The organism is Bartonella sp. AS69XJJH (assembly GCF_042195585.1).
In the GTDB taxonomy this organism is placed as follows: Bacteria; Pseudomonadota; Alphaproteobacteria; order Rhizobiales; family Rhizobiaceae; genus Bartonella.
In genome coordinates, this window is record NZ_JBHIOO010000011.1 from 1 (window position 1) to 57,671 (window position 57,671).

Sequence of the window (57,671 nt, forward strand, 5' to 3'; positions counted from 1 at the left end):
AATGATTGTGATGCGGTTCGAGAGATTTTTAGGGATTTTGACTTTTTAGAATTAGAGACCCTTTGGACAGCAGGTACGGCTAAAAAAATACCCCGAAAAGAACTCTTGATTCGCAATAATTGAGGAAAATCATAAAAAGATTTGTTAGAATCAGAAGAAAATATTTCTTCTCTAATAGGACTTTTTATATGCTTACATCCTTTGGTAAAATTTTACGGAAACTTCGCATTGATCATTCAGAACGCCTTTTAGATATGGCTAAAAAATTAGATATATCTGTAGGATTTTTATCATCTGTAGAAATTGGCAAAAAGTCTGTTCCGGTAGGACTGGAGGAAAAGATAATTGAACTCTATGCTTTAGATAAAGAGGTAGCAGAAATTTTGAGAAGAGAATCGGATGCTTGTCGCAAAAGTTTCACTATAAAGCCTTCTGATACATTCAGATGTGAAGCTGTTGGTATGTTTTCTAGACTGATAAACATTATTTCAGAAGAAGATTTAGGACTATTAAAAAAATTATTAGAGAAAGCTGGAAAAAAGAATGCGCTTTGTAAAGAAAAGTGTGAAAATCCTATTCCCGAACCTAATTATATGGTCCCTAACCTTAAAAAATACAAATAAAATCAATGTTTTATTGCAATTAAATTTAAGATTCGAATCCAGGTACCCCAGCCAATTCTAGTGAAATTAGTTAATCAAATTTCAGCTTGAGAGTGGATTACCCCCTTAACCGTCTGTTGCTATTCGTAGCAAGTCTTGTAAGTTGAGAGACACCTATTTGTAGTGGGGTAGCTCTAAATATGGTGAGGTTCTCTTTTACTATAGCTGTCGCTCAAAGAGCTCTTTTAAAAGATTCTTTTCTATAAGAGGGGGTAAATGATTTATGCGCACTTGCTTTAGAAAAACTATTTAGCTGGATTTTTTGCTCTATAGCAACACCAGCGGGTAATTTTCCGTATTCCACCATCTTCATTACGCCGAACAGCGTAGCAATAATGCTGATTAGGAAACACATGCCGCTGCATGTCACGTACCATACCAGCAGCATGTCCATAGGGTGCTACACAATCAATAAACCACATATATTCTCCGCCTTGCCAATCCGCATCGGACAAAAGCTCTCCCTTTTCAAGCATAGATTGATGATTTTTTTCATCTAAAAAAGCCCAAGTGATAAAGGCGCAAAATTCTCCACGTTCATTTTTATAGAGTTTATATTGCCCAGTTTGTAAAGCTGGTCCTAAATTTCGTTCGATATCCCAGATTCGCCAGCAGCGGTATAAGGGAGATGTAAGCATTAAAACAATCATGGCACCCAAAGCCGTAAGAGGATCTATGAGTGATGGTGATGAATTTTCATTTACAGACATTATCTTTCCTTTAGGGATTGTTCTAAAATTTTGGTGATAGGTTCAAAGAAATAAGAAATGAGACGCCGTTTTGAGGTAATGACATCCGTTGTCACAGTCATGCCAGGGATAAATTTAAGTTGCTTGTTATTCAAAGTGATATGATCTTGGTCAATTTTGATTAAAACAGCGTAGACACCATTATTAATTTCTTTATCATAGCGCGCTGTAGCGCCTACATTAACGACTGTACCGTGGATAACACCGAAACGTTCAGGTGGAAAGGCAGAAAATTTGATGTAAGCACGTTGGCCCTTTTCTAAAAAACCAATATCTCGATTATCAAAAAACGCTTCAACAATGAGACCGCCCGCACCAGGGACAATACGCATGAGCGTTTTACCAGCTTCTACAAAGCCGCCCAAAGTATGGATACTTAAATCATCGATACGTCCATCAACAGGTGCATAAAGTGATAAGTGGTCAATATGGTATTGAGTGCTATCAAGCTTTGCTTTTAATCCTTGAAGATTCAGTTCTGTTTCACGCGAAAGTTGGCGATAGCGGGCGATTTCATCGGAAATGAGACTTTTCCGTTGTTGGCGTAGGGTGTTTATTTCGGCGGCATTTTCTTCCAAACGTCTTTGATTGGTTAAAATTTCATGCTCGACATTTTTAAAGTCATGTAAACGCTCTAAATAAACCGCTTGGCTAATGACTTTTGTTTCCATCAGGCTTTTTGCAGCTTTTAATTTTCCTTGGCTTAATTGACGATCATCTTCCAACCTATCTAATTGCGCATGTTGTGTTGCACCGCTGCGCTCGACGCGGTCCGCCTGTGCTTTTAGCGCTCTTAATTTATCTTGGAGAGATTGAAGGGCAGCGCTAATGAGTTTTTCCCCTTCTATTCTTGCAGTCTGATTGCCAGAAGGAGGAACTGGTAGATAGGCAAGCCCTTTGGTCACAAAATCTTCATCCAAAGGATCACTTTCATGCAAAGCTGTTAAAATAGCTGTTGCAATTTGTGCTTGAAGGGTTTGTTGCGCGATATCTGCTTGAACACGTGCGCACTCATTGAGGGCTTCACGAGGATCTAATTGAATAAGAAGATCGCCTTGATGAACAAATTGCCCTTCTTTTACAAGAATTTTCTCAATGCGTCCTGTATTTTGCGCTTGGACCAGCTGAACGTAAGCGGTGGGAATAACACTTCCTTGCCCCCGTGCAACAATCTCTGTTTTTGCGATAAAGCTGCCGATTACAATAAAGAGAAATAAGGTGACCAAAACAGCAACCACCATATGAAGCGTTGGTGACAAAGGGCGCAAATAGGGAGCTTTATCTGCCATTTTTTGCCTCCAAATCAGTAAAGTTTAAGACGGTTGCATGCTGAGGAAAGAGGTCACTTTTGTGGGTAATAACAAGAACAATACGTTCTTGCGAAAGTTTATATAAATGCTCAACAATTTGTGCACTGACAGTGTCATCCAATGCGGAAGTAGGTTCATCCAAAATAAGAAGGCTTGGGTTTATCAGAAAGAAACAAGCCAAAGCCAAGCGTTGGCGCTGACCACCTGATAAAAAACCACCTTGCTCTCCTACTTGAGTATGAAGTCCTAAAGGCAACTGAGCAATCAAATCATGGCAAGCACTAACATATAGTGCAGTGTCGATTTCATCTTTAGTGGCATCTGGTTTAGCAAGAAGCATATTCTCAAGAATGGTTCCGGAAAAAAGGCAAGGATTTTGAGGAAAATACGCGATTGTTTCACGCACGCTACGGACATCAAAATTTTGTAAAGGTTGGGCATTAATCAATATCTTTCCGCTTGTTGGGGGGTAGAGTCCACAAAGGAGCTTCGCCAAGGTTGTTTTTCCGCACCCTGAAGGACCAAGTAACATAATTGGTTGCCCAGGTTGTAAACAGACATTAAGATGATTGATAATGGACTTATCTCCATAAGAAAAACAGAGATCGTTGGCTTCAAGATGAGGAGGAGCGCTGAGTTGAAGAGGCGGTTTTTCCTTTTCCCATTCTGAAGGGGAGTTAAGAATATCGCCCAAACGAAGACGAGAGATTTTCAAATGCTGCCATTCTTCCCATAGGGATGCAAGGCTTAAGATAGGACCAGAAACATTTCCAGCGAGGAGATGAAAGGCAATAAGTTGCCCTAGTGTAATCTGGTTTTGAAGAACTGCCTGAGCACCAAAAAAGATGATAAAAATAGTGAAAAGATCACCAAAAATATGGCTCATGGCTCCATTGAGAAGATGCAATTTACTGGTTGTAAGGCTTTGATCTAAACTACGGGCTAAAGTTTCTTGCATGCGTATTGTATGGGCTGGCTCCTTTACATGCGCTTTTATGGCTTCAAGATTGGTAAAACTTTCAATGAGGCGCGATTGATGGGCGGCTTGCAGAGTAAAAGCACGGCGTAATTGGCGGCGCAAGAAGGGACCGACCAACGCTAAAGAGCCCATTTGCAAGGGTAAAACAATAAGGACAATAAAGGTAAGTTTTGGACTAATGGAAAAGAGTGCCGCAAGATAAATGATTGCGAACAGAACATTTAGCACAGTTGTGGCGATGGTTCCTGTTAGAAACCCGCGAATTGTATCAACCTCTCCGATTCGCGTGAACAGTTCCCCCACTTGCCAACGGCGTAAAGTGGGCAAAGAGAGACTTAAAAGATGGGTGTAAATGCGCCGTCCAAATTCTAGCGTAAGCCGATTGGCTAAATAAGCTCCTAAGTAGCCTGATAGAGTGCTAAGAGCCGTGCTAAACAGCATGATAGCAACCATCAAGACAACGATAGCATAGAGACTTTCAATACGCTGAAAAGGGAGAATACGGTCGATAATCGCTTGAAAAATAAAAGGATTCACCAAGCCCAGCAAACGCAAAACAACAGCAACGCAACTGAGTTCGATAACATAATAGATATATTTCTTTGTTGTTCTTGTAAACCAAGAGAAGGATACTGGTTTTTCTTGTGAATGACTCATTTGAATTTATGATTTTATTTAAGAGAAAGAGCGATTGATGTCGCATATTTAAACAGTATTGTAAATAGTATTATATTCACACAAAAATATACATTTTGTGTTAACATAATATAAACATAGTGTATTTATTATTTATACAGTATTTTTATTATTATTTATACAAATTATATTTGACATTTGCTAAAATGAATAATAACAGAGTTACCACTGTATCGTTGTGATGCAGTTTTTTAATAATATAAGGAGACTAAAAATGGGTAGTTCAAGCTCGTCACATGGCTCGAATCTTTCATGTAGCCCTTCGGGTTATTGGGACGAAATGAAAACAACAGGAACAGTAGGAAGAGAGGTAGGCACAGTTGTTGGGGCAGCTGGAGGAGGTGTGCTTGGAGCAGCCGCAGGAGTAGCTGCGACAGCTGCAACAGGCGGTATAGGTGCAGTGACGCTCCTTTCGTCGTCTGCAGCAGGTTCTGTAATAGGTGCAGCAGGTGGTGCTCTCAGTGGCTCTTTATTAGGAGCAAGCGTGGGAGCTATACATCATACTTATCTTTGTTTCCGGTAAATTATGAAATATTTAGCACTATATATCTAAATTTATGGTAATATTGTAGGCATGTTATCAGTAAACATGTCTACATTCACTGATAAAATAATATATATTTTAATTAAGAAATTTTATGTGTTATGGATAAGTTAAATATAATTAATAATTTATTTTTATCATTAAGCTCTATAGTTATATTTATATCTTTATTTAAATTATATTATGGATCTAATTCGTATATTAAAAATAACATTATACAAAAATCATTAATAAGAGTAATTTCATTTTTTATATTATTCTTTATGTTGTTTTATTTCGTTAATTTTTATTTAATGGGGTTACTTAATAAAGATTATAAAATATTTTATATATATATATTATTTTTTAAAATATATTTTAGTGGAAATATTATAACTTATATTACTTTTATTGTTAAAAACGCATTGTTTGCAACAAATATTTTTGTACTTTTAAGTATGTATTTTTATAAATTAAATTTTCCTACTTGGTGGCAGTCTATAAAATTAGGATCAGTTATCATTATTACATACTGTATAATATATTTTGGACTTTATTATTTGTTTAATTAGTATCAATTATTTCATAATTATTAACAGTATTCCTACTTTTTCAACTGTAAAAATCGTATAATGAAAGCTTTATAAGAGTCAATACGGTGTTTTCTATAGATTTTATTGAAATATTTGTATATTTTAGTTTCTAATTGTTATGGTGGATATTATTGATGTGGATAGATTTTATTAACTTTATTTTAGAAATATTGCGTTCAATTCTTATCGTTTTTACTGTTATATTCTCAATTATTTTGTATTTTGAATCTAAAGGATACAGTAAAAAAGAAACTAAGAAAAAACTATTATCATTAGTTAAGTTATTTTTAATATTTATGTCCATAACTTCTTTTATTACATTAATTATTATTATAATATATCTATATTATAGATAAATATATTATATTTTGGTGCTTTCTTATTATGGATAATTTAGAAATTATTAAAACTGTGTTAGTTTTAATAAGTATTATTGGTTTTTTTAAAATTTTTTCTTATATACTTAGATTCAGAAGTTGGAAAAAATATATAAAATCAGATTTAATTGAGTTAAGTTTATTATTTATAGCATTCTCAATTTCTGTCTATATTTCTATATATATAAAATCATTCGTAAAGTAGATAAAATATTTTAAATTAAAATATTATGATATATGATATGTTTTTTATCAGGTTAAATAAGATTTATTTTTAGTAATTGTTTTATATCTATGTAGAATTTTACATTTCAAAAAATGAGTTGCCTTAGTTAAAAAGAGATAGAAAAAACAACATTTTATATGAGAATTCTATTTTTTGTTATAGATTATTTGCGTATCTATAAATTTATGTAGCTATAAGTTTATAATGAAATTTGCTAAATTTATTTTTTACAGAGTTTTTTCTTAAAAAACACAAATTGTATCAACTTCTCCAATACGTGACAACAGTTTCCCCACTTGCCAATGGCGTAAAGTGGGCAAAGAGAGACTTAAAAGATGGGTGTAAATGCGCCGTCCAAATTCTAGCGTAAGCCGATTGGCTAAATAAGCTCCTAAGTAGCCTGATAGAGTGCTAAGAGCCGTGCTAAACAGCATGATAGCAACCATCAAGACAACGATAGCATAGAGACTTTCAATACGCTGAAAAGGGAGAATACGGTCGATAATCGCTTGAAAAATAAAAGGATTCACCAAGCCCAGCAAACGCAAAACAACAGCAACGCAACTGAGTTCGATAACATAATAGATATATTTCTTTGTTGTTCTTGTAAACCAAGAGAAGGATACTGGTTTTTCTTGTGAATGACTCATTTGAATTTATGATTTTATTTAAGAGAAAGAGCGATTGATGTCGCATATTTAAACAGTATTGTAAATAGTATTATATTCACACAAAAATATACATTTTGTGTTAACATAATATAAACATAGTGTATTTATTATTTATACAGTATTTTTATTATTATTTATACAAATTATATTTGACATTTGCTAAAATGAATAATAACAGAGTTACCACTGTATCGTTGTGATGCAGTTTTTTAATAATATAAGGAGACTAAAAATGGGTAGTTCAAGCTCATCACATGATTCACACAGAAATTCACATTCAACTACAGCGTGTGGTATTAAAGATTATTATCATGCCGCGCAAACAGAGAAGATTGAGGTAGGACTCCTCGGAGGAGTTGCGGGAGCTCTGTATGGAGGATTCGCTGGCTCGCGAGTTGGTGGTGTATGGGGTACGGTTACAGGCGCTGTAGCGGGTGGATATGCAGGTTATAAAATGGGCAGAGATGCAGGGCTTATTATAGGGCCTATGAAAAAGTTTCAGGAGTGTGGTCATCGCGTTGACATTTTTTGATTTGTAGATAATTCTTAATAATATATTTTAAAATCAATTTTTTAGACATATATTTATAAATATATGTCTAATTTTATTTATTTTATAGATATATACCATTATAATATTTTATATAAAAAATTCATTTCGGGTGTTTATTATGTATATTGGTAATAATCTTATTTCACTATTAAGTTATAATGTTTTTGATATTTTATTTTCAATATTTATTTTTATATTTTCATTTTCATTAATTTATAGATACAGTGGTGACAGTTGGAAAAATAGTATAAAGAAAGCAATTAAGACATTTAGTGGGTTCTTTTTGTTATTTTTGGCGTTTTGTTTTATTTATGTTGCGTTTAAATACATTAGATATTAGTATTTATATTTAAATTATGTTTGATAAAAAAATATTTTCATTTAAATAAGTTTCTATTATTTGTAATAATATATATTTTTTTATTATTATGAAATTTCTTTATAAAATTGAAATAATCATTTATTGTAAAATACAGATGAATTTATGTGTATTTTATTGTTTATTTTTTTCTGTAACTATATTACATATGCATCATATTTTATGATAAATGTATTTCATTTTTCTTGATGAAGATATATTTTTCTATTTTCATTGGAAAAATAAGCCTGTAAGAAATGCTTAATTTCCTTATTAGAGAAGTCTTCTTTCCTACTTTTATGATGAGATTTCTGAGCATAAAAAATATATGTAAAATCAATTATAGTATTTAAGTTTAGAATTTGAATTCAAATATTTTATCTATATGTCACGCGCTAAAAAGAGGCTATAAGTTGCTTTTGGGTGTTCAAAGAACTTGTCAGTAATGCTTATGTCCGTTGAGAGACGATAACTGATTTGTTCGTTTCCGCACGTCTCAAAATTTATTTTTGAAATAAGCTAATTTAGTAAATGTAACTTACTATACTTCTAGCCTCTACTCATTATCTTCAGAAAGAGGAAGTGAGGCGATTTCTGTATCAAGTGCATCCATAAAATCGATAATAAAAGCAGCATTCGTTCCCAAATCTCTTGGCAAATAACGAGAAGCAGAGCGCATATCAACAAAAGTTGTATCCCCTTCATCAGTTAAACGAATGATAATGTCTGAAATGAAACCAAGGTAAAAAGTTTTTGCCATTGTTTCAATATACAGTTCATTCTCTTCACCTTTAAACTTTCTTTGAGCCACAACAGGCCAATCATAGGCTGCTAAAACATTGAGAACAGATTCGCGAATACGATCAGGTGAACCATCATAACGGCGCCCCGATATTTCTGGCCATTGTGACATCTGTAATGCTGCTTGTTCAGTCAAAACACTTTTGAGTGGCAAAGCATCGCTGGGACGTATTGTGCGAAAAAAAGCGGGCGGGATTTGTGTGTCGGTAGAAATATCGTAAAGAGCAGGTAAGGTAAACCAAAGTCCAAAAAATAATATCAATGGTGTAGTAGTTATGAGTGAATAAATGATCCCTTTTAAAGCGTTCATTCCCCCTAGGGCTCCATAGACCCATAAGCTATGAAGTGCTTTTAAAGCAAGAAGAAGAGAAATAATCACACAGCCGCTAGAGATTCCGATCAAAATTATGAAATCAATTACGTTAATGACGGAAAAACGTTGTAAAATGACTGAAAATAATAAAATAAAGAACGCTAATCCACCAAATCGAGGGGACCATACTGCTGCTCTTGAAACGAACCGAACATATCTCTTCTTCATGAAGTTTTTTCCCCTCAATTGTAAACTATAAGCCAAGTTTTTTCAGAGTGCCTATCTTACAAAAAGCTTCTGCTTATAAGAGAAAAATAAAGCACTTATTTTTGAGGTCAAGGATGCATAATGTCTTATAAGTTTCCAGCGATTATTTTTGCACTTCATTGAAGGTAATCAGAATTTCCTCTATAGTTTATCATGTCATTGATGCAAACTTTATGGAAACGTTTGTAAATAAAAAGAAAAAACTCAAATAGCAAGTTTTACGGTTGTTAGCAGCATATTTTTCTAGAACTTTACTCTTGATTTTTCTCTTCTGATTGCGGGGAGTTTTTTCTGTCAGATAATGCGTATCAAATAGGATATGATGATGTGCAATAGAGATTTCATTATATCTCAATAAAAAATTGAGGGATCTACAATCAGACAAACTTGAATTCGCGTATTCGATTAATAGAGAAAAAAGATAACCATTTTGAGAGGCTTTGTTTATTTTGTATAGAAAGTAAGGTGTTGTCCAAATGAGAGGTTAGTATGTTTTTATTCATAAAATATGCGGCAGGTTGCAGATGAAAGGAAAGATTCACTTTCCTTTTTTGCAAGTGAAGAAGGGGCAAAAATACGTAAAATGACAAAACCTTCATTCAAATTTTTAGCAACCAAAACTGAATTAGCATTTATTTTAGGTTTTGATTTTTTGAGTTCTATTATTTGTATTGGTTTTCCAATGATAAGATCGAGAGTATTATCAGGGGCTGTTCGGTCATTAAGGTTGTAAAAAATAATTCCGTTGTGCGTGTAAGCAGCGAGTGACCAAAATTGTCGTGTTTTCAAAGCTTTTAAATAAACAGGTCCATTTTCAAGATTAAATCTGCAGACTTTAAGAAGAAAGAGTGGATCAGCAGATTGTTGAATAGGATTATCGGGAGTAAAAGCAACAAATTGATAAGGGGCGCCGGATTTTTTAAGGCTTATCCATATATTATTTTGTGTCCAAGTGGGGATCAGAAAGAGAACACAAATATGAACGATAATAGCGCCAATGATTGCAAGAAGTGCGGTATGAATAAATCTAGTCACAATTTATTTGTCCTGATGGGATTTGTTCTATTGAGGGCATTGTGAGCTTTTGTAATGCCGTTGCTGAGATGATTGGGGTATCGTATAAGGTGAGAATAAGCCCGAATTCTTTTTGACTAACTGTTGCAAGCCAATTGCCGGCTTGCGGTGTAGGTGAAATATTGATGCGCAATGAGCCGTCATGCTCATAAGTAGTAGCGTTCGTGTGGAGTTCAAAAGGTATTTCTTTGGATGAAGTATAGGGTTTTAGGGATTTGTCAGCTGTATAAAGGGTAAAAAGACGAGTTTCAGGGATGGTGCCTTTGAGCAAATAATGACAGTGAGGGTGGAGTGGGCGCCCTTGGTTATCTCGCCAAATCTGGAATTGAATACCTTCAGTGCGTCCGAGTGAAACAATGCCTTGTTTAGCGGTGAGAGCGCGGGTATAGGGATCCATATTGGCGGTTCCCATTTGTGGATAAGCACTCCATTTTCCAATTCTAAAGAGTCCAAAATGATGAAAGGAATTGAGCACATAATCGACACTCCATTTTCCACATAAAATAGAAAAAGCGAAGATAAAAAAGAAAATGGTGATATTAAAAAACATCAGTGGATATCTTAAATTCAAAATGTTGAATCTCCAGTTATTTTCATCTTCAAAGAAATTGCAGATGGTTTTTTCAGATCTTTGTTAATCAATCGCACAATATTCAATGTTTCAGGAGAAAGCGTAGAAGGCGTTGGGGAGAAAAATTCAGAATCTGCATGGGAGGAAAGTATTGGGGGATGATAAGGAAGAAGAGAATCTTTAACACCATAGAGTTGTTTGAGCATAATATTTTGGTGTGCAGCAAGCATGATGCGTTGCCATATCATGGCAGGGACTCCACCCCCAAAAGCACGATTCATCGGTGAAAAGTTATCATTTCCCATCCATACCGCTCCAGTATAATTGCCTGTAAAGCCAACAAACCAAGCATCACGATAGGATTGTGATGTTCCAGTTTTCCCAGCGACAAGAGTCATGGGTAGAGCAGCACGCTTACCAGACCCTCGTGTTGAGACACCCACCATCATTTGGTTCATATAAGCAGCTGATTGTCTGCTGAGAACTCGGTGTAACTTATTTCCGTTATGCTCGAAATCCCATACCACATGCCCATCGATTGTTCTGATTTGCATGAACCCATGCCGATTACCAGCTATCCCGCCATTCGCAAAGACATTAAAGCCAGTTGCTTGATCCATGGGGGTCATGTTGGAAGTGCCAAGAACCATCGTTTTATGTGATAAAATATGTGCGTTAATCCCCATATTCTTGATGAGGTCTATGATGGGTTGGGTATCGCGGTTAAGATATTGATAGGTGAGATACACAGGGACTGTATTAATGGAAAAAGCTAAAGCTGTTGCTAAATCAATTTTTCCCAAATAACGACCAGAATTATTTTTTGGTGTCCAACCTCCCCAATTAATAGGAGCATCTAAAACGATTGTTGAGGGAGAAAGTCCGTGTTCCAATGCGGTTGCGTAAACATAAGGTTTGAATGAAGAACCAGTTTGCCGTCCGCCTTGTGTCGCTCTGTTAAATTGGCTCTTTTTATAATCTAGACCTCCAACAATTGCGCATACAGCACCGTTATTATCGAGTATAACAGTGGCAGCTTGTGTTACGCGATATTGTTGACCATACTGATGTAAATGATATGCAATTGATTCTTCTGCTGCTTTTTGAATATTCGGATCAAGGGTCGTTTGAATAATTAAACTATGGCTTGGAAGTTGATGACGCATTTTTTTGACTTCCTCGAATGCCCAATCAAGAAAATAATCAGGCTGATTATTTTCTATTTGGGGAAGTGCCCTAGCAGGGTGGCGATGCGCATTGATAATCTGGCTCTTCGTCATAAAGCCGCTATTAACAAGATTAGAAAGGACGACATTGGCACGTGTTTGAGCAGCAAAGAGATGACTATGAGGAGCATATTTTGTTGGAGCTTTAAAGAGTCCTGCCAACATAGCAGATTCACTTAAAGATATATGCCGTATGTTTTTTCCAAAATAAAATTTTGCCGCTGCGGCAATACCAAAATTGTTTCCTCCCATATAGGCCCGGTCAAGATAAAGTTGTAAAATCTGTTTTTTGCTAAAATTTGCTTCTAGCCAAAGAGCAAGATAAGCTTCTTTGATTTTACGTGTTATGGTTCTCTCGTTTGTTAAGAATAAATTTTTAGCCAATTGTTGTGTGAGAGTTGAGCCACCTTGCACCACACCGTTAGCTTGCATGTTTTGTGAAATTGCCCGTGTAAGCCCTTGAAAATCAATGCCCCAATGATCAAAAAAACGACGGTCTTCTGTAGCAAGAACCGCTTTAATGACAGTGTCAGGCATTTCTTCAACGGGGACAGAGATCGCTGGCAATGCACCACGGTGCCCAATGGAATTTCCATAGCGATCTAGAAAAAGAATGGAAAAGTTTTTAGGAGAAGACCAATCTGTTTTGGTCAGTTGAAAAACAGAAATGCCTAAAATAGTGAAAAGAGTAAATCCCATCAACCCTAATGTCAGTATTTCATCAAGAACTTCAACGATAAAACGTTTCCATCCTTGAAGATGAAAATTTTGTGAGATGATTTTTGCCTTTTTCCAGAAAAAACTGTTAGCAGAACGAATGTGATAAAGCGCTGTATCTAATCGTGCGTCTAATTCAATGAGAGCAGGACTGTGAAATGGCTTACGGTGTTGCCTTTTCTTTTTTTTAAAAAAATCAAACATTTAAAGAGAGCCTATGGCAAAGAAATACAACCAAACAAATCTACAATAATTATATGGAGTAGAAGTATTTTTTTGCTATAGTGCTAAAAGAGAAAGAGTTTATTTTAGAATTATTCATTTTTCGTAAGATAGTGTATTAAGATTTTATTATTTTATTGAATAAATTTTATTCTCATTATTAAAAATATTTTATTTTGAGTTTTTAAAAGTTTGGAGTAATATTAATGTGTTCTTCTGTAAGATAGAGGGTAAATTATTTTCATTTGTGCTTTTTAAGTCGACCCAAAAAAACCATTATTTCTTTTATCCTTTATCAAGGAAAAGAAGAGATGGGGTATTGAAATATTTATGATGAAAAAAAATTTTTTATTCGTAATAATAGCAGCTTTTTTAGGAGCAGATTCTGTTCTAGCTTCTGGGTGTGCTGAAGTAGGTAAGAAGGCTGCCGCGCAAGAAAGGGGGGTTCTCGTCCGTTCAAAATCGGTAGTTCAGGACGGAAAGGACATGTGTGCAATTGTGGTTGTTGTACCAGCCCGTAATGGTGAAAAGTTACGTCGTGTTGAGTTTTTTGTTCCTGCTGATTAGTCTTTGGCAGATGGTGTTGTGATGCGTATCTTAATCGTTGAAGATGATCGGAATCTTCACCATCAATTAGCAGAAGCTGTAAGACGTGCAGGATATGTTTCCGATAGTGCTTTCGATGGTGAAGAGGCTTATTTTTTAGGGAGTACAGAGTCTTACGACGCGGTGATACTTGATATAGGTCTACCGCAGATTGACGGTATTCGTGTCGTTGAAAAGTGGCGTCAAGAAGGGCGCTCCATGCCTGTTTTAATGCTAACGGCACGAGACCGTTGGTCTGATAAGGTGCATGGTATTGATGCTGGGGCTGATGATTATGTTGTGAAGCCATTTCATTTGGAGGAAGTGATGGCGCGCTTGCGAGCATTAATTCGTCGCACTACGGGACATGCGACAAGTGCATTATGTTGCGGAAATGTTTTGTTAGATACAAAGACGTCTCGTGTTTTTGTGGATGGTCAATTGATTAAACTAACATCTTATGAATTCAGACTGCTTTCCTATCTCATGCATCATTGTGACAGGGTCATTTCAAGAACAGAGCTTACTGAACATCTTTATGATCAGGATTTTGATAAGGACTCGAATACGGTGGAAGTCTTTGTAGGTCGGTTACGGAAAAAGCTTGGAGTGGATTTGATTGAAACTATTCGAGGAATGGGATATCGCGTGAGAACGCGAGGTGATTAATGAATGTTGTCGAAGAGAATAATTGGTATAGGAGGTTCTTTTTTGTAATTACTCGATCTCTCAGTTTACGTGTTATGATCTTATCAACATTATGGGTTGTTATTTCTCTTTTATCGATTTCTGCAGTCAGTATTTTATTTTATAAGCGTTCAACTGAACAAAGCCTAGAGCGTATCCTTTCTGCTCAACTCTACAGTCTTATTGCAACAGTGACGGTGTCATCGGAAGGTACTTTGAGAGGAGGGGCTGGGATTGATGATATTCGTTATTCTGATCCAACAACAGGATGGTATTGGGAAGTTGTTGCGATATCTCATAATTTAAAAGGAAGATTGACATCCCCCTCATTGGGAACAGGCGAGATATTTGCACCAAGTGATGTTGATATACCTTTTGACAATAAATTCTTTCGCTCTTATCGGATAACGGGAAACAATGGTCAAAAGCTACAAGTAATTGAGAGTGATGTTGTTCTTGATAATAAAAATCATATTGCACGTTTTCGGCTTGTTGGGAATATCGATGAAGCTCATGCCCAGGTAAAGGAATTTAAGCGAACTTTGCAAATTTTTCTTTGGAGTTTCGGTATCGGGAGTGTACTTATTAATATTGCTATTATTTTCTTTAGTTTTCAACCGTTGAAGCTTATTCGACGCGCATTGAATGATATTCGCGAAGGAAGAGTTCACTATGTGAATACGGATTTAGTAAGCGAAGTGATGCCGCTTGTACAAGAGATGAATGCTCTCATTAATAATAATCAGCGTATTATTGAGCGATTTCGCACACAGGTTGGTAATCTTGCGCATTCATTAAAAACGCCTCTGTCCGTGATTATGAATGAGACAGATAAGATGCGCGGAGAAAAGGCTTGTTTGTTGAGAGAGCAAACGCAAATAATGCAAGCTCAAATCAATCATTATCTTCAGCGTGCGCGGATTGCAGCACAATGCGATAGTATTGTCTATCATACGTCTGTTCGCAGTGTGCTTGAACGTTTGGTGCGGGTTATGAAAAAGCTTAATCCTGAGAAACAAATTCAATTTATTATGGATGTTGATGATATTATTTTTTCTGGAGAGAAGGAAGATTTAGAAGAAATTATAGGGAATTTGATTGAAAATGCTACTCAGTGGTCTCGAGCAAAGGTTTTGATCTCTTGTTGTTTAGAAGAAAATATTGAAGAAACAGGATATTTTAGTATCTTTGTAGAAGATGATGGTCCTGGTTTAACAGAAGACAAAATGGAGGAAGCATTAAAAAGAGGGCGGCGGTTTGATGAAAGTAAACTAGGGGCAGGCTTAGGGTTAGCAATTGTTTCAGATATGGTCAGTGAATATGGTGGCAATCTCTTTTTATCACGTTCTGATTTGGGTGGGTTGTATGCAAAAGTTTTATTACCTAGGATGGGAGAATAACATATTTTCTCCTTAAGCAAGAAATGTCTATAAAGTTTGTAAAGCAGTATTTTCAGACAATACATAAAGAGTAGGGAAACATTGGTTTTAGTTTCTTTGTTTAATTGATATATCTATATATAATAGATGTTTATAATATTCTCCATAAAAAAATGAATTTTTATCAATTCACATCACTCTTCTCATGAAGAGGGTAAAATGTAAGCGAGTCATTCTCTGTGCGTATTGGAAAAACATGATATGCTCTTATTAATTTTTGCAGCATTTTTTCTGACTTTTCTGGCAAGTATTCTTTTTCTTTCACTACGTTTTGACGATGAGATAAAGAAAGAATGGAAAGTTCAAACCGTAGATGGTTATAGAAGCCATAAGCGTACGATTGAGTTTAACAAGCTTTATATGCATTATAAAAAAAGAAATTTTCTTAAGGCTTTGAGTATTTTGTTTGTTCTTCTGATGACATGGAGTATTTATGGGCTGACAGGTAATCCAGAAGTGAAAAGTTATTTTTTTAGCGAATTGATGGATAAAAATCCTCAAACTCTCAGTAAGCAAGAAAAGCTTATTCGTTTACAAGTGCTTTTTTTCCGTGCACCTCATGATGGCAAGCTAGCAGATGCGTTAGCGGTAGGGTATCTCGAAGAAAGCCTGTTTCAAGAAGCTGTAAATACTTATTTAGATGCACTTCGTTTGAATGGAGAAACAGCTCCAAGGCTTGTAGGATACGGTTTAGCATTGGTTGGTTATGAAGGGGGAGTGATAACACAAGAAGCGCAAAATGCTTTTCAAAAAGCGGCAGATTTAGCGCCAACAGATTTTTATCCACGTTTATTGTTGGCCGATGCATTGCATCAAGCAGGAAAAACTGCGCAGGCAGTGCAATTTTTACAAAGCTTTCTTGATACAATGCCTGAAAATTTTTCAGGACAATCACGTGTTAAGAAAATGATGATTCAGTTACGTGATTTATCGAGTGAGCATACAGAAAAAAGAAACCTTGCACCTATGTAGAAGATGTGCAAAGCTCTTAAAAAATAAAATATTGATACTTAATTATAACGTATTTAAATTTTTTTCGTAGAGTATCTATGAATCGTCAATCTTTAAAGAATTCTGCCTCATGGAAGGTTGTTTTAGAGCAGCGAAAAAAAAAGCGCTTACTGATCATATTATTATGTTGTTTGGTTATGACAATTGCAGCAAGTCTCATAGTGTATGCAATGCGTCATGGGGTCAGTTTTTTTAGAATGCCCTCTGAAATTACAAGAGAAGATATTTTAACGGGGCGTCCTTTGCGTTTGGGTGGCTTTGTTGAAAAGGAAACTGTTCGATATGTTGGAGAGAGAGGTGTTATTTTTTTTGTAACGGATAACAAAAAACATGAAAAAGTGATTTTCAACGGTGCCTTACCGGACCTTTTTCGTGAAGGTCAGGGGGTGATTGTAGAAGGGCATTTCGATAAACAGGGTTTTTTTATAGGGACGCGTATTTTAGCAAAACATGACGAAACTTATATGCCTAAAGAAACAGCTGATCGTTTGAAAAAACATTACAGTATGGAGAAATAATTCGATTGTGCTTATCGAACTGGGTCATATTTTTTTAGCTGCATCATTTTCAGTAAGCTTATTAGGGGCGTTTTTACCTGCTTTAGGTTTTTGGTGGAGAGAGCGTTTGTTAATGCAAACAGCTGTTCCTCTAACATATATCACTTTTACATTACTGCTTTTATCTTTTTTAGTGATAATTTATGCTTATGTTGTATCTGATTTTTCTGTTTTGAACGTTGTTGAGAATTCTCATTCAGAAAAACCGATGCTCTATAAAATTACCGGTGTTTGGGGCAACCATGAAGGCTCTATGTTGTTATGGGTTTTAAGTCTTGCTTTTTTTAGTGCATTGATGGCCTTTTTTAGCCAACATTTGCCAGAAGATTTTAAGACGCTTGTTTTAATTTGCCAAAGTTGGATTACAACTGCTTTTCTTTTATTTATTCTTTTTGTATCCAATCCATTTTTACGTGTGAATCCACCAGCATTGCAGGGAAATGGTCTCAATCCTCTTTTACAAGATATCGCATTAGCAATTCATCCACCGCTACTTTATTTAGGTTATGTTGGTTTTTCACTTTGTTTTTCTTTTGCTGTTGCAGCATTGATTATGGGACATGTTGATAGAATTTGGGCGCGTGGGATTCGTCCGTGGCTTTTACTTTCTTGGTGTTTTTTGACATTGGGTATTATGGTTGGCTCCTATTGGGCTTATTATGAGCTAGGATGGGGGGGCTATTGGTTTTGGGATCCTGTTGAAAATGTTTCGTTTATGCCTTGGCTTTCAGGAACGGCTCTTTTACATTCTGCTCTTGTTCTTGAAAAACGAGAAATATTGAAAAGTTGGACTTTGTTTTTAGCGCTGCTTACTTTTTCCCTTTCTCTGATGGGAACTTTTCTTGTGCGTTCGGGACTTTTAGTTTCTGTTCATAGTTTTGCTGTTGATCCAGCACGGGGGCAAGCAATTCTTGCGCTTTTATTTTTTTTTACGGGAGCGGCGTTTCTTCTTTTTGCTTTGCGCATCCCTATTTTAAAAACAGAAAGATTTTTTCAACCAATTTCACGTGAAGGGTTTATTGTTTTAAATAACTTGTTACTTACAACAATAACAGCAACAGTATTGATTGGTACGCTTTATCCTTATTTTATTGAGATATTAACAGGGCAAAAAATTTCTGTAGGGGCTGCTTTTTTTAATCTTACCTGTGGACCATTAATGATTTTGTTGTTGTTGTTTGTTCCGTTTGGGGCAATGATGGCATGGAAACGCGGTGATTTTCTTGCAGTTTTTGAACGGTTATGGTTTGTTTTTGTATTGGTTGGTATCGTCTGTTTTATAATATTTTATGCGACATCTGTGCGTGATATTTTTGCAGTTTTAGGGGTTGGGCTTTCAGCGTTTGTTTTTTTAGGCAGTTTAGCGGATCTATGGGGAAAGAGTGGATATGGCAAGAGAGCTTTTTCAGTACGCGTTAAGAGATTTCTTGGATTGCCATGGTCTACTTTTGGTGCAGCAATAGCACATATGGGATTAGGTGTTACATTATTTGGTATTGTTTGTGTGGCAAGTTTTGGGCAAGAACGTATTTTAATCATGAACGTAGGGGATAGAGTGACGATAGCGGATAAAACGCTTCATTTTGATGCAGTGTATGATGGTGTTGGTTCGAATTATTCGGCAATGGAGTTTTATTTTAAAATATATGAAAATAAAAACATTGTGGGTCACGTAACAGCCTCAAAGCGATTTTATTCAAGCCAAAATACATCAACAACAGAAGTTGGTCTTCAAAATTATGGCTTATCACAGCTATATATTGTACCAGGGCATACCGATCATCGGGGTCTTGTTGTGCATGTATGGTGGAAGCCTTATGTAATATGTATTTGGTTAGGGGCATTCATGATGGCTATGGGGGGATGTCTTTCTCTTCTGGGATATTGGTTTCGCATTGGCATGTACAATAGGGTACTGTTTGCTTTAAGTTTTTGGAAAAGATTTTGAGATGAAAAAAAATCTTTGGATTGTATTTTTTTTAATTGCAGCATTTCCTTTTCGATTAGCGATAGCAGTAGAGCCGGATGAGATTTTAAAGGATAAGATTCTTGAAGCGCGAGCACGCCATATTTCATCGCATTTACGTTGTCCGGTTTGTCAAAATCAATCAATTGATGATTCAGATGCTGCTCTAGCACGTGATTTACGGCTTTTAATTCGGGAAAGGCTAAAAATGGGCTATAGTAATCAGCAAGTCACAGACTTTCTTGTTGAGCGATATGGTGAATTTATTCTCTTGAAACCACCATTGAATAAAATAACTTGGTTTTTATGGTTTTCGCCTTTGATCATTATTCTCATTGGCGCAATTATCATATTTTTCCACTTCAAACGAAATAATCATGAGAAAATAATGAGTTATGTGAATGAAAAAGAATAGTCAAAAATGCCATTGCATTAAAAAAGATGTTATATAAAAGAAAAAAATCAGATCATCTGCAATAAGCATACAATCTTGCAATAAGCATACAATCTTATTGTAATTATATTAGGGAATACAGAAACCTTACAAAACTTTAATAATTTAGACAGAAAATGGTAAGGTCTGGTATTTTATAAGTGATCGGAATTGGAATAAAGGTATGATTGAATAGGAGCATAGAGTAAATGGTTAAAAAGGCTTTCTTTAAAACATTTGTCGCAGTGAGTTTTTCTGCGATATTGGAAAGTGCACTGTTTTTTAGTGGATGTACATCAAGCTTGTGGATGACAAAGGCTCATGCAAGTTCTGTATTTACCTCGTTAATTCAACAACAGGGATTTGCCGATATTGTTGCTCAAGTGAAACCAGCCGTTGTAGCAGTACAAGTAAAGAGCAATAAAAAGAAAGAAGATAGGTTCTTTAGCAACTTTTTTAGTGGTCCAGGACTTGATCAATTACCAGACCAGCATCCTTTGAAAAGATTTTTTAAAGAGTTTTATGATTTTGATAAACCTAAAAATAAATTTCCCCACCAATCGCAAAGACTCCGTCCTGTTGCTTTTGGATCGGGTTTTTTTATTTCGTCTGATGGTTACATTGTGACCAATGATCATGTGATTTCTGACGGAACCAGTTATACTGTTGTTCTTGATGATGGTACAGAATTGAATGCAAAGCTCATTGGGAAAGACCCCAAAACCGACCTTGCCGTACTAAAAGTGAATGATAAAAGAAAATTTTCCTATGTTGATTTTGGTGATGATTCAAAGCTTCGTGTTGGGGATTGGGTTGTTGCCATTGGGAACCCATTCGGCCTTGGTGGAACTGTGACAGCAGGTATTGTTTCTGCACGTGGACGTGATATTGGCACTGGTGTGTACGATGATTTTATTCAGATTGATGCTGCTGTTAATAGAGGAAACTCTGGTGGTCCAACGTTTGATCTTAATGGAAAGGTTGTTGGGGTGAATACAGCAATTTTTTCTCCTTCTGGAGGAAATGTTGGGATTGCTTTTGCTATTCCGGCAGCAACTGTAAAACAGGTTGTACAACAACTTATTGAAAAAGGTTCAGTTCAACGCGGTTGGTTAGGTGTTCAGATTCAGCCGGTAACAAAGGAGATTTCCGATTCAATAGGTTTGAAAGAAGCCAAAGGTGCTTTGGTTACTGATCCGTTAAAAGGACCGGCAGAAAAGGCTGGTATTAAAGCGGGTGATGTAATTATTTCAGTGAATAATGAAAAGGTTGCTGATGCGCGTGAGCTGGCCAAACGTATTGCAAATATTAAACCAGGAGAAACGGTAACCATAGGGATTTGGAGATCAGGTAAGGAGGAGAGTATCAAGGTTAAACTCGCTTCAATGTCTGAAGATGAAAGTAAGAAAGAGGCTTCAAAATATTCAAATGGAGAGGGTGATGTAGATGAAACATTGGAAGATTATGGTCTGATTGTCATGCCTTCTGATGATGGTATAGGGGTTGTCGTAACGGATGTTGATACCGATTCAGATGCTGCAGATAAAGGGATACGCCCTGGTGATATCATTGTGACAGTAAATAATAAACCGGTTAAACGAGTCTCTGATATTATTAATACAATCAAAAATGCTCAGCAGTTAGGACGAAAGGCTATACTCTTACAAGTGCGAACAAATGATCAAAATCGTTTTGTCGCTCTTCCGATTTTCAAAAAATAAGGTTTTAATTGTAGGACAAATGTTTATTAAATATTTGTCCTACAACATAGTAAAATAATGGAGATACGTTTTATGAAGATACTCGTTATTGAAGATGATCATGAGACGGGGCATTATCTCGAAAAAGCTTTTTTGGAAGTAGGGCATTCTGTTGATGTTGCTTATGATGGGGATACGGGATATACTTTAGCGACCACGGAAAATTATGACGTTATGGTTATTGACCGAATGCTTTTGCATCGTGATGGTCTTTCTATTATTGCTGAATTGCGCGCTAAAGGCAATGAAACACCGGTTCTTATTCTGTCTGCTTTAGGGCAAGTCAATGATCGTGTAACGGGGTTGCGTGCAGGCGGAGATGATTATTTGACAAAGCCTTATGCTTTTTCTGAACTTCTTGCGCGTGTTGAAGTTTTACAACGGCGGAAAAATCCTAAAGAAGCAGAAACTGTTTATTGTGTAGGTAATCTTGAGCTTGATCGGCTAGCACATACGGTAAAACGGGGTGATAGAAACATTCTATTGCAACCACGAGAGTTTCGTTTACTTGAATATTTGATGCGCTATGCGGGGCAGGTTGTTACACGCACTATGCTTTTGGAAAACGTTTGGGATTACCATTTTGATCCACAAACGAATGTTATTGATGTCCATATCTCCCGTTTGAGAGCCAAAATTGAAAAAGATTTTGATGTTCCCCTTCTCCATACCGTGCGTGGAGCTGGGTATATGCTGAAAGCACCAGATAGCAAAGCATGAGTCGTTTGATTAATATAATGCGCACGACGGCGCTAAGGCTTTCAGCACTTTACATTTTATTGTTTGGGTTGGTGGCAACAGGACTTTCTATTTATATGACGGAATTTTCTGCTTCATTGTTAACAGAGCAAACTGAACAAGCTTTACATGAAGAATTAAAGTATATTGAAAATGCTTATAATTATGGGGGATTATCCTTATTAATGCGCACTATTGATTATCGTTCAAGACAACCAGGAGCATTTCTTTATCTTGTCACGGATTCTATGGGGCGTATTTTAGCAGGAAATGTAGCACGTATTGAATTAGGTCTTTTGAATCAGAGTGGTTTTATTTCTACCTCTTTTTTGTATTCTCGTTTTGGAGAACATGGCAAAACAAGTGAACATCGCGCTTTGGCGGTTATTGTTGATTTACCTAATGCTATGAAGATTCTTATAGGACGCGATTTGGATGAGCCAGAACGTTTTGCAATTGTTATTCGTAAAGCTGTGATCATTGCACTTGCTGCAATGGTTGGAGGTGCTTTACTCATATGGTTTTTTGTTGGCAGGAGAGCTTTACAAAGGATTGATCATGTAACAGCTGCATCACAACGCTTGATGGACGGTGATTTCAGTGGGCGGTTACCTGTTTCTGGAGTAGGGGATGAGTTTGATCGATTGTCAACTAATCTTAATGTTATGTTAGACCGCATTGAAGAGTTAAATATTGGTCTACGTCAAGTATCAGATAATATTGCTCATGATCTGAAAACGCCGTTAACGCGTCTTAGAAATCGCGCTGAAGAGGCGCTTTCAGGAAATAAGACAAAGCTTGAATATCGTCAGGTCCTTGATAGGGTTATTGCAGAGTCAGATCAACTTATTTGTACGTTCAATGCGATTTTAATGATTTCACGTATTGAGGCCAGCAGTGCAATTGAGCATCTTGAAATGATGAATATGAAACTGATCCTTGAAGATGCTGTTGAGATTTACGAACCTTTTGCTGAAGAGTCAGGTGTTTTACTTCGGTTGGGCAATATATTTGATAAAGAGCTTAAGTTGAATCGTGAGCTTGTTGCACAATCAATTTTTAACCTTATAGATAATGCCATTAAATATGCGTCTAAAGGTGAAAGGAAAGCAGAAGTTTGCTTATCAATGGAATATCGTGATGAACATTTATTAGTTGTTGTGAGCGATAATGGACCAGGAATAGCAGAGGATAAACGTGAAAAAGTGACAGAACGCTTTGTTCGTCTTGAAGAAAGCCGCACACAACCTGGGTTTGGAATTGGTTTAAGTATAGCAAAAGCAGTTATGAAGCTTCACGGGGGTGAGTTGTTACTTGAAAATGCAAATCCAGGGCTTAGGGCTGTTTTGTTATTTCCTTAAAGATATTTTTCTTCACTTTTCTCTTTTCATACGTAACAACTGTTTTAAAAGTATAAAGTAATAGAAAGGAAAGCAAAATGCTTTTCAAGGGAGCGCAGACGAAACAAGCTTTTTTAAAAACACAGCTTCTCCCTTTATGCCCTCTCGATGAAAGTGGTTTCCAATGGTTAAAAGACTTGGAAGAACAAGCAAGAAAAGAAGGTTTAGAATCGCTTGTTTCCCTTATTTTAGAGAGTGGAACGCAGATTGATTTTATCCGTTCGATTATGACCTTATCTCCTTTTTTGCGTGAGGTTTTAATTGCCAATCCATCATATCTTAATGCTTTATTGAATGTTGATATAGAAACAAGGCTGAGCGAAATTATAGATGATATTACGGCTATTGATAAGGATGAAACTATAAATGAAACTTCATTGATGGCTGCTTTGAGGCGCAAAAAACGAGAAGCGCATGTTCTCATTGCTTTAGCTGATTTGAGTGGTATTTTTACTTACGAAGTTTCATGTGCTTGGTTGACACGTTTGGGCGAAGCAGCATTAAGTGTAGCGCTACGTTTTCTATTAAGAGAAGCGCATGATCATGGTAAGATCAATTTATTAAGCCGTGAGAATCCAGAAAAAGACTGTGGTTTAATTATTTTAGGGATGGGAAAATTAGGAGCAGGGGAACTTAATTATTCTTCTGATATTGATCTTATTGTTTTCATTGATGAAGCATCACCTCATATTGGTAATCTTTCTGAAAGTGTTGACGTATTTTCTAAAATGGTACGCCGATTAATCCGTATCATTCAAGAACGCACTGCGGAAGGATATGTTTTTCGTCTTGATTTTCGTCTTCGTCCAGATCCAGGATCAACCCCTTTAGCCTTACCAGTAAGGACTGCCTTACGGTATTACGAAGGGCGTGGACAAAATTGGGAACGAGCAGCCATGATTAAAGCACGTCCAGTTGCTGGCGATAAGAGGGCAGGTTTTAACTTTCTTAAAGAGCTTTTTCCCTATATGTGGCGGAAATATTTAGATTACGCTGCTATTGCTGATATTCATTCGATCAAACGTCAAATTCATGCACATAAAAATTACGGTCAAATTGCAGCTTATGGGCATAATATAAAGTTAGGTCGTGGTGGTATTCGTGAGATTGAGTTTTTTGTTCAGACACAACAGCTCATTGCTGGTGGGCGTTTTCCTCAATTACGTGGACGTCAAACAGTTACAATGTTAGCAGAACTTCACACGCTTGGTTGGATCAGTGAGAAAACGAAAAATAGCCTTATAAAAAGTTATGCGTTTCTTCGAAACGTGGAGCATCGTATTCAAATGCTTTTCGATGAACAAACACACCTTCTTCCAAATGATATTGCTCAATTTACGAGTGTTGCCTATTTAATGGGTTATCAAGACAGTAGCAGCTTTATCCGTGATTTATTAAAAACACTTCAGGTTGTTGAAAAACATTATGCAGCACTGTTTGAGAATGAGCAAGAGCTTGGTTTAGAAATTGGTAATTTAGTTTTTACAGGTGAAGAAGATGATCCGGAGACATTAATAACGTTAAGTCGTTTAGGCTTTGAAAGAGCAAGTGATATTTGTCGCATTATGCGCACTCTACATTGTGGTCGTTATAAAGCAACGCAATCAGCCGAAGCACGCGAGAGATTAACGGAATTAACACCGGCTCTTTTGAAAGCTTTTGGTGGGACAAAACGAGCTGATGAGGCGATGTTGCGTTTTGATAGTTTTTTACAGGGCTTACCTTCAGGAATTCAGCTTTTTAGTCTTTTGCAATCTAATCCCTCTCTTTTGGATATGCTTGTCCTGATCATGGGTGCTGCTCCACGTCTTGCAGAAATTATTACACGCAGATCCCATGTTTTTGATGGAATGTTAGATCCAAATATTCTTTCAGAATTACCAACAAAAACGTATTTAGAAAAACGTCTTGAATATTTTCTTGAAAATGTTCTTCCTTATGAGGAAATTCTCGACCATTTAAGAATTTTTGCAGATGAACAACGTTTTCTGATTGGTATTCGAATTTTAAATGGTGCAATTACAGGAGAAAGAGCGGGTTTTGCTTTTACTGCTCTTGCTGATCTTATGATTAAAAAAACACTTTCTGCCGTTCAAGAGGAATTTTCTCGTCTTCATGGTAGTGTTAAAGGGGGGCGTGTTGGCATATTGGGTATGGGAAAGCTTGGAAGTCGCGAATTAACGGCAGATTCCGATGTTGACCTCGTTTTTCTTTACGAGCACGATGATGACGCAGAAATATCTGATGGAGAAAAGCCTCTTTATATCTCTCAATATTATACGCGTTTAGCACAGCGCCTCGTTTCTGCTTTATCCACTCTTACAAGCCAAGGTGTTCTTTATGTTGTTGATTTAAGGTTACGGCCGTTAGGCAATAAAGGACCTGTTGCTGTTTCTTTTCCATTTTTTAAAAAATATTATCGCCAAGAAGCATGGATATGGGAATATCTTGCTTTAACAAGGGCTCGAGGCATTGCAGGAGATCCTGATTTTTTACAAAAGATAGAAAATGAAGTGTGTGCAATTATTGCTATTTCTCGTGATAAGAAGGAAGTTGCAAAAGAAGTATGTGAAATGCGTTCCTTGATTTCAAAAGAAAAGCCGCCAAAAAATCAATGGGATTTAAAAACGATGTCAGGTGGCATTATGGATTTGGAGTTTATTGCTCAATTTTCTCTTATTACGCATGTCATTGAGTTTCAAATTGGAGCGACGACAGCGGATATTTTAGATCACTTACCAAACAGTTTTCTTAATCAGTCATGTATTGCTGATTTACGTTATGCTTATTGTCTTTATACAAATTTGAGTCAAATTATACGGCTTTGCTTAAATGATTCTCTTGATCCCAATGACATGCCACCTGGATTAAGTGACCTTTTGTTAAATAGTGTTGGGGAACCTGATTTGCTTCGTGTTGAAAAATTAATTGCAGAAACTGGGCAATTGGTCTGTTCAGTTTTTACAAAAATCATGAAACATTAAAATAATTTTATAAGAATAATAAAAATTATTAATTCCATTTTTATATATTAATTTTTGTCTTTTATTTCATTACACGCTTGAGAGAGTTAGAGTGAAGTTCTCTACTGGTTTCTCAAGTGTGATGAAAAATCTCTATTCTAGGTGTCATTCTTTATATAAAAAGCGATGAGTGATTAATTTTGTGAATCATATTCTTTATGAGCCTTATCTCATTTTTTCAAAAAAACTGACATTATAATTATTTATATAATTCTAGATAATAATGATCAATATGAAGCTATAAAAGCTAGTATAGATTAATAGTTTTAGGAGATTGTAAATAATATTTAAATATTATTTATTTAAAACTAATTTAAATTTTTAAACTGTATCATTTTTGCTATAGATTTTTTGAAAAAAGTGTGAAACGATTTATTATTATTTATGTATCACATTAGCTTTAGGGGAGCAATTATGATTACAAAGTATTTAGTCTCAACATCTATATTTTCTTTAATTTCAATTTCTGTAGTACAGGCGTCGGATATTGTTATTCCTGAACAGCCTGTTCCTGTTATTGCAGGGCATGCTTTTTCTTGGACAGGATTTTATCTTGGAGGACAGATTGGTAACTTTTCAGGTAAAACAACTGCAAGTTATTTAAAAGATGAGACAAGGATATGGAATCCAGTTGGAAAGGAGAATTTACCTAAACTTTCTGGTTTTATTGGGGGAGTTTACGCAGGTTCCAATATTGATATCGATAATAGTTTTATTATAGGTATTGATACAGATATTATGTGGTCTGGGAAAAAGGATTCTAAAGATGTCGCTCTACCGAAAAAAAGTCCAACGGAAGAAAAACCAAAACCTATAGAAGAAACAAGCCTAACAAGAGATTTGCATGAGGAGGATCCGATAACACCTATTAAAGCTGTACGTCATACTTTAAAACAAAAATGGGCTGGTGCTACGCGGGTGAGAGTTGGTTTTGCGATTGAGCGTGTGATGCCTTATGTTTCTGGAGGGATTGCTTATACGCAGCTTCAGAATATTTTTGGATTAGTTGCTGATAGCAAAAGTGGAGAGGTTGATTCTTCTGATTGGTTGCATGATGAAAAAAAGACCATGATTGGTTATACCCTCGGAGGCGGTGTTGATTTTGCAATGACTGATCATGTTATTGTGCGTGCAGAATACCGTTATTCAGATTTTGGTAAAAAGAAGTTCGTGCATGATAAATTTGAAATGGGCTACAAGACAAATGATTTCCGCGTGGGTGTAGCTTATAAATTTTAATTTTTTGCAGAATTAGGCAATTCAAAGGTCTCATTTTCGAATGAGGCTTTTATTTTTCAGATATATGCTGGAAAATATTCTTCACTCAAAAGAGCTACTATTTTATTCGAACAACACTTTGATTTGTAAATATAATTTACTTTTTTTATGTTGAGTGAGAGACCCAAGTATCATAAGATTTTCTCATTTTAAGCCTATACCATGTTGAACCAATCAGAACCGCGTCTTTTGCACGTCAAAAGGAGGGAGAGCTGTGAGATAAAAACATTAAAGAAAGAATAAAAATGCTTTTTATGAACCATCTCAAGTGCTAAAGGCTGTCGCTACATTGGGGATTGGCACAGTATGAGATTTTAGTACTAGCTTGCTTTTTCATAAACGTAAAGATGGTGCTGCTAAATTGACTTATCATTACATCATTTATAGGTGCCGTCGGGAAATGGATTTGGGTGCTGTAAAAGATGCTTTTTAAAACCAACACATGAATTAGCAACTTAATGGCGTTTTGTTTTATGTGAAATACCTATCATACAATCGACTTTTCTGTTTTGCGTTATCGTAAAATATTTTATTTAATAACAAAAAAAACTCTAAAGCACGTAAAATTACATCCGCAATATAACTCAATAATAATAAAAGAAATTCATATTATAATTTTTATTATTAGATATTTTATGTGATATTATAAATAATAAAATAATTATAAAGAGTATTAGTGATTTATAGGAAAAAAATAGATAGCAAATTAGGAATTTATCCGAGACATAAAAAACATTATTACCTATGTCTGTTATCGAAATAGAATCTATTATTTTTTATATTTTTTTAAATGTACGATAATAAATGTCGAGTGAAATAGTAGTGGATCATTTCAAATCTATTTACGATAAATCAATCAACATCATTTGTTTATGAATCACAAGTATATTGGGTTATTAAAATTATATACTTTAGTTATTATTGGGTTTTTTTAGTCATCTATTTTCAGGGATAGAAGCTGAATGAGCTTCTCTATTATTCTATAAAATATCATAACTAGAGTGGTATAAGGATTTTATGCATCAGATGCTTTTGGAGGAGTGTATGATGAAATTCAAAGCAGGGTTTATTTGTAGAGTTATTGTGAAATAAATCACATGCGCGATCAGCAGGTGAAACTCATTCGACAAGAATCCGAATTACTTATAAATCAGATGTGGTAGAATTTTCGTCCTTTAGGGCGGGAAGGAAGAAAACCAATAAGTTTGTAAAAAGCCAGTCACATAAGTGGAGTAGCAGATGGAACTCTCTGAGAGAAATTGATTTATCGATAGAGAAGGTAAAACTTTGTCTTTTAAGGAGAAAAAAGGAAATAAGAATTATGATTTCCAAAGGGATGTGAAATAAAAATATTTTCTTTTTTGTTTTTTTTGGCAACTATGAAGGTGTTTAAAGATTGATTGTTTCAGTACATGCAATCTCGTTTTTGGGGTTGATAATGCTATAACGTTGCAATTGGCAGTGCCATTGATTTTGTAAGCGTTCAATGGAAAATAAATTAAAGCCTGCGGGTGGTTTTTTATCACCAAAAGCTTGTGATGCGGAAGGAACACCAACAATAGGAATTTTTTTAATTGGTCCTTCAATGTAATTCAATGTAGGTAAATGAGTATGTCCGTGAAGAATAAGTTCGCAACCGTGATATTTGATAATGTCTAGAAAACGTTTTATATCCCATAGTTTTTTATGCCAAGACGTTGCCTTGGGAAAGGGGGGGTGGTGAATCATGACGACACGAAAAAGGTTGCGCTGTGCTGCTTCCTTTAAAAAGAGCGGTAAAGTTTGCGCTTGCATTTTACCAAAATAACCAGAAGCTTGAAAAGGTGGTGTCGCAATGGCTGAAGAAGCTGCTATGATGGCAACATCTTTGCGAATGCGCATATAAGGAAAGGCGCTTTTTTGAGGGACGTCACCTGTGATCCAAGGTTTAAAGAGAGTGCATGCTTTTTGGAAAGCGCCGCGGACATAAGCGTCATGATTTCCAAATGTCAAGGAAATATCTTGAGGTTGTCCTAAGTTAAATAGCCAACGATATGCTTGTTCAAATTCCTTATCGAGAGCAAGATTCACAAGATCACCAGAGATCACAAGATGATCAGGTTTTTTTTTGTTCAAGGCATCTATTAAAATTTCTAGGATATCTGTTGCCATCTGACTCTTACGTTTTTTTTGCCAATTTATATAACCGGTAAGACGCTTCCCAGAAAGTTCGAAGAGGGAAGGTTGCGGGAGAGGGGAAAGATGTACATCCGATATATGGGCAAGATAAAACATAAAAGCTCTTAGAGTATTAAAAACGATTTAAAGAATAAACATAAGATAAGTTAGTGCTTAAAGGCAAGAAAGATTGTAAAATGAAAATTAGCTTGCAAAAAAGAACATCTCAAGCTGAATGTTCCAAATAGAATATCCCTAATAAAATATCATTGTGTTGTACATTCACATATTTGTAAAAAAACATTTCTCAATGCGTTTGAGATAATTTCACGACGGTACTCGATGCTATATGAAAAGCTTCTGTGAAGTATATAGGGCTTACTGTACACTACTATCTTTACGCTTATACAAGGTGCAAATAAAAAACATCATACTATTTCCCTCAATTTTATGAAAATCCTTGCTTTAAGAGAATTCATAAGAGGTATTTCATTCTTTTCTTCAATGGTTTCTATCCATACAGCACCTCTTTTCATGATGTGCAAGAGAGCGATTTTAATTAATTTAATATAGAAAGTATTACAAAGAAGCAAAATTCTACAGGGAATAATGACTCAATATGACTATAATGATAAATTATCATTATAGATCAATGTTTTTATCTAATTGTAAAAGACAAGAAAATACACAAAAAGATAAGCTGAATTTTAAAACTATTATGCGAAATCTCAGATTTTTCAACGGCTTTCACGATACCACATGCTACTCAACAGTAAAAGGCAAGCAAGTAGTGCCAAAAAACCAGAAAATATCGAAAAATAAAAGGTATTAATTAAACGGGTTTCTGTCGCTTCTTTTAGAACAATTGAATGTGCTAGGGAAGAGGGCGGGCTTATTTTTGATTGAATTAGCTTGAATGGAGGAAGATGAATGTTTTCTTTTCCCTCAGGATGTAATCGTCCGATGTAACCACCGGTGTGCTTAATAATGGGGGCTAGTTTTTCTTGTGTTGAAATTAAGTCAAACGATTCAAGATTATCGAGCATCCCTACAGAAGAAAGTATTGTTAAATCGCCGTTTTTAATGGTAAAAATCCCTGTTTCATCAGTGGTCACAGTTGCGCTGAAGAGACCTTCTTGCTCTTTGGAGAGAGTGATATTTTCTTTTTTTCCAGATGGAAAGGTTATTTCAGCGGGTTCTGGATGGTCTTTTAGAGTTTGGCGGCGAATTGTTAAATGATGATGACTGCTGGTCGCACTTAATTTTTCTTCCTCAAGTTCTGGTTCTTTCATGAGCCAATGGGCAATACGACGATAAAGAGCTGCATAAGGCCCGCCGCCTTCGAAACCTCGTGCCCAAAGCCAACTTTCATCGGAGAGCAACATGCCTACACGTCCTTTATCAACATGCGAAAGAAGTAAAAGTGGTTGTTCATCGGCTCCTTTCATGAGGGCGATTCCGTTATTTATGTTTTGAATAGCAATTTGTCGCAACCATTGCCCCCATTGAGAAGCGGGAAGGTTACGTGTTGCAAGACCTTTTGTGACAGGATGGCGCTCACCTTCTTTGGTTAATGTGGGGCGAAAAGGTTTTTCAATAATAGTCCCATTGGGCAATGCCGGTAGAATGCTTATTAAAGGTGTTTTTGCAAGTGAGTTTTTTTGGGTAAATTCAGGTCCTGTTATCATCAACAATGCACCACCCTTTTGTACATATTGGGCTATATAATCATAATAGATTAAGGGGAGAACAGTAGAGTGCTGGTAGCCATCAAGGATGATGAGATCAAAGTTATTAATTTCTTCAACAAAGAGTTTTCTTGTGGGAAAGACCACTAAGGATAATTGGCTTGAGGGCGTATTATCTGCTTTGGTGGGGGGACGCAAAATAGTAAAGTGAACAAGATCAATATTAGAGTCACCTTTCAAAAGGTCTCGCCATGTCCGTTCTCCATTATAAGGAGCACCTGAAATAAGAAGAACGCGTAAATTTTCTCTGATTCCTTCAATGATTGTTATGGCGCGGTTGTTTTCAAAGCTTAGTTCACCTTTGTGTGGATCGGTTATCACTTGGATAATATTTTTTTCAGCATGAGGAAGGGTAATTTCAGTTTGAAAAATCACACCAAGAGTCACAGAATAATGGCCAATGTCTTGTCCATTGACGCTTAGTGTAATATTCGCTTTCTGCGGTATTGTTTTTTTGGCAGGGCCTTTATCTTCTACCAAAATGGAGAGCGTTTGTGGTTTGTTGACAAGGGCAAAGCGTGGAGGAGAAATAAACTTGATTTGGCGATCAAATTCATCTGAGTGTCCTGTAATCAGAGCATTGAGAGGCGCTTCATGATGAAGGTCTGCTAGGTCCGGAATGTCATGCACTTGTCCATCGGTGATAAAAATGGTTCCTGCATAACGAGAGAGCGGTACATCAGATACTGCTTGTGTTAAAGCCGCAAACAAATTCGTTGAGGGCGCATACTGATTATCAGCAAGTTTTCCAGCTTCAATAAAGCGTGGTTCAAATTGTGGATAATGCGCCAATGCTTGAGTTAATTGCGCGCGCGCTACATCACTGTCGTTTGTACGTGTTCCAAATGTTTGGCTTTTGCTACGATCAATGACAATTCCTACAGTGCTTTTAAGTGGTTCGCGCTGCTCTCTTATGACCATTGGATTCAGCAAAGCAAGGATGAGGGCGCTTAATGCCATCAGACGAAATAAAGAACCTTGACGTTGCGTAACAAGACCAACAACGACAAAAAGCATCGATATTCCACTTAAGAACAGAATCCAAATGAGTGGTAAAAAAGGCTGAAAAGTGAAAAATGACATCATTGCCTTCTTTCTCTTTTAAAGCGTTCCAAGAGTGCTGGAACATGAACTTGATCCGCTTTATAGTTTCCTGTAAGAACATAAAGGACAATATTTAAACCTGCACGAAATGCCCATAGACGTTGCATTGGATCATTGGGAACAAGGGGATATTTCCATGTTCCTTTTTCATCGAGTGCCCACGCACCGGCAAAGTTATTGGCAGTGATGAGAAGAGAACTTACATTATCACCGCTGGCAAGAGAATTTTTATTTTTTTTGTTTGTTGAGGAGGATTCAATCCATAAAGGTGAACCACGGTAGAGACCAGGAAAATCTGGCATAATATAAAAAGAACGTGCAACAACATGATCCGTTGATGCTGGCTCAATGGATGGAATATTTAACTCTTTTAAGATATCTCGTAATCTTTGCGTTTCTGGAGTGGCATCTCCTTCAAGATTAAGATTGCTCTTTATCTGATCGCGTGTGTCAAATAAAATTGTTCCTCCATGTTTCATAAAGTTATTTATTTTTTCAAGGCTTTTGGGGGTTGGGATAGGACTCTTAACATCAATTGGCCAGTAAATAAGAGGATAAAAAGAGAGTTCATCTTTATCGAGATCAAGTGCTGTAACAGAGCCTAGGGTAAGCATTGTGCGCTCTGCGATAAATTGACTTAACGCTTCTAGACCACTTTTACTTGTTGTATCAATTTCATGATTATTGGTTATAACATAGGCAAGATGTGTTGCACCAGCAGCTTGTACACTATCATGATGATTTTCTTTCGTTTGTGCATGAAGAGTTGGATCATATGAAAACAAGGCAATAAGACTTATAAAAGGGAGAAGAAACATATTACGCCGTTTCATGAAAGAAAAAATATCTCCCATCCATAAAATGAGAAAATTGTCAAAGGCGAATAATAAGACGGCTAATCCTAAAAGTAGACCGATAAGATTTTTTTCTTTTGTCTCATAAGATAAAGGACTTTTATTAAGAGAAGTTGGCAATGATGATTGTTTCATCAAGTGCGACGAATGAGTTAAGAGATTGAGTGCATAAAAATCGTTTTTGATACCATAAAGTCCTGGGGGAGTATGATAGGAAGGATGGGGTGGATTTTGAGAGTCAAAGACCAGTGGAATAACATCAGAGGGCGGTACTTGTAATTGTCCGTCAGCAGCTATGGTTCGCCACGGGGTTTGTACCATTGTTCTTTTTTCTCTATGTGTTAGGTTTGTGTTTTCGTTAGACCCTAATGTGATGAGTTTTTGCAACATTTGTGCAAAAAAGCCAGAAAGAGGAAGATTAGACCATGTGGGGTCAGGAGCAACATGAATGAGAATGAGGGTTCCTTTACCACGTTTTGCTGCGGTAATAAGAGGGGTTCCATCCGCAAGGCTAAGCCACGTTTTTTCAAAAAGATCTGGGGTTGGTTCTGCGAGGATTTGGCGCGAGACAGAGACATCTTCTGGAAAAGGAAGATCGAAGAAAAAACTATTTTTTGCAAAAGGAGCAAGCTTTTGTGGTTTCGTCCAAGACATAATACTTCCAAGGAAACGCTGCCCCTGACGTAGCGGTATCGGAAGGAGACTATCATAATGTTCTGCACTACTGAGTTTTTCTCCTGCAAAGCGGATGAGTGTTCCCCCTTTATTCACAAAATCAGAAAGTTTTTTTTCTGCTTTTTCAGGCATGTTAACCATGTCGCTCATAATGAAAACAGATGGATTTTGTTTAAGCAAATAATCAATATCCGTTGAAAGCTCTCTTCCTCCGGCTGTTATAAGCTGTGTATATCCCTGTAATGCTTTGATAATGTAATAAAATGGAGAAAGTAAAGGCTGTGCCATTTCATTGGTATCGGGTGATAGAAGAGCAACACGGCTTATCCTGTTATGGCTGTCTACCAAGAAGGTTGCAGCAGCATGGTTTTGATTATTTATTTTTATCCAAGCGATATCATTGCGTAGTTCAAGTGGTACATCAAAAGGGACAAGAGCTGTTGTTTCTCCTTCAGAGAAATGTTTCGTAAATTGACCAAGAAGTTGATTGTTTGAATCGTAGAGGTTGAGTGTAGCGGAAGTTTTGCCGTGTGTTGTTGAGCGGATAATACGCGCGCCCATGTTTCCATCATTATTTTCTAGGGATGTTATGCCGATTAAATCGGAAATATCCGCCAAATACCATAAGAATTTTTCAGGTTTTAATTCTTCAAGCAAAGCAAAAGTTTGCTCATCTTCATTTGTTTGTAATCCATCACTTAAATAAGCAATATCAAGAGGTTTTCCGTTGGTTATTTTTCTAAGTTTTTTTAAGACATGCACACGGTTGACAGGCCAAGGATGCGGTTGCAAATGCATTAAATTCTGTTTTATAATCTTGGCTGGTTGGGGCTTTATATTAGAGATATCATTTTCAGCCGTTGCAACAAGGTAAATATTTTTTTGCTGTTTTTCTGCCTGTGTAAGGAGCATTTCAGCGGTAGAAATGCGCTTTTTCCATTCTTTTACAGAAGCCCAACCATTATCAATAATGAGTGCAAGGGGTTGAGATCCGGAAAAGCTGATTGGTTTTTGATTCCACGTGGGGCGTGCTAAAGCTATGATAACAAGTGCCGCTATGGTTAAACGCAACAAGAGCAACCACCAAGGTGTATGTTTTGCTGTTTCTTGCTGATGAGTTGGTTTGGGTAAGAAGCGTAACGGAGGAAAAAGCTCTTTACGCGGAGATGGAGGGGTTATCCGCAACAGCCACCAAATGACCGGTAGGAACAAAAGCCCTAGTAAAAGAAAGGGAGCAGAAAAACTCAAAGCGCTCTCCTTTTTTGCAATGGAGAGCCGCCCATTGTATTTGCAAGATGAAAAATGGTCTCTGTTAAAGGTTGATCCGTTGTGCTAACATGATAAGACCATCCTTGGCGTGCGCAAAAATTTACCAACTCTTGTCGCCTTGCTTGATATAGTTTGCAATAGCTCTTACGAAGATCTTCTGCTTTTGTGGAAACATGTTTCTCTTTCGTTTCAGGATCAAAAAACTCTGTGTGGCCTGTGTAGGGAAAGCTTTCTTCTGCGGGATCAGAAATTTCAATTAAATGAGCTGTCACCTGTTTTGTAGTTAAAACGGTTAAATGTTGGATGATTTTTTCAGGAGAGTCGAGAAAATCACTCATTATAATAACATGCGAAAAGCGTGTAACCGTTGAAAAATCCGGAAATGAATTTTCATCTGAATGATTTTCTAAAGCAAAGGCTATTCGTTCTACAACATTGGATGTTATCGTGGGGGGCATTAAGTTGGGAATAGCAATATGTTCGCCACTGCGTGCAAGAAGTGATGCTAGGGTAAGGGTAAGAATAATGGCATGATTACCTTTAGAGATTTTAGAAAAGCGCGAACAGTAATGCATTGACGCGCTCTGATCGGGACAGAGCCAAACGATTTGTGTCATTTGCCATTCGTGTTCGCGGAGATACGTATTTTCATCACGCGCTGAGCGACGCCAATCAATGCGGGCAATGGATTCTCCTTCCATATAGGGACGAAATTGCCAAAAGTTTTCCCCATTACCGCGTTTACGTTGTCCATGCCATCCGGTTATCAGTGTATTAGCGATATGACGCGCTTGTAAAAGGAAATATGGCATTTTGCCAGTATCTTTATGCAGCTCATTTGTCAGCGACAATGGAGGCTTTTGTAAAACTTTTTTGCCAATAGCCATTCAAAGAGCATCTTTCACAAGGTTATTGATAATATCTTTTACGGTTATATCTTCAGCACGGGCAGAAAAATTAAGAGCCATGCGGTGTTGTAATACGGGATAGACCAATGCTTCAACATCATCAAGCGAGGGGGCTAAGCGTCCATAATAAAGAGCACGGGCGCGAACACAAAGTGAAAGGGCTTGTGATGCCCGTGGACCAGGTCCCCAAGAAACATAAGTATTAGCAAGGCTATTGTCTTTATGAGGACGAGTTGAGCGGACAATTTTTAAAATAGCTTCGATCACATTTTCTGAAAGAGGCATTTTGCGAACGATATTTTGAATTTTTTGCAATTTTTTGGCGGATAAAATTGGTTTTGCATTTAATTTCTTTTCTTTTGTTGTTTCTAAAATGATCCGTCGCTCTGTTGTGAGGTCAGGATAGTCAATATCGATTTGCATCAAAAAGCGATCCAGTTGTGCTTCAGGAAGTGGATAGGTCCCTTCTTGTTCGAGAGGATTTTGCGTTGCAAGAACATGAAAAGGTTGTGGCAAATCATAACGGTTACCTGCAACAGTAACATGATATTCTTGCATAGCTTGTAAAAGGGCTGACTGTGTCCGTGGAGAAGCACGATTGATTTCATCGGCCATGAGAAGTTGCGTGAAAATAGGACCTTGAATGTATCGAAAAGAACGTTTACCGTCTTTATCAGAATCCATAATTTCAGAACCAATAATATCCGATGGCATTAAGTCAGGGGTAAATTGGATGCGTTTTTCATCAAGCCCTAAGACTGTTCCTAATGTTTCAACAAGACGTGTTTTTGCAAGTCCAGGAGCACCGACAAGAAGGGCGTGACCACCAGCAAAAATAGCGATTAAAGCATATTCGATGACCTGATTTTGCCCAAAAATAACTTTGTCAATTTCTTGTTGTAAAATATCCAATTCTTTGTGTGCCGTATCAATATCATCAATAATGACTTGAGCTTCATGATTGATATTGACCTTTTTTACAGAATTGGATGATGGATCATGTTGACTCATATTTCTTCCTTAAGGCGTTTGTCGCAAAAATGGTAATTTTCTCTGCATGATAATGGATATCTTATTGTTTGTAACAGAAAATGAGAAGAAATGAAGTATCATATGCCGTTTTTTTTATATTCGTATATAAGAAGAGAAAAGTTTCTTTGGACGGAATAGACGTGTTTTATAAGGGATGTCTTAAAAATTTCGTTTTATGAAGGGAATTCTTTAAAGCAATGAAGACAACTTTTTTGAAAGGTTAAAGGGTGAATATAAGACAGGATTTCAAACAGGTTTCGTGGTTACAACAAAGAGATGTCCAAACACTTCTTCATGTTTTGTCTTTGGAGGGAGAGGAGGCGCGTATTGTAGGGGGGGCAGTGCGCAATCAACTGCTAGGGCAGCCTATTAGTGATATTGATATTGCAACAACTTGTTTGCCGCAACAGGTTATTGCACGTGTAGAAGACGCAGGATTTAAAGCTATTCCTACAGGGATTGCTTTTGGTACAATAACAGTAGTTGCTCATTCATGTTCTTATGAGGTTACAACGCTTCGCTGCGATATTGAAACAGATGGTCGTCATGCAAAAGTGGCATTTGGTCGTGATTGGAAAAAAGATGCTGAACGGCGAGATTTTACGATAAATGCGCTTTATTGTGATGCTGCTGGCAATCTTTATGATGATGTGGGAGGTTTGAGTGATATTGCTAGCCGAACAGTTCGTTTTATTGGGGTTGCAGAAGATCGTATTTGCGAAGATTATTTGCGTATTTTACGTTTTTTTCGCTTTTTTGCGTGGTATGGAGCAGGGCGACCTGATGTGCAAGGATTGAAGGCATGTGTTCGTCTAAAACACGGCTTAAAAAAACTTTCTTCTGAACGGATTTGGGCAGAAATGAAAAAGCTTCTTGCAGCGTTTGATCCAACGCGTGCTCTTTTATGGATGCGACAAAGCAGAATTTTGACACTCATTTTTCCTGAAACAGAAAGATGGGGTATTGATGCAATTCACGCATTGGTAAAGACAGAGCAGGCTCTTGGTTGGAATGTTGATCCATTGTTACGGCTAGAAAGCCTTCTTCCTCCTGACCTCATACGTCTTCATGAAATGGCTCAGCGCTTGCATTTTTCCCATAAAGAAACAACACGATTAAAAGAATGGGCAGAGTTAGAAATAATAAACCAAAATTGTTCTGATCATTTTGTGCAAAAACTGATTTATTTTCATGGACGACAGCCAGTTTTAGATCAATTATCGTTGTCTGTCGCTGCATCAAATCTCGATAATCTGGAAAAAAGTGATGCTTTGCAAAGAGCAGAGGATTATGTCAAGCTTCATCAGCTTGCCATAAAATGGCAGATTCCAACTTTTCCCATTAATGGTAACGATTTAATAAAGAAAGGTTTTGCTAAAGGCGTGCTTTTAGGAAAAAAGCTTAAAGAGTTAGAAATGATATGGGTTGAAAGCGGATTTTTAATGGATCGTCATGCATTATTAGAAAAAATTGATTTATAATATTTCTGTTTATATTTTTTAAGTCAACATATTAATTTATAATAATAATTCATTATTCTTCATGTGAAACAAGAGCTTCAAATATTGTAAGGTTATTTCAAACCTGTTCATATTACATTAATCAAAATTATTGCCTTACACGGTCACAAGTAGAGGAAATCGTGTGAGGAAAAATGATTACAGAGAGGAAAAATGTCTCTTAAGAACCATCTCAAAAATAAGGATTCTTGAAAGTGAGAACGGATAAGAGAATAATGATAGCGGTTTGCACCTTGTATGAGCATAAAAAGGGGGATGTCTAGTGGATTTTTACTATGAGGAGTATTTAATCATTTATAGGTGTGATATGAAATGGATGTGATGGGCACTAAGAAATGTTTATTTTATCAGCACTTGATTGTTGGAAAATGATAGGCGTTATACGCTCTAACTGTTCTTTATACATTGTATATTGTTTTTCGTGATAATTTATGGTTTTTTTAGGCATTCTGTAAATTATTATAAAAGTATTATTGAACTTTATGCGCTTTTAAACACTCAATATATTATATAAAAAAGGTTTTTTTAATTATTTAAAACCATATATCATGTATTTTTATCGTTCTATTAAATATTTTAATAGAATTGTTGTGTTTTTATAGATTACAGTTTCTTTCATGATAACCAATTTGGCGTAATGCTTCTCCTGTTGTTATGGCTACGCTCATGGCGAGATTTAGAGAGCGAGCCTGTGGTTGCATGGGAATTTTCAATGTGTAATCGGCCGCTTCATAAACATAATCGGGAACGCCAGCTGTTTCACGACCAAAAAGTAAAACATCATTTTTTTGATAGCATATCTGCGTATAGCATGTTTTTGCTTTTGTACTTAAAAGCAACAGGCGGCGGTCAAAGTGTTTCATGGAGCTTATAAAATGTTGCCAATCAATGTGCCGTTCTAAGGAAGCATATTCGAGATAATCCAATCCTGCGCGTTTGAGATTACGATCCGACAGATTAAAGCCTGCGGGTTCAATAATGTGCACATGTAAACCAAAGCAAGCGCTAAGACGTAAAATCGTTCCAGTGTTACCAGCAATATCAGGTTGGAAAAGAGCTATATGAATTGTCATGTTCTCTGTAATATGATTTTTCTTTCGACTTTGTAAAGAAGCACCATAATTTATTCAAAAAATATGCTTTGAGAAATACACGTTTTTTACGTTTAATTTTTATTCACTTTAAATTTCAGGGAAAAAGTTATGTACACAGCTTTGTTTAGGATAAGAGAGAATCTCTCTATTAGGGACTTCCTTTTATTGAGCGATCCATGAAATGGATTGGCTCATTATGTTGAAAAGTGGGATATTTAAAGAGGTTAGATCATTCATTTTAATGGAAATCAACAAAATATACTTTTTATGCAAAAGCAGAGGCGGAAAAATACTCATTCAACCAGTTGGAATTGAGGAAGGGAGAGATGCTGTAAATGTGTTAAAGAAATAACCGATAAGCTCAACTTATTTACTGAGCTCGGATCATAACAAGACTATCTTTCTTTAGAAGTATTTATTTACACGCTATCTTCGTTTTTCACAGGGAGGGGTAATTTTGATTGATTAATATGAATAGGTTTGAAATGAAAGAAATTGACGGTGTTTCAGGATTTCATTCACTCTGTAAAACGATGAATTATCATTATAAAACAGTTTGTTGTATAAAGCATACAAATGGCAGGAGTTTTTTACGGGGATGTTTTTATGGTTGAGGAAACTGAGTGATCAAGCATTGTACAATGGGAGAGGGTATGGTAGAAGAATGCTTTAGCAAAGTATCTCTTTAAGTTAAGTCCATGGGTGAGCAAACGAGGCGGGATTTTCTGTTTTTGGTAACAGCTGTTGCAGGAGCGGTTGGAATGGGAGCGGTTGCGTGGCCTTTTATCCGTCAGTTGCGTCCAGATGAAGCTGTTTTGGCATCTTCCTCTGTTGAGGTTGATCTTTCTGGTATTGAAGAGGGGATGTCGGTGACGGTAAAGTGGCGAGGACAGCCTGTTGTTATTCGAAATCGTACGACAAGAGAAATTGCTGATGCGCGCGCTACTGAATTGAGTGTTCTAAAAGATCGTCAAGCACGCAATCCTAATCTTGAAGGTGAAAAAGAAGCAACAGATTTTGCGCGTTCAGCAGGGAAAGGACGTGAAAATTGGCTTATTGTTATTAATCTTTGTACGCATCTAGGCTGTGTAACACTTGGGCAATCGGGTAAATTTGGAGGATGGTTGTGTCCCTGTCATGGGTCTGTTTATGATACCGCTGGAAGAGTGCGGTCAGGTCCAGCTAACTATAATTTGGCTATTCCACCTTACCAATTTCTTTCTGATACTTTGCTCAAAATAGGATAAGGTTATGGCAAGGTTTCCTCCTTATTGTCCTAAAAATGCTCTTGCTCGTTGGTTTGATAAGCGTTTTCCTCTTCTTCGTTTTTTTTATAATGTATTTGTCATCTTTCCTGTTCCGCGTAATCTTAATTACTTTTACACATTTGGCGGTATTTTGACCATTATGCTTTTATCACAGCTCTTGACTGGTATTGTCTTGGCTATGCATTATGTTCCAGATATTAATTTGGCTTTTGAAACTAGTGAACGATTTCGACGTGAAGGGCAGTTTGGTTGGCTTTTTCGTCCATGGCATTCTGTAGGCTCTTCGTTTTTTTTTATTGCTGTTTATATCCATTTGGCACGTGGACTTTATTATGGTTCTTATAAAAATATGCGAGAAATGGTGTGGATTACAGGTATTTTTATTTACATCATCATGATGGCAATAGCATTTTTTGGTTATGTGCTTGTTTGGGGGATGATGTCTATTTCAGCGGCTTCAGTGATTGCAGGGCTTTTAAAAACGATACCTTTGGTGGGGACATGGTTGCATGAGACCCTTCTGGGTGGTTATGGCGTAGGACAACCAACGTTGAATCGTTTTTATGTTTTCCATTATGTTTTATCATTTGTTTTGCTTCTTTTTGTGGGGCTGCATATTTGGGCAATCCACTGTGTTGGGCAAGGCAATCCAACGGGTCTTGCTATACAATCAGATAAGGAAACGGTTCCATTTTCGCCTTATGCGCTTATCAAAGATATGTTTGCTATTACTGTTTTTCTGATCTTCTTTGCCTGGTTTTTGTTTTATATGCCCGATTATATGGTGCAGGCTGAAAATTATAGCGTGGCAGATCCTTTAAAAGCACCTCTTCGTGTTGTCCCAGAATGGTATTTTTTGCCTTTTTATGCGATGTTTCGTGCTATAACTTTTGATATTGTTTTTTTCCCTTCAACTTTTGTTGGCTTTTTTTTATTCGTCAGTTCGATTTGTATTTTAATTTTTGTGCCATGGTTAGACCGCTCTAAAATATGTTCAGCAAGATATCGACCTGTTTATAAAATTTTCTTTTGGGCGTTGATTATTGATGTCGTTTTTCTTGGTTGGTTGGGGTCAAGAGAAATAAGTGACAAAATTCTTTTATGGACGCAATTGGCTACGGTTTATTATTTTATATTTTTTTTGGTTATTTTGCCGATTTTGCCAGCGTTTGAAAAAAATTGTTCTCTTCCTTCTTCAATTATGCAAGATTTAAAACAGAAAAAAAAGAGACTATGGTAAATGTTTTTGTCGGAATAATTGTTATCGTTGCTATGAGCTTTTCTGCTCAGAGTTTAGCGAGAGATGCCTCTGATCAGGGGGAGGGATTAACTTCTCTTCCTTTACGGATTCCTAAAAAACAAGAATGGAGTTTTTCAGGTCCATTTGGGCTTTATGATAAGGCGCAATTGAGGCGTGGATTAAAGGTTTATAAACAAGTTTGTTCCAGCTGTCATGGACTAAAGTATGTGGCTTTTCGCAATTTAAAAGCTCTTGGGTATGATCAAGAACAGATTAAAGCTTTGGCGGGGCAATATGAAGTGCGCGATGGTCCTAATCGAGAAGGAAATTTTTTAAAACGTGCTGGGGTTGCAGCAGATTATTTTCCTTCTCCCTTTGCACATGAAGAAGAAGCAAGATTTATTTTGAATAGTGCTTATCCTCCAGATTTGTCATTGATGGCACGTGCACGTGGGGTATCTTTGCCGTTTCCTGCTTTAATTACTGATGTATTGACTCATTATGACACAGCCGGTCCAGATTATATTACGGCTCTTTTAACAGGATATCAGAAGGCACCGAAGGAGATAAAAATTGCGAATGGTTATTGGTATAATCCTTATTTTATTGCCGGCAATTCTTTAACTATGGCTCCTCCTTTGAGTGATGGTATGGTTGCTTATGAAGATGGAACCCCAGAAATCATTGAACATTATGCGCGTGATGTTTCTGCTTTTTTGATGTGGGCTGCCGACCCTCATATGGAAATTCGTAAAAAAACCGGTTTTCGTGTTATTTTATTTTTAATCATTTTTGCAGGGCTTGTTTATATTTTAAAAAATCGTATTTGGTGTGGTTTAGAAGAAGAGTTAGAGAAAGAAATAAAAGACGAAATAAAGAGAAAAGGGTAAAGCGACAAGGCTTGAAAGAGTATAGAGTATAAAGAGCATAAGGAACAAATCTTTTTATGATGCATTGAGGTTTTGTAAAGTAAAAGCAAAGTAAAAACGGAGATGTTAAAATGAAAAAAATTGCATGTACTACTCTTATGTCAATTTTGATGGTTTCTAGTACTTACGCTCAGTCTTTTGAAGTGCCTTCAAAACCTGAAATGATCTCTTCGACGGGTATTGTACAGGTGGGGGTAGATAAGTCTGTGCGTTATGTGACACCTTTAGCAACGGATTTTGTTGCTTCCAGCCTTATAGGCGCCAATGTATATAATATAGAAGATGAAAATATTGGTGAAGTAAAAGATATTATTTTACGTGAAAATAATATTGCAGGGTTTGTTGTGGCTGTTGGTGGTTTTCTTGGCATAGGGGAGAGTTATGTGGTCGTTTCTCCAGAAACAATCCAGATGACAAATGATTATGGTAAATGGAAACTCATTACAAATGCGACAAAGGATTCTTTAAAGGACGCTCCAACATTTAAATACGAAGGGCGTTGGACGCGCTAATTTTATATTTCCATTCTTTAATGGATAAAACTGTTGCTATCATAATCATATGCTAGCAACGGTTTTTGTTCAAAAAACTCTTGGGAGTTTTTGCGACAAGATTCCAAGAAGCTATTAAAAAGCTTTCAAGATAAACTATTAAGACAGAGTGAAGATTTAAGTATTATGTTTAAATAACATGACATCGCCATCTTGCACAATGTATTCTTTTCCTTCATCGCGGGCTTTTCCTGCTTCTTTTGCACCGCTTTCTCCACCCAGAGCAATATAGTCATTGTAGCTGATGGTTTGGGCACGAATGAAACCACGCTCAAAATCTGAGTGAATAACGCCAGCTGCTTGGGGAGCTTTTGTACCACGCGTAATTGTCCATGCTCGTGTTTCCTTAGGCCCACAGGTGAAGTAAGTAATGAGATCAAGTAAATGGTAACCAGCGCGAATGAGGCGATTGAGACTCGGTTCAAAGAGTCCTAGAGCATTGAGATATTCTGATGCTTCAGCATCACTCAGTTGTGTGATTTCCGCTTCGATAGAAGCAGAAATGATAATGCTTTGTGCATTTTGCTCTGTTGCCATTTTTTCAACTGTTTGGGTAAAGCTATTTCCATGAGCGGCGTCATTTTCGCTTACATTACAAACATAAAGTACAGGCTTGGAGGTTAAAAGATTCAAACTTTTAAGAATGTAGTGTTCATCGGAAGAGATATCTTTGAGTAATAATCGGACAGGGTTTCCCTGTTGCAGTATGTTTAATGCTTTTTCCATAATGGGTAAAATTGTGAGAGCTTCTTTGTCTTTTCCGGTTGCTCGTTTACGGATTTGTATGATTCGTCTCTCAAGACTTTCAAGATCCGCAAGCATGAGTTCGGTTTCAACCGTTGTCGCATCACAAACGGGATCAATATGTCCCTCTACATGGGTAATATCTTCATTTTGAAAACAGCGTAAAACGTGGACAATGGCATCGACTTCGCGAATATTGGCTAAAAATTTGTTTCCTAAACCTTCGCCTTTTGAAGCTCCTCGTACAAGCCCCGCAATATCGACGAAGTTAATACGTGTAGGAATGATTTCTTTTGAACCAGCGATTGATGCAATTTTTTCCATTCGTAAATCTGGAACAGCAACTTCACCGGTATTGGGTTCAATGGTACAAAAAGGATAATTGGCAGCCTGTGCAGTGGCTGTTTTTGTCAATGCATTAAAAAGAGTTGATTTCCCAACATTAGGTAATCCGACAATACCGCATTTAAAGCCCATGAGAGTCTTTCTTTTCTTTTGATTTTATAGTTCAGATAAAGCTTCTTTTTTATAGCATATTTTCAGAAGAGTTATAGTCTTTGTATTGCGATAAGTGAGAAAAAAGTCTAAAGTAACAGGTAATCTTTTTTTTTACCTTAGTTTTTCTTATCTTAATGCTCTCCTTAGTTTCAAGGATAAGAAAACTTCAAATTAATGTTAATATTGTGCTAAGTTTTTCATGGTATGCAAATCTGCATAAATAATTAATCGGAGAAAATAGAAGAGTGTTATCTCGTTGTGCCTTTTTAATTGCAGCACTTTTAGCTTTGGCTGGATGTGCTACACATCAGTCAGATATGTCATCGGTTCCTTTTCAACAAGTTCGATACATTCCACCAGAAATACAGGCTTTGTACGGTCCTGTAACGAATGAGACTTATTCATTACCAGCTGTTGATCTTGCGAAAATTGATCCAAAGTTTTGGCGACAAGAAGTGATCTATTATACATCTTATCCACCTGGAACATTGGTTGTAGATACGCAAGAGTGTTTTCTTTACCTTATTGGTGAAAATGGAAAAGCTTTACGTTATGGGATTGGGGTCGGTAAGGAAGGTTTAGCATTTGAAGGTGAAGGGGTTATACAGCGCAAGCGTCGGTGGCCAAATTGGGCTCCTACTGCAGCTATGATGGCTCGAGAACCAGAACGTTATGGTCATCTTGGGAAAGGAATGCCACCAGGACCCGATAATCCATTAGGTGCGCGGGCACTTTATTTGTTCAAAAATGGGAAAGATACACTTTTCCGTATTCATGGCTCACACGAATCGTGGTCAATTGGGCGTGCTATTTCAAGTGGGTGTATTCGTCTGCTTAATCAAGATATTATTGATCTTTATGATCGTGTTCCCGTTGGTTCGCGTGTTGTGGTATTGCAAAACAATAGGAGTGTTCCTACAGCTTATAATCAACAATCAAATGGCTATGATCCGCTACAGTCGACCATTCAGCCAAATGATTTTTTTTAATTTGGGAGAGAAGATTGGAGAGAGCCGTTTGAATCTTTTGGTTTTCTGTTCAATCTTCTCTTTCTGTCAAAAGAGAAGATAAGCCTTTTTTTTTCAAAAGTGTACACAAGCTTGTATTCTTATTTCTATTTTTTAGCTTCTCACGTTGCTAATAGATATTTTGCCTTTGAGAAAGTTTATAAGAGGCATTTTTTTCTTTTTTCAAGAGTTCTTATCTATATGCTCCACATGACGGTGACACGCAAACCAATGGTTTTGATTGTTTTATTATCAACAGATTTGATATGAACCTTGTGATTTTGAAAATTTTTATTCAACGTTCAAAATAATTAATTGATTATAAATCGATACATTATAGAAGGATTCTATAAAGAGGAGCGGTTTTTTATTGTTTGTGAAACTTCATTCATAAAGAGGGATTTGTCATCTTTTATAAGGAGAGCGATATTTTTTGCAATTGCCTCTAAGAGAGGGGATAACCATTCTTGATCAGATTTGGTAAAATTCCCCAGAACATGCTGATGAACAAGTTCTTTGCTTCCAGGATGACCAATTCCTATGCGTATACGACAATAGTCAGTACCACAATGGGCATCAATAGACTTAATGCCATTATGCCCATTATTTCCTCCACCAATTTTTATACGAACTTTTCCTGGTGACAGGTCTAACTCATCATAAATGATGATCAAATTCTTCAGATCTAATTTATAAAATCGCAAAGCTTCACCAATAGCTTGACCAGAGAGATTCATGAAAGTTTGTGGTTTTATAAGAAAAATTTTCTCATTATTTATAAAACCATTGGAGATTTCTGCTTGAAACTTCTTCGACCATGGAGAAAAAGAGAAGGACTGATAAATGGCATCAACAGCCATAAAACCGATATTATGGCGGTTATTTTGATATTGTAAACCAGGATTGCCAAGACCAGCAATAAGCCACATGTGTATCTTCAGTCAAAGTATGAGTAAGGGTAATATCTCATAAATTAAGGCGGAAAAAATTTCCGCCTTTTGAGTTTTATGAAGTTTGCGTGTTCTCTTCATCATTTTCTTGTTCAGAAGTTTCATCGCTGACATCCATGCCAGCAGGAGCTGCAATGGTTGCAATGGTAAAGTCTCGATCTTGGATGATGGGAGTCACATCTTTTGGCAGTTGCACTGCTGAAATGTGAATAGAATCACCAATAGAGTAGCTGGAGAGATCAATTTCAATAGCTTCAGGAATAGCACTTGCTGGAGCAGTACATTCAATTTCGTGCCGGACAATATTGAGAACACCACCCTTTTTAAGTCCAGGTGCTGTATCTTCATTGAGGAAGTGGACAGGAATATTCACTTCTACAACGGATTTTGCTGAAATTCGTAAGAAATCTACATGGAGGGGAAAGTCACGCACGGGATCTAATTGATAATCTTTAGGCAAAACCATAATTTTTTGCTTGTCAAGAATAATCGTTGCAATGGTGGTACGAAAGCCACCGGCATGAATCTTGTAGAAAATTTCTTTATAGGGAACTGTTATTGCCAAGGGAGGTTGTTTTTCACCATAAATGACAGCAGGAATAAGACCGTTGCGGCGAAGTTCACGGGAGGACCCCTTACCAACCCGCTCGCGTTTTTCGGCCTTAAGAGTGTAGCTTTTGCTCATAATTTAAGTCCTTTTTACATGATTGGAGATCCTTCAAAAACAGTAATAGTTTTTGCATGGATATGAAGATATGCGCTAACCAACAGCGATCGCTCCATTCTGCGTTGCCTCCAAGGGTGTCTACGCAGAAGTTTGTTCTATAATTCAAACTATTCATAGATGCAAGAGTTGTGGGAAAAATCGATGATTTCTACCGTTAAAAAGGAGGAAATGTTACAAATTACGGTATGGATGGAGAATCAACCAATATGCGCTGGCGCTGATATGTTCAAAATCAAACACTGGAGATGTTATGAAGGTTGAGATTGCCTTGGGTGAGATATCAGAGAGTCGTGCTTTGCATAAATCGATGCCAGCACTTCTTGATCTGGAAGAATTATTGGCGACACGCCTTCTTGTACAAGGTAATTCCGGTTCAGGGAAATCACATCTTTTACGCCGTCTTTTGGAGCAAAGTGCTAAGTGGGTGCAGCATTGTGTAATTGATCCAGAAGGCGATTTTGTAACTTTGGCAGATAAATTTGGTCATGTTATTGTAGAGGCTCAACGTAGTGAATTAGAATTGACTCGTATTGCCCATCGCATTCGACAACATCGGGTTTCAGTGGTATTTAATCTTGAAGGTTTGGATACTGAACAACAGATGCGTGCTGTAGGAGCTTTCCTTGGGGCGCTGTTTGATGTGGAACGTGATTATTGGTATCCTATGCTTGTCGTTGTCGATGAAGCACAATTGTTTGCTCCAACTGCGGCAGGAGAGGTTTCTGATGAAGCACGTAAGATTTCTCTTAGTGCTATGACCAATCTTATGTGTCGAGGGCGTAAACGTGGTCTTGCTGGTGTTATTGCGACACAACGTTTGGCTAAGCTGGCCAAAAATGTTGCTGCTGAAGCTTCAAACTTTTTAATAGGGCGGACTTTTTTAGATATTGATATGGTGCGCGCTGCTGATCTTTTGGGAATGGAGCGTCGCCAAGCGGAAATGTTTAGAGATCTTGAGCGGGGAAATTTTATAGCTTTAGGTCCCGCTTTATCACGACGTCCCTTACCAATCATTATCGGTTCTGTTGAAACTTTGGCACGCTCTTCTAGCCCTAAATTAATGCCACTTCCAACAGAGCGGGATGATGTGCAGGAGCTCGTTTTTACTGCTTCACCAGAGGAAATTTTAACGCCATTTAAACAAACACGAGAGCCGATGAGGGAAAAATCAATGCACGAGATGTTAGAGGAGGTAGTGCATAAAAAACAAGAATTGTTGGAAGAAAACCCGAGTTTATTTCCTGAACTTTTTGATGTTGAGCGTGACGGCCAAGCAGAACATATTATTCGGGAAATTCTTGAGGATTCTGAGGCTTTTTATCGTTCAACAGCGGTGCTTTATCAAGATTTTTCAGTGCGTTGCCGTATCCATGGTATGTCAAAGGTTCCTTTTAATCTTTCACAATTTCGGCGCAAATTGGCTATTGCTCAGGCTTTTGTTGATGAACAAACGGCTGTCAGTGAACATTGGAAACATATTTTGCAGATATCAGAAAGTTTGGAAGAAGATGTTCAAGGAGTCTTCTTAAACGTGGCACAGGCCGCATTAGGGGGAAAGCCATGTCCATCCGATGCATTTTTAGCACGTCTTTATGGGACTCATTCTTTAAGCCGTGCACGCCGACTTTTAACCTACTTTGAAGAGCGTGGTCTTATTGTTATTCATACGCATTTTAGTGGTCAACGTATTGTCGCATTTCCTGATCTTGGTGTTGAAACAGCACCAGGAGATCCCAAGGAACCACTTTAACCAAATAAGCTGGAAACCGATTGTTCCGCTGCCGTCCTTGCTATTGCTTCTCCAATAAGGTCGGCAATAGGCAAAACACGAATATTATGGGTTTTCTCAATAGCTTGTGTTGGCATAATTGAATCTGTAATAACCAATTCTTTCATCTCTGAATTGCTAATTCGTTCGATTGCATTACCAGAAAGAACACCGTGCGTGATATAAGCCGTGACACTATTGGCACCATGTTTAAGCAGAGCACTTGCTGCATTGCATAAAGTTCCACCTGAATCAACAATATCATCAAGCAAAATGCAATCTTTTCCCGATACATCTCCAATGATATTCATAACTTCTGATTCACCGGGGCTTTCGCGACGTTTATCCACAATAGCGAGCAAACTGTTCAAGCGCTTGGCGAGCGCGCGCGCACGAACCACACCACCCACATCAGGTGAAACAACGATAACATTTTCAAGAGAATAATGCACTTTGACATCGCGAGAAATGACAGGAACAGCATAGAGATTATCCGTAGGGATATCAAAAAAACCTTGAATTTGTCCTGCATGAAGATCTAATGTTAAAACGCGATGAGCACCTGCTTCAGTAATCAGATTTGCAACAAGTTTTGCGGAAATGGGAGTCCGTGGTCCTGGTTTTCTATCTTGGCGGGCATAGCCAAAATAGGGTATTACCGCTGTGATGCGACGCGCAGAAGAACGACGAAGGGCATCAATCATGATGAGTAATTCCATCAAATGATCATTTGCGGGATAGGATGTAGATTGCAAAACAAAAACATCTTGACCACGTACATTTTCATGCAGTTCTACGAAAATTTCTTGATCAGCAAAACGCTTTACAGTTGCTTTGCCTAAGGGGATGTTCAAATAATTTGCAACATCTTCAGCTAGGCGTGGATTAGAATTTCCGCAGAAAAGTTTCATAGTAGAACCTCTGAATCATTATGGTGGGAATGCGACACGGTTTTTAATTTCTTTTTATTAAATTGCAAGAGAACAATTACAAAAGCCTTACAATTTTATCGATTATTATTAAAGAGCTATGCGGTATGTTTTCTCTTTTTCCAAAAGTTTGTTACTTTTAGAGCAAAGTTTTTTCTCCATGCGGCAAAAAAATACATATTGATTAAGCTTTTTGGTTATTACTTTATAAAAAATACTTTCAATATTGGGAATGTTTCATATTGAAGATGAATAAAGGGGAGTAGTAATAAGGAGTATCATCTTGCCTTCAATCATTATAACTAAACATTGAAAATGATTCAGAGAAAAAGCTACCATATTTTATGGGCTGGTAGATGATTTCGTGAAAAAATCAAAGTACAATGGGATGTATTTTTACATTTGGATAAAAAGTTTATTTTTGCAGTTTTGGTATGGTTTTAAAGCATAAAAGGGCTCATCTTTTGTTTTTCAGCATAATAGCAGAAATTTGCCGTCCGTAATCAGGTTCGTTGCGGTGTATTGCACGGCGATAGGAGAAAAAACGCGGTTCATCTTGATAGGTACAAAGCTCTACACAAGAAGCATTAACGCCTGATTCTTTGAGTTGATCTATAATGAATGCCCATAAATTAAAGTAAAAGTGATTTATTTTGTCTGTTTTTATAAAATATTTTTGGTATTTGCTGTGGCAATCAATAAATTGGTCGTAAAATTCACTTGTTACTTCATAGTGACAAGGAGCAATACAAGGTCCAAGGGCTGCTGTTATTGATTGCCTTTTGGCTCCTTGTTTTTCCATAACAGAAATTGTTTTCTCGATAATTCCATTTAAGCTTCCACGCCAGCCGGCATGAGTTGCAGCGATGACTCCAGCTTGTGGATCAGCAAAAAGAATGGGGCCACAATCTGCTGTAAGAACCCCAATTACAAGATCTTTTGTAGTCGTAACGAGAGCATCGGCTTTAGGAGGGGAGCCGATAAAAGCTTTATCAACGATAACGACTTCACAAGAGTGTATTTGATTGACAGTGACTAAATTTTGTACCTCAACATTAAAATAATGAGCAACCAAAGTGCGGTTTTGTGCAATATGTTCAGGGTGATCATTTGAGCTTTGGCCAACATTAAGGCTTTGGTAAAGACTTTTTGAAACACCACCTTGACGCGTAAAAAAACCATGTTTTATCCCATGGGTGTGTAAAGTGGAAAGATTTTTTGCAAGAATGGGATGAGGGATAGATTGCATAAAAGTTCCTTATGGGGGTATTTGAAGTGGTGGAGATTGTTATATTTGTCAATGAATATTTCAGATAATGATGTGCATATTAATAAAAGCGCCGATCATCAAAATTGGGGAGGTATGGAGATGTTTTTATCACTGAAGTGTAAAACTTTAAATAATTTTCCCATTTGATCTGGACCAGCGAGCCGTTCGATGTCTTGGCGGATTTTGTCTTGTAGTGTAGAACTTTTACCAATTCCAAGCTGTTTTGCGCGTTCCAGCAGCCCCATTTTTAAAAGAAATTCTCCTTGCTCGAAGATTTCAGCAAAACAACCTTGTTCAAGAGCTATGTTTTTTAAAAAAGAAAAATCAACATGGGATGTTAAATCATGTTCCCCAGGGGCATCAAAAACATCACGAAATCTATGTTTTGACAGTGCTTGCAAGGTATCACCAAAGGCAAGTTCACAAGCACCATAGTCGATAAGTAAAGCAGAACCTGTCACTTGCACTAAATGGTGGCTGATTTGTTGCATGAATTGATGCCGTAAGGGGGCATGTTCAAAAATTGTTCCGTCAGGCACTTTAGAACAATAGGTTTGTAGACAAGAAGAGGGAAGTTTATGTGAGGTAGAAACAAAGATGAAATCTCCATTTTGATTGACTGTAATGCAGCGCTCTCTCCATTCTCCATTGACTTTAATATATTGGTTGATAGGGAGTGTATCGAGAAATTCATTAGCAATGAGGAAGAGTGGTTTTGAAGGAATTTGATTAAAATTTTCAACGCTGTGGATTTGTTTTTGATAAGAGCAAAGGCGCTTTTTTTGTTCTTTTGCGAGTTTTTTGCTTATTTCGATCAGAAAAATTTCAGCAGCATTAAATGCTGTCGTGGATAATTTTTGAATGGTACGCAAAACATCATCCATGAGAGTTCCACGTCCTGGACCTATTTCAGCGAGGATAAAAGGGTGAGGACAACCATGAGCATTCCAGCTTGCGAGAGTCCAAATGCCAATCATCTCTCCAAATAATTGGCTTATTTCAGGTGCTGTAATGAAATCACCAGCACGTCCAAAAGGTGTTTGTGTTTGATAATAACCAAATTGAGGGTCTGTAAGTGCCAACGTCATATATTGGCTAACAGTGATCGGTCCATTAAGGGCAATAATTTCTTTAATTCTTTCTTTTAGATTGACCATTTTCTGTCGATTTATATTTAAAGGCGTGGAGAAGAAGATAAAACCCTAAAAGAAGCATGGGAAGAGATAAAGCCATGCCATAGGTAAAACCAGTAGAATGGAAAAGAGTCGAAAACCATTCCGGATCTTCTTGAGGCGCACGGTAAACTTCAGAAATGCTGCGTGCTATTGCGTAGCCTATAATAAATGTTCCCGCAACAGCTCCAGGGCGTTTTAATGCTTTGAACCCCAAAATAAGAAGGCAAAGGATGATGAAGAGAAGAAATCCTTCCATGAATGCTTCGTAAAGCTGGCTTGGATGGCGCGGTAGATAATGAGGATCGAGAGGAAAACAAACCGCCCAAGGACGTGTAGTAATATTGCCCCATAACTCTTGGTTGATGAAGTTGCAAATTCGTACAATGCCGATACCAATAGGAGCACCTGCAGCAATGATATCAAACATGGCTCGTATGTTAATATGATTTTTACGAGCAAACCAAATCATAGCAATGATAATACCAATAAGTCCGCCATGAAAGGACATTCCCCCATCCCATACGGCAATGATAGCACTTGGATGGTTAAGATAGTAAATTGGATCCCATACAAGAACTTGTCCTAAACGCCCTCCGACAACAACACTTATAGCAGACCAGACAACAAAATCTCCGATCTTTTCTTTATCCATAGGAGGGCGGTCTCTATACCATAGAGATGTTTTTTTTAATAATTTTTGCGCATACCACCAAGCAAAAAGAATACCCACCACGTAACCGAGTCCATACCAATGAAGTGCTATGGGACCTAGCTGGATAATGACAGGATCAAGAAAAGACGGAAAAGCAATGGCTGGACAAGACAGATTGTTCATGAGTTAAGCATTTTACATTATACGAGATGAATATGAAGTGACTCTGGTAGTCAGAAATGACAGATGAATGCACAATGGTCAAGTCAGTAGGGAGGCTAGTCAGAAAGGGGGATAGATTTCCACTGGTTTATCGCGGTAAAAAATATGGTGATAAAAGAAATATTAAAAAATCTTAAACAAAACCGTCATGAAAAATCGGTACAGTGTGTAAAATTATAGGGTAAAAGGAACAAATTACAGTATCTAAATGTTATGAGAATACGCTATAATGCGTGCGTCAATAATTAAAATTTAAGGAAAAATGTTATGCGTAATGGATCAAATCGTATTCTTGATGAATTAGCAAAATTAGCAACAGATGCTGCTGACGTCGCGCAAGGTATACGACGTGAAGCTGGAACAGCTTTTCGTGTGCAGGCTGAAAAGATAGCAAACAAACTTGATCTTGTTTCTCGCGAAGAGTTTGAGACTTTTAAGGAGATGGTGCTGAAAATCCATGCTGATAATGCTGATTTGAAAAGGCGCCTTGATGATTTAGAAAAAGATGATTGAAAAAGAACGCAGACACAAAAAAGTACAATAGGTTCTTAAAAAAGAATTTTCAAAGAAATATCCCCAAGTTTTCAATATGATGCGTGAAACTAAAAAATGCTTAATCTTGAGTCTGTTAGAGCGGAGCATTTGTTTATTTTTTATTTTTTTTTTGGGTAAAATACATTTTTTTGAATCAGGGGGGCTGGCGCTATGAAATTGTATCAATACACTGAAAAGACTTGATGATTCGTTTTATGACTATCAGGTTGCCCTAAACAGCGCGATTGTGTTCTGGGTGTTTGTGTACAGTCGATGTTTTTATGTGTATTTTGTTTGGTGTAAAGGTTCTGATTGTAGCAAAATATTGTTACAGTTTAGACGGTTTATATTCTGTTGACAATGTTTTAAGATGATTGAGGATTGTGATGAGGCTTGCATTTTGCGCCACAGAAAGAAAAGAGCACCCTGTTGACTTTATTGAACAGATTGCTTGCGAATATGATTGGTCATTTGAGCGGGATGCGCAAGATGAAATTAGCGTTTGTGTGGAAGGAAAACGCGCAAACTATCGTCTTGCTTTTTCATGGATGGAAGAGCATGAAGCACTTCATTTGGCTTGTTCGTTTGATCTCTCTATTAAGAATGCTCGAACAGCTGAAATACAGCGCTTATTGCTAGCAATTAATGAAAAGTTGTTGTTGGGACATTTTGATTACTGGCAAGGGAATAATTCAGTTATTTATCGGCAGGGTCTTCTTTTGGCTGGTGGGATGCATCCATCTCATATACAGGTTGAAACATTGTTGATACATGCACTTAAAGTCTGTGAAAGCCATTATGTTGCATTTCAGATGGTTGCTTTGTCGGGAGAAAGTGCTTACAAGGCACTGCAGTATACTTTGTTTGAAACTGTAGGGAATGCCTAAAATATACAGTCTGTTATTTTTACAGACGGTTTGCTGAAATATTGCTCATAGGGGGATATCAAGAATAGCGCGTAACCCCCCGAGTGGGCTCTCATCTAATTGTATATTACCACCATGGCTGCGTGCTATGTCTTGAGCAATAGAAAGACCAAGTCCTGTTCCACTTGCATCTTGATTTCGCGCTTTATCAAGTCGAAAGAATGGCTTAAAAACTTCTGTGCGCATATTTGCATGAATTCCAGGTCCATTATCATCGATGATCAATATAAAAGATTCTTGTTGAGAGTTAGCTGTTAGTTTAACGGTCGTGCCGTAACAAAATGCATTTGATACAAGATTGCTGACCAAGCGTGTGAAAGCACGGGGACGTACTTGTATTTCTGTAGGACCTTCAATGGTGTAAGAAAATTGACGTTTGTGGAGATGAGCATCGGCGGAGAATTTTTGCATAAGAGCATTTAAATCAAAAGTCTTGACACTTTCACTTCCTTCACCACGAGCAAAAGCAAGATAATCTTCTAACATATTTTGCATGTCACTTACATCTTGCTCAAGCGGTTTAATATCAAAGTCAGTATTTACTAATGCTAGCTGAAGTTTAAAACGTGTAAGAATGGTTCTTAAATCGTGACTTACCCCTGAGAGCATCATGGTACGTTGTTCAATTTGGCGTTCAATACGTTCACGCATGCGTACAAAAGCGATGCCTGCACGACGAACTTCTTCAGCTCCTTGTGGTTGAAATCCTTTTGGTAAAGGACGACCGCGTCCAAAGCTTTCTGCTGCTTCAGCCAATTGTTGAATCGGTTTGATTTGATTGCGCAAAAAGTAAATTGCTATCAGCAATAAAACAAGAGCTGTTCCTACCATCCAGCTTAAAAAAATAGCAGTATTGGAAGCGTAGGCTTGGCTGCGTGGAGCAAAGACGCGTAAGATGTTGTGACCAAGGTGGATACGGATTTCAACAAGATCAGAATCTCCTACGGTATCGATCCAGAAGGGACGGTTAATTTGGCGGGTGATTTCTTCACTTAAAAAATAGTCAAGAATTGCAAAAAATGGCTTAGGTCCAGGAGGGGGTAAGGAAGTAGGAGATAGAATAGAAATGTTTAATCCCATGCGTTGTTGTGCAATACGCTTAATATCTTCATAGTTATCTTGTTGTGGATATGTTTCAAGAATATCAATAATGGCTGAAATATCATGCACGACAGCCGTTGAAAGACGCTCGGTTACCATTTGCCAATGGCGTTCCATAAAGACATAAGCAATGACCGTTTGCAGAAGTACCATGGGCGCGATAATAATGATTAAAGAGCGAGCATAAAGCCGTTTAGGCATTTTTTTTGTTAACCATCGAAGAAAAAATCTTAAAGGTTTGATCATTCTGGTGCCTATTCAATAGAGAGTTTATACCCTATTCCTCGCACGGTTTGGAGCCATATAGGCAGAGCTGGGTTTTTTTCGATCTTACGACGAAGGCGGTTGATCTGCACATCAATGGCACGTTCACTTATATTACTGTCATCGGTCGCGAATTTATGGCGCGGAATTGTATCGCCTGCATTTTCGGCAAAAATGACCATCATTTCTTGTTCTTTATCTGTTAATTTAATAATTTCTCCTCCTTTTTTGAGTTCGCGTCGTGAAATTGAAAATATATAAGGACCAAAAACGATTTGCTCAATTTTAGGCTGGTTCGATAGCAAACCACGTCGTAAAATGGCGTTGATGCGAAGGAGAAGTTCACGAGGGTCAAACGGCTTAGCCAGATAATCATCTGCCCCTGCTTCTAATCCACGGATACGATTATCTATTTCTGATAAAGCTGTTAGCATTAAAATAGGAACATCTTTTGTTTGGCGGAATGAATGAGTAAGATCAATACCGTTTTCTCCAGGCATCATGACATCAACAATAAGAAGATCAAAATCTAAACTTGCCAACAGTCGTCTTGCTTCATTAGCATTGGCTGAAACTGAAACACGAAATCCATTTTTAATGAGAAACTGAAATAAAAGATTGCGAATACGTGTATCGTCATCAATCACAAGAAGGTGAGGTGCGTCATCACACAAAACTTGAACGTGATTGGTCATTCTTAAAAACCTTGACAAAAATTTAGTTTACATAAAATGCAAGTTTACATAAGTTGTATAAAGCTGTCGAGCAGCACCTTTATCTTAAAGGAGAG

General features: G+C 37.2%; 47 protein-coding genes and 1 pseudogene. 25 read left to right on the forward strand and 23 right to left on the reverse strand.

The genetic code is table 11. The features are described from left to right. Positions 1–123: pseudogene (locus ACFIK6_RS06255) on the forward strand (DNA adenine methylase); the annotation flags it as partial. A gap of 65 nt (positions 124–188) precedes the next feature. Continuing rightward, a complete protein-coding gene (locus ACFIK6_RS06260) occupies positions 189–623 on the forward strand; it encodes a helix-turn-helix domain-containing protein (protein WP_375642275.1) in 435 nt (144 codons plus the stop codon). A gap of 284 nt (positions 624–907) precedes the next feature. Here the strand turns inward: ACFIK6_RS06260 and ACFIK6_RS06265 are convergent, their stop codons facing one another. The 3 genes from ACFIK6_RS06265 to ACFIK6_RS06275 are packed head-to-tail and all read right to left on the reverse strand — an operon-like array spanning position 908 to position 4,357. After that, on the reverse strand, positions 908–1,372 hold the full coding sequence (locus tag ACFIK6_RS06265; protein WP_375642274.1) for a toxin-activating lysine-acyltransferase: 465 nt from the start codon (positions 1,370–1,372) through the stop codon (positions 908–910). Further along, positions 1,372–2,700 carry an HlyD family type I secretion periplasmic adaptor subunit gene (locus ACFIK6_RS06270; protein WP_375642273.1) on the reverse strand — a complete coding sequence of 443 codons (1,329 nt, stop codon included), beginning with the start codon at positions 2,698–2,700 and terminating at the stop codon, positions 1,372–1,374. The genes ACFIK6_RS06265 and ACFIK6_RS06270 overlap by 1 nt, the downstream gene beginning before the upstream one ends. Beyond that, positions 2,690–4,357, reverse strand: a complete 1,668-nt coding sequence (locus tag ACFIK6_RS06275; protein ID WP_375642272.1) for a peptidase domain-containing ABC transporter — start codon at positions 4,355–4,357, stop codon at positions 2,690–2,692. The genes ACFIK6_RS06270 and ACFIK6_RS06275 overlap by 11 nt, the downstream gene beginning before the upstream one ends. Before the next feature lie 253 nt (positions 4,358–4,610). On the opposite strand from ACFIK6_RS06275, the gene ACFIK6_RS06280 reads away from it, so the two are divergent. Next, the gene (locus ACFIK6_RS06280) at positions 4,611–4,919 is read left to right on the forward strand and encodes a hypothetical protein (protein ID WP_375642271.1); all 309 of its coding nucleotides are present in this window, start codon (positions 4,611–4,613) and stop codon (positions 4,917–4,919) included. Positions 4,920–6,357: 1,438 nt separating this feature from the next. On the opposite strand, the gene ACFIK6_RS06285 is transcribed toward ACFIK6_RS06280, so the two are convergent. Next, positions 6,358–6,765: an ABC transporter transmembrane domain-containing protein gene (locus tag ACFIK6_RS06285; protein WP_273757917.1), complete on the reverse strand. Its 408-nt coding sequence runs from the start codon at positions 6,763–6,765 to the stop codon at positions 6,358–6,360. A gap of 253 nt (positions 6,766–7,018) precedes the next feature. On the opposite strand from ACFIK6_RS06285, the gene ACFIK6_RS06290 reads away from it, so the two are divergent. Next, complete coding sequence (locus tag ACFIK6_RS06290) at positions 7,019–7,318, forward strand: glycine zipper 2TM domain-containing protein (RefSeq protein ID WP_375642270.1); 300 nt, start codon at positions 7,019–7,021, stop codon at positions 7,316–7,318. Between the two features lie 935 nt (positions 7,319–8,253). Here ACFIK6_RS06290 and ACFIK6_RS06295 read toward each other — a convergent pair. The 4 genes from ACFIK6_RS06295 to ACFIK6_RS06310 all read right to left on the reverse strand — a co-directional run bounded on the left by ACFIK6_RS06295 (position 8,254) and on the right by ACFIK6_RS06310 (position 12,870). Beyond that, positions 8,254–9,039, reverse strand: a complete 786-nt coding sequence (locus tag ACFIK6_RS06295) for a DUF1499 domain-containing protein (RefSeq protein ID WP_375642269.1) — start codon at positions 9,037–9,039, stop codon at positions 8,254–8,256. Between the two features lie 534 nt (positions 9,040–9,573). Next, a complete protein-coding gene (locus tag ACFIK6_RS06300) occupies positions 9,574–10,113 on the reverse strand; it encodes a hypothetical protein (RefSeq protein WP_375642268.1) in 540 nt (179 codons plus the stop codon). Continuing rightward, complete coding sequence (locus tag ACFIK6_RS06305) at positions 10,106–10,702, reverse strand: DUF1214 domain-containing protein (RefSeq protein ID WP_375642267.1); 597 nt, start codon at positions 10,700–10,702, stop codon at positions 10,106–10,108. Before ACFIK6_RS06305 ends, ACFIK6_RS06300 begins: the two co-directional genes overlap by 8 nt. 17 nt (positions 10,703–10,719) lie before the next feature. Further along, a complete protein-coding gene (locus tag ACFIK6_RS06310) occupies positions 10,720–12,870 on the reverse strand; it encodes a transglycosylase domain-containing protein (RefSeq protein WP_375677474.1) in 2,151 nt (716 codons plus the stop codon). Positions 12,871–13,218: 348 nt separating this feature from the next. Between ACFIK6_RS06310 and ACFIK6_RS06315 the strand changes: the two genes are divergently transcribed. The 12 genes from ACFIK6_RS06315 to ACFIK6_RS06370 all read left to right on the forward strand — a co-directional run bounded on the left by ACFIK6_RS06315 (position 13,219) and on the right by ACFIK6_RS06370 (position 27,726). After that, positions 13,219–13,455 carry a hypothetical protein gene (locus ACFIK6_RS06315; protein ID WP_375642265.1) on the forward strand — a complete coding sequence of 79 codons (237 nt, stop codon included), beginning with the start codon at positions 13,219–13,221 and terminating at the stop codon, positions 13,453–13,455. Between the two features lie 21 nt (positions 13,456–13,476). Continuing rightward, positions 13,477–14,142: a response regulator transcription factor gene (locus ACFIK6_RS06320; protein ID WP_375642264.1), complete on the forward strand. Its 666-nt coding sequence runs from the start codon at positions 13,477–13,479 to the stop codon at positions 14,140–14,142. Further along, a complete protein-coding gene (locus ACFIK6_RS06325) occupies positions 14,142–15,560 on the forward strand; it encodes an ATP-binding protein (protein ID WP_375642263.1) in 1,419 nt (472 codons plus the stop codon). Before ACFIK6_RS06320 ends, ACFIK6_RS06325 begins: the two co-directional genes overlap by 1 nt. Positions 15,561–15,800: 240 nt before the next feature. After that, on the forward strand, positions 15,801–16,571 hold the full coding sequence (locus ACFIK6_RS06330) for a tetratricopeptide repeat protein (protein ID WP_375642262.1): 771 nt from the start codon (positions 15,801–15,803) through the stop codon (positions 16,569–16,571). Between the two features lie 77 nt (positions 16,572–16,648). Continuing rightward, the gene (ccmE, locus tag ACFIK6_RS06335) at positions 16,649–17,128 is read left to right on the forward strand and encodes a cytochrome c maturation protein CcmE (RefSeq protein WP_375642261.1); all 480 of its coding nucleotides are present in this window, start codon (positions 16,649–16,651) and stop codon (positions 17,126–17,128) included. A 7-nt stretch (positions 17,129–17,135) separates the two neighbouring features. Further along, on the forward strand, positions 17,136–19,115 hold the full coding sequence (locus ACFIK6_RS06340; protein ID WP_375642260.1) for a heme lyase CcmF/NrfE family subunit: 1,980 nt from the start codon (positions 17,136–17,138) through the stop codon (positions 19,113–19,115). 1 nt (position 19,116) lies between these two features. Next, positions 19,117–19,548 (forward strand): cytochrome c-type biogenesis protein CcmH, encoded by a 432-nt coding sequence (locus ACFIK6_RS06345; protein ID WP_375642259.1) that lies wholly within the window; start codon positions 19,117–19,119, stop codon positions 19,546–19,548. A 227-nt stretch (positions 19,549–19,775) separates the two neighbouring features. Beyond that, on the forward strand, positions 19,776–21,287 hold the full coding sequence (locus ACFIK6_RS06350; protein WP_375642258.1) for a Do family serine endopeptidase: 1,512 nt from the start codon (positions 19,776–19,778) through the stop codon (positions 21,285–21,287). Between the two features lie 72 nt (positions 21,288–21,359). Then, positions 21,360–22,046, forward strand: coding sequence for a winged helix-turn-helix domain-containing protein (locus ACFIK6_RS06355; protein WP_375642257.1), 687 nt, complete (start codon positions 21,360–21,362; stop codon positions 22,044–22,046). Next, positions 22,043–23,425 carry an ATP-binding protein gene (locus ACFIK6_RS06360; protein WP_375642256.1) on the forward strand — a complete coding sequence of 461 codons (1,383 nt, stop codon included), beginning with the start codon at positions 22,043–22,045 and terminating at the stop codon, positions 23,423–23,425. The genes ACFIK6_RS06355 and ACFIK6_RS06360 overlap by 4 nt, the downstream gene beginning before the upstream one ends. Positions 23,426–23,502: 77 nt before the next feature. Then, the gene (locus ACFIK6_RS06365) at positions 23,503–26,448 is read left to right on the forward strand and encodes a bifunctional [glutamine synthetase] adenylyltransferase/[glutamine synthetase]-adenylyl-L-tyrosine phosphorylase (protein ID WP_375642255.1); all 2,946 of its coding nucleotides are present in this window, start codon (positions 23,503–23,505) and stop codon (positions 26,446–26,448) included. Between the two features lie 453 nt (positions 26,449–26,901). Beyond that, positions 26,902–27,726 (forward strand): outer membrane protein, encoded by an 825-nt coding sequence (locus tag ACFIK6_RS06370; protein ID WP_375642254.1) that lies wholly within the window; start codon positions 26,902–26,904, stop codon positions 27,724–27,726. 1,428 nt (positions 27,727–29,154) lie between these two features. Here ACFIK6_RS06370 and ACFIK6_RS06375 read toward each other — a convergent pair. From ACFIK6_RS06375 to ACFIK6_RS06395, 5 genes are all read right to left on the reverse strand, one after another. Continuing rightward, positions 29,155–30,039 carry a metallophosphoesterase family protein gene (locus tag ACFIK6_RS06375; protein ID WP_375642253.1) on the reverse strand — a complete coding sequence of 295 codons (885 nt, stop codon included), beginning with the start codon at positions 30,037–30,039 and terminating at the stop codon, positions 29,155–29,157. A gap of 620 nt (positions 30,040–30,659) precedes the next feature. Then, on the reverse strand, positions 30,660–32,756 hold the full coding sequence (locus ACFIK6_RS06380; RefSeq protein ID WP_375642252.1) for a glutamine amidotransferase: 2,097 nt from the start codon (positions 32,754–32,756) through the stop codon (positions 30,660–30,662). Beyond that, positions 32,753–35,551: a DUF4159 domain-containing protein gene (locus ACFIK6_RS06385; RefSeq protein ID WP_375642251.1), complete on the reverse strand. Its 2,799-nt coding sequence runs from the start codon at positions 35,549–35,551 to the stop codon at positions 32,753–32,755. Before ACFIK6_RS06385 ends, ACFIK6_RS06380 begins: the two co-directional genes overlap by 4 nt. Further along, a complete protein-coding gene (locus ACFIK6_RS06390; protein WP_375642250.1) occupies positions 35,548–36,459 on the reverse strand; it encodes a DUF58 domain-containing protein in 912 nt (303 codons plus the stop codon). Before ACFIK6_RS06390 ends, ACFIK6_RS06385 begins: the two co-directional genes overlap by 4 nt. Beyond that, positions 36,460–37,491, reverse strand: coding sequence for an AAA family ATPase (locus tag ACFIK6_RS06395; RefSeq protein WP_375642249.1), 1,032 nt, complete (start codon positions 37,489–37,491; stop codon positions 36,460–36,462). A 248-nt stretch (positions 37,492–37,739) separates the two neighbouring features. Between ACFIK6_RS06395 and ACFIK6_RS06400 the strand changes: the two genes are divergently transcribed. Continuing rightward, a complete protein-coding gene (locus ACFIK6_RS06400) occupies positions 37,740–38,993 on the forward strand; it encodes a CCA tRNA nucleotidyltransferase (protein WP_375642248.1) in 1,254 nt (417 codons plus the stop codon). A gap of 635 nt (positions 38,994–39,628) precedes the next feature. Here ACFIK6_RS06400 and ACFIK6_RS06405 read toward each other — a convergent pair. Then, entirely contained in the window at positions 39,629–40,105 is a 477-nt protein-coding gene (locus ACFIK6_RS06405; protein ID WP_375642247.1) for a tRNA (cytidine(34)-2'-O)-methyltransferase, read from the reverse strand. Between the two features lie 719 nt (positions 40,106–40,824). Here ACFIK6_RS06405 and petA point away from each other — a divergent pair. From petA to ACFIK6_RS06425, 4 genes are all read left to right on the forward strand, one after another. Beyond that, entirely contained in the window at positions 40,825–41,373 is a 549-nt protein-coding gene (petA, locus tag ACFIK6_RS06410; RefSeq protein ID WP_375642246.1) for a ubiquinol-cytochrome c reductase iron-sulfur subunit, read from the forward strand. Between the two features lie 4 nt (positions 41,374–41,377). Continuing rightward, positions 41,378–42,634 (forward strand): cytochrome bc complex cytochrome b subunit, encoded by a 1,257-nt coding sequence (locus tag ACFIK6_RS06415; RefSeq protein WP_375642245.1) that lies wholly within the window; start codon positions 41,378–41,380, stop codon positions 42,632–42,634. Next, a complete protein-coding gene (locus tag ACFIK6_RS06420) occupies positions 42,628–43,524 on the forward strand; it encodes a cytochrome c1 (protein WP_375642244.1) in 897 nt (298 codons plus the stop codon). Before ACFIK6_RS06415 ends, ACFIK6_RS06420 begins: the two co-directional genes overlap by 7 nt. Positions 43,525–43,634: 110 nt before the next feature. Further along, positions 43,635–44,075 (forward strand): PRC-barrel domain-containing protein, encoded by a 441-nt coding sequence (locus ACFIK6_RS06425; RefSeq protein ID WP_012754882.1) that lies wholly within the window; start codon positions 43,635–43,637, stop codon positions 44,073–44,075. 156 nt (positions 44,076–44,231) lie between these two features. On the opposite strand, the gene ychF is transcribed toward ACFIK6_RS06425, so the two are convergent. Next, a complete protein-coding gene (gene ychF, locus ACFIK6_RS06430; protein WP_375642243.1) occupies positions 44,232–45,335 on the reverse strand; it encodes a redox-regulated ATPase YchF in 1,104 nt (367 codons plus the stop codon). 266 nt (positions 45,336–45,601) lie between these two features. On the opposite strand from ychF, the gene ACFIK6_RS06435 reads away from it, so the two are divergent. Continuing rightward, entirely contained in the window at positions 45,602–46,345 is a 744-nt protein-coding gene (locus ACFIK6_RS06435) for a L,D-transpeptidase (RefSeq protein ID WP_375642242.1), read from the forward strand. Between the two features lie 365 nt (positions 46,346–46,710). Here ACFIK6_RS06435 and pth read toward each other — a convergent pair whose 3' ends face one another. Beyond that, positions 46,711–47,292, reverse strand: coding sequence for an aminoacyl-tRNA hydrolase (gene pth / locus ACFIK6_RS06440; RefSeq protein WP_375642241.1), 582 nt, complete (start codon positions 47,290–47,292; stop codon positions 46,711–46,713). A gap of 76 nt (positions 47,293–47,368) precedes the next feature. Next, positions 47,369–47,998, reverse strand: coding sequence for a 50S ribosomal protein L25/general stress protein Ctc (locus ACFIK6_RS06445; RefSeq protein ID WP_375642240.1), 630 nt, complete (start codon positions 47,996–47,998; stop codon positions 47,369–47,371). A 292-nt stretch (positions 47,999–48,290) separates the two neighbouring features. Between ACFIK6_RS06445 and ACFIK6_RS06450 the strand changes: the two genes are divergently transcribed. Then, on the forward strand, positions 48,291–49,790 hold the full coding sequence (locus tag ACFIK6_RS06450; protein ID WP_375642239.1) for a helicase HerA domain-containing protein: 1,500 nt from the start codon (positions 48,291–48,293) through the stop codon (positions 49,788–49,790). Here the strand turns inward: ACFIK6_RS06450 and ACFIK6_RS06455 are convergent. The 4 genes from ACFIK6_RS06455 to lgt all read right to left on the reverse strand — a co-directional run bounded on the left by ACFIK6_RS06455 (position 49,787) and on the right by lgt (position 54,017). After that, positions 49,787–50,719: a ribose-phosphate pyrophosphokinase gene (locus ACFIK6_RS06455; protein ID WP_375642238.1), complete on the reverse strand. Its 933-nt coding sequence runs from the start codon at positions 50,717–50,719 to the stop codon at positions 49,787–49,789. The genes ACFIK6_RS06450 and ACFIK6_RS06455 overlap by 4 nt on opposite strands. Before the next feature lie 475 nt (positions 50,720–51,194). Further along, entirely contained in the window at positions 51,195–51,986 is a 792-nt protein-coding gene (gene pgeF, locus ACFIK6_RS06460) for a peptidoglycan editing factor PgeF (RefSeq protein WP_375642237.1), read from the reverse strand. 98 nt (positions 51,987–52,084) lie between these two features. Then, positions 52,085–53,164, reverse strand: a complete 1,080-nt coding sequence (locus tag ACFIK6_RS06465; protein WP_375642236.1) for a class I SAM-dependent methyltransferase — start codon at positions 53,162–53,164, stop codon at positions 52,085–52,087. After that, positions 53,139–54,017 (reverse strand): prolipoprotein diacylglyceryl transferase, encoded by an 879-nt coding sequence (gene lgt / locus ACFIK6_RS06470; protein WP_375642235.1) that lies wholly within the window; start codon positions 54,015–54,017, stop codon positions 53,139–53,141. The genes ACFIK6_RS06465 and lgt overlap by 26 nt, the downstream gene beginning before the upstream one ends. 306 nt (positions 54,018–54,323) lie before the next feature. Between lgt and ACFIK6_RS06475 the strand changes: the two genes are divergently transcribed. Both ACFIK6_RS06475 and ACFIK6_RS06480 read left to right on the forward strand, forming a co-directional pair. Then, a complete protein-coding gene (locus tag ACFIK6_RS06475) occupies positions 54,324–54,569 on the forward strand; it encodes an accessory factor UbiK family protein (RefSeq protein WP_273724124.1) in 246 nt (81 codons plus the stop codon). Positions 54,570–54,976: 407 nt separating this feature from the next. Beyond that, complete coding sequence (locus tag ACFIK6_RS06480; RefSeq protein ID WP_375642234.1) at positions 54,977–55,477, forward strand: YbjN domain-containing protein; 501 nt, start codon at positions 54,977–54,979, stop codon at positions 55,475–55,477. A 45-nt stretch (positions 55,478–55,522) separates the two neighbouring features. Here the strand turns inward: ACFIK6_RS06480 and ACFIK6_RS06485 are convergent, their stop codons facing one another. Next, the gene (locus ACFIK6_RS06485) at positions 55,523–56,863 is read right to left on the reverse strand and encodes an ATP-binding protein (RefSeq protein ID WP_375642233.1); all 1,341 of its coding nucleotides are present in this window, start codon (positions 56,861–56,863) and stop codon (positions 55,523–55,525) included. An 8-nt stretch (positions 56,864–56,871) separates the two neighbouring features. Beyond that, the gene (locus ACFIK6_RS06490; RefSeq protein ID WP_375642232.1) at positions 56,872–57,576 is read right to left on the reverse strand and encodes a response regulator; all 705 of its coding nucleotides are present in this window, start codon (positions 57,574–57,576) and stop codon (positions 56,872–56,874) included. Positions 57,577–57,671: the final 95 nt, after the last annotated feature.

Coding starts and splice junctions, on each gene's coding strand:
- ACFIK6_RS06310 (WP_375677474.1), bottom strand. CDS start 12,870: ATGTTTGATTTTTTTAAAAAAAAGAAAAGGCAACACCGTAAGCCATTT.
- ACFIK6_RS06390 (WP_375642250.1), bottom strand. CDS start 36,459: ATGGCTATTGGCAAAAAAGTTTTACAAAAGCCTCCATTGTCGCTGACA.
- ACFIK6_RS06480 (WP_375642234.1), top strand. CDS start 54,977: ATGAGGCTTGCATTTTGCGCCACAGAAAGAAAAGAGCACCCTGTTGAC.
- ACFIK6_RS06415 (WP_375642245.1), top strand. CDS start 41,378: ATGGCAAGGTTTCCTCCTTATTGTCCTAAAAATGCTCTTGCTCGTTGG.
- ACFIK6_RS06375 (WP_375642253.1), bottom strand. CDS start 30,039: ATGTTTTATCTTGCCCATATATCGGATGTACATCTTTCCCCTCTCCCG.
- ACFIK6_RS06365 (WP_375642255.1), top strand. CDS start 23,503: ATGCTTTTCAAGGGAGCGCAGACGAAACAAGCTTTTTTAAAAACACAG.
- ACFIK6_RS06370 (WP_375642254.1), top strand. CDS start 26,902: ATGATTACAAAGTATTTAGTCTCAACATCTATATTTTCTTTAATTTCA.
- ACFIK6_RS06355 (WP_375642257.1), top strand. CDS start 21,360: ATGAAGATACTCGTTATTGAAGATGATCATGAGACGGGGCATTATCTC.
- ACFIK6_RS06485 (WP_375642233.1), bottom strand. CDS start 56,863: ATGATCAAACCTTTAAGATTTTTTCTTCGATGGTTAACAAAAAAAATG.
- ACFIK6_RS06380 (WP_375642252.1), bottom strand. CDS start 32,756: ATGATGTCATTTTTCACTTTTCAGCCTTTTTTACCACTCATTTGGATT.
- ACFIK6_RS06345 (WP_375642259.1), top strand. CDS start 19,117: ATGAAAAAAAATCTTTGGATTGTATTTTTTTTAATTGCAGCATTTCCT.
- ACFIK6_RS06305 (WP_375642267.1), bottom strand. CDS start 10,702: ATGTTTTTTAATATCACCATTTTCTTTTTTATCTTCGCTTTTTCTATT.
- ccmE (WP_375642261.1), top strand. CDS start 16,649: ATGAATCGTCAATCTTTAAAGAATTCTGCCTCATGGAAGGTTGTTTTA.
- ACFIK6_RS06290 (WP_375642270.1), top strand. CDS start 7,019: ATGGGTAGTTCAAGCTCATCACATGATTCACACAGAAATTCACATTCA.
- lgt (WP_375642235.1), bottom strand. CDS start 54,017: ATGAACAATCTGTCTTGTCCAGCCATTGCTTTTCCGTCTTTTCTTGAT.
- petA (WP_375642246.1), top strand. CDS start 40,825: ATGGGTGAGCAAACGAGGCGGGATTTTCTGTTTTTGGTAACAGCTGTT.
- ACFIK6_RS06475 (WP_273724124.1), top strand. CDS start 54,324: ATGCGTAATGGATCAAATCGTATTCTTGATGAATTAGCAAAATTAGCA.
- ACFIK6_RS06275 (WP_375642272.1), bottom strand. CDS start 4,357: ATGAGTCATTCACAAGAAAAACCAGTATCCTTCTCTTGGTTTACAAGA.
- ACFIK6_RS06280 (WP_375642271.1), top strand. CDS start 4,611: ATGGGTAGTTCAAGCTCGTCACATGGCTCGAATCTTTCATGTAGCCCT.
- ACFIK6_RS06265 (WP_375642274.1), bottom strand. CDS start 1,372: ATGTCTGTAAATGAAAATTCATCACCATCACTCATAGATCCTCTTACG.
- ACFIK6_RS06285 (WP_273757917.1), bottom strand. CDS start 6,765: ATGAGTCATTCACAAGAAAAACCAGTATCCTTCTCTTGGTTTACAAGA.
- ACFIK6_RS06445 (WP_375642240.1), bottom strand. CDS start 47,998: ATGAGCAAAAGCTACACTCTTAAGGCCGAAAAACGCGAGCGGGTTGGT.
- ACFIK6_RS06350 (WP_375642258.1), top strand. CDS start 19,776: ATGGTTAAAAAGGCTTTCTTTAAAACATTTGTCGCAGTGAGTTTTTCT.
- ACFIK6_RS06320 (WP_375642264.1), top strand. CDS start 13,477: ATGCGTATCTTAATCGTTGAAGATGATCGGAATCTTCACCATCAATTA.
- ACFIK6_RS06450 (WP_375642239.1), top strand. CDS start 48,291: ATGAAGGTTGAGATTGCCTTGGGTGAGATATCAGAGAGTCGTGCTTTG.
- ACFIK6_RS06325 (WP_375642263.1), top strand. CDS start 14,142: ATGAATGTTGTCGAAGAGAATAATTGGTATAGGAGGTTCTTTTTTGTA.
- ACFIK6_RS06270 (WP_375642273.1), bottom strand. CDS start 2,700: ATGGCAGATAAAGCTCCCTATTTGCGCCCTTTGTCACCAACGCTTCAT.
- ACFIK6_RS06455 (WP_375642238.1), bottom strand. CDS start 50,719: ATGAAACTTTTCTGCGGAAATTCTAATCCACGCCTAGCTGAAGATGTT.
- ACFIK6_RS06315 (WP_375642265.1), top strand. CDS start 13,219: ATGATGAAAAAAAATTTTTTATTCGTAATAATAGCAGCTTTTTTAGGA.
- ACFIK6_RS06360 (WP_375642256.1), top strand. CDS start 22,043: ATGAGTCGTTTGATTAATATAATGCGCACGACGGCGCTAAGGCTTTCA.
- ACFIK6_RS06490 (WP_375642232.1), bottom strand. CDS start 57,576: ATGACCAATCACGTTCAAGTTTTGTGTGATGACGCACCTCACCTTCTT.
- ACFIK6_RS06465 (WP_375642236.1), bottom strand. CDS start 53,164: ATGGTCAATCTAAAAGAAAGAATTAAAGAAATTATTGCCCTTAATGGA.
- ACFIK6_RS06260 (WP_375642275.1), top strand. CDS start 189: ATGCTTACATCCTTTGGTAAAATTTTACGGAAACTTCGCATTGATCAT.
- pth (WP_375642241.1), bottom strand. CDS start 47,292: ATGTGGCTTATTGCTGGTCTTGGCAATCCTGGTTTACAATATCAAAAT.
- ACFIK6_RS06425 (WP_012754882.1), top strand. CDS start 43,635: ATGAAAAAAATTGCATGTACTACTCTTATGTCAATTTTGATGGTTTCT.
- ACFIK6_RS06295 (WP_375642269.1), bottom strand. CDS start 9,039: ATGAAGAAGAGATATGTTCGGTTCGTTTCAAGAGCAGCAGTATGGTCC.
- ychF (WP_375642243.1), bottom strand. CDS start 45,335: ATGGGCTTTAAATGCGGTATTGTCGGATTACCTAATGTTGGGAAATCA.
- ACFIK6_RS06405 (WP_375642247.1), bottom strand. CDS start 40,105: ATGACAATTCATATAGCTCTTTTCCAACCTGATATTGCTGGTAACACT.
- ACFIK6_RS06395 (WP_375642249.1), bottom strand. CDS start 37,491: ATGAGTCAACATGATCCATCATCCAATTCTGTAAAAAAGGTCAATATC.
- pgeF (WP_375642237.1), bottom strand. CDS start 51,986: ATGCAATCTATCCCTCATCCCATTCTTGCAAAAAATCTTTCCACTTTA.
- ACFIK6_RS06420 (WP_375642244.1), top strand. CDS start 42,628: ATGGTAAATGTTTTTGTCGGAATAATTGTTATCGTTGCTATGAGCTTT.
- ACFIK6_RS06330 (WP_375642262.1), top strand. CDS start 15,801: ATGCTCTTATTAATTTTTGCAGCATTTTTTCTGACTTTTCTGGCAAGT.